The 57,671-nt window shown below is 40.2% G+C and carries 51 protein-coding genes and 1 pseudogene (2 of these 52 cut by a window edge); 38 read left to right on the plus strand and 14 right to left on the minus strand.

Annotated features, from left to right (window positions below):
* Positions 1–655, plus strand: partial view of a sensor domain-containing diguanylate cyclase gene (locus tag CCC17_RS03795; RefSeq protein ID WP_287082525.1) — the final stretch only. 812 nt of this gene lie to the left of the window's left edge; 655 of the gene's 1,467 nt are visible here — the last part of the coding sequence; its start codon lies off the left edge, out of view; it ends in the stop codon at positions 653–655.
* A 90-nt stretch (positions 656–745) separates the two neighbouring features.
* Here CCC17_RS03795 and CCC17_RS03800 read toward each other — a convergent pair whose 3' ends face one another.
* On the minus strand, positions 746–2,131 hold the full coding sequence (locus tag CCC17_RS03800) for an MATE family efflux transporter (protein ID WP_287082527.1): 1,386 nt from the start codon (positions 2,129–2,131) through the stop codon (positions 746–748).
* A 572-nt stretch (positions 2,132–2,703) separates the two neighbouring features.
* On the opposite strand from CCC17_RS03800, the gene CCC17_RS03805 reads away from it, so the two are divergent.
* From CCC17_RS03805 to CCC17_RS03855, 11 genes are all read left to right on the plus strand, one after another.
* Positions 2,704–4,170, plus strand: a complete 1,467-nt coding sequence (locus tag CCC17_RS03805) for an aminotransferase class I/II-fold pyridoxal phosphate-dependent enzyme (RefSeq protein WP_015524484.1) — start codon at positions 2,704–2,706, stop codon at positions 4,168–4,170.
* A 5-nt stretch (positions 4,171–4,175) separates the two neighbouring features.
* A complete protein-coding gene (gene speE / locus CCC17_RS03810; protein ID WP_015524485.1) occupies positions 4,176–5,030 on the plus strand; it encodes a polyamine aminopropyltransferase in 855 nt (284 codons plus the stop codon).
* A gap of 3 nt (positions 5,031–5,033) precedes the next feature.
* The gene (gene speB / locus CCC17_RS03815) at positions 5,034–5,891 is read left to right on the plus strand and encodes an agmatinase (protein ID WP_015524486.1); all 858 of its coding nucleotides are present in this window, start codon (positions 5,034–5,036) and stop codon (positions 5,889–5,891) included.
* Positions 5,892–5,933: 42 nt separating this feature from the next.
* A complete protein-coding gene (locus tag CCC17_RS03820; protein ID WP_022426348.1) occupies positions 5,934–7,193 on the plus strand; it encodes a saccharopine dehydrogenase family protein in 1,260 nt (419 codons plus the stop codon).
* Positions 7,193–8,410 carry a carboxynorspermidine decarboxylase gene (locus tag CCC17_RS03825; RefSeq protein WP_173757971.1) on the plus strand — a complete coding sequence of 406 codons (1,218 nt, stop codon included), beginning with the start codon at positions 7,193–7,195 and terminating at the stop codon, positions 8,408–8,410. The genes CCC17_RS03820 and CCC17_RS03825 overlap by 1 nt, the downstream gene beginning before the upstream one ends.
* 314 nt (positions 8,411–8,724) lie before the next feature.
* Positions 8,725–10,245: a putative basic amino acid antiporter YfcC gene (gene yfcC, locus CCC17_RS03830; RefSeq protein ID WP_021650661.1), complete on the plus strand. Its 1,521-nt coding sequence runs from the start codon at positions 8,725–8,727 to the stop codon at positions 10,243–10,245.
* Between the two features lie 32 nt (positions 10,246–10,277).
* The gene (gene iadA / locus CCC17_RS03835) at positions 10,278–11,426 is read left to right on the plus strand and encodes a beta-aspartyl-peptidase (RefSeq protein ID WP_287082560.1); all 1,149 of its coding nucleotides are present in this window, start codon (positions 10,278–10,280) and stop codon (positions 11,424–11,426) included.
* An 84-nt stretch (positions 11,427–11,510) separates the two neighbouring features.
* Complete coding sequence (locus CCC17_RS03840) at positions 11,511–12,545, plus strand: alcohol dehydrogenase (protein WP_044960967.1); 1,035 nt, start codon at positions 11,511–11,513, stop codon at positions 12,543–12,545.
* Positions 12,546–12,599: 54 nt separating this feature from the next.
* Positions 12,600–12,935 carry a hypothetical protein gene (locus CCC17_RS03845; protein WP_330577276.1) on the plus strand — a complete coding sequence of 112 codons (336 nt, stop codon included), beginning with the start codon at positions 12,600–12,602 and terminating at the stop codon, positions 12,933–12,935.
* Between the two features lie 455 nt (positions 12,936–13,390).
* Positions 13,391–13,813 carry a MarR family winged helix-turn-helix transcriptional regulator gene (locus tag CCC17_RS03850; protein ID WP_015524496.1) on the plus strand — a complete coding sequence of 141 codons (423 nt, stop codon included), beginning with the start codon at positions 13,391–13,393 and terminating at the stop codon, positions 13,811–13,813.
* Positions 13,814–13,827: 14 nt separating this feature from the next.
* Positions 13,828–15,111, plus strand: coding sequence for a cytidylate kinase family protein (locus tag CCC17_RS03855; RefSeq protein WP_059085496.1), 1,284 nt, complete (start codon positions 13,828–13,830; stop codon positions 15,109–15,111).
* A gap of 151 nt (positions 15,112–15,262) precedes the next feature.
* On the opposite strand, the gene CCC17_RS15165 is transcribed toward CCC17_RS03855, so the two are convergent.
* Positions 15,263–15,502 carry a helix-turn-helix transcriptional regulator gene (locus CCC17_RS15165; RefSeq protein WP_110102405.1) on the minus strand — a complete coding sequence of 80 codons (240 nt, stop codon included), beginning with the start codon at positions 15,500–15,502 and terminating at the stop codon, positions 15,263–15,265.
* Between the two features lie 226 nt (positions 15,503–15,728).
* The gene (locus tag CCC17_RS03865; protein ID WP_059085497.1) at positions 15,729–16,184 is read right to left on the minus strand and encodes an Rrf2 family transcriptional regulator; all 456 of its coding nucleotides are present in this window, start codon (positions 16,182–16,184) and stop codon (positions 15,729–15,731) included.
* A 391-nt stretch (positions 16,185–16,575) separates the two neighbouring features.
* Between CCC17_RS03865 and CCC17_RS03870 the strand changes: the two genes are divergently transcribed.
* Positions 16,576–17,202: a DUF3786 domain-containing protein gene (locus CCC17_RS03870; protein ID WP_015524501.1), complete on the plus strand. Its 627-nt coding sequence runs from the start codon at positions 16,576–16,578 to the stop codon at positions 17,200–17,202.
* Here CCC17_RS03870 and CCC17_RS03875 read toward each other — a convergent pair.
* A complete protein-coding gene (locus CCC17_RS03875; RefSeq protein ID WP_059085498.1) occupies positions 17,124–17,771 on the minus strand; it encodes a TetR/AcrR family transcriptional regulator in 648 nt (215 codons plus the stop codon). The genes CCC17_RS03870 and CCC17_RS03875 overlap by 79 nt on opposite strands.
* A 168-nt stretch (positions 17,772–17,939) precedes the next feature.
* Between CCC17_RS03875 and CCC17_RS03880 the strand changes: the two genes are divergently transcribed.
* The 5 genes from CCC17_RS03880 (at position 17,940) to CCC17_RS03900 (ending at position 22,133) form a co-directional block, all read left to right on the plus strand.
* Positions 17,940–18,710 carry an ATP-binding protein gene (locus CCC17_RS03880; protein ID WP_015524503.1) on the plus strand — a complete coding sequence of 257 codons (771 nt, stop codon included), beginning with the start codon at positions 17,940–17,942 and terminating at the stop codon, positions 18,708–18,710.
* 85 nt (positions 18,711–18,795) lie between these two features.
* Positions 18,796–19,728 carry an AAA family ATPase gene (locus tag CCC17_RS03885; protein WP_015524504.1) on the plus strand — a complete coding sequence of 311 codons (933 nt, stop codon included), beginning with the start codon at positions 18,796–18,798 and terminating at the stop codon, positions 19,726–19,728.
* A 6-nt stretch (positions 19,729–19,734) separates the two neighbouring features.
* Positions 19,735–21,552 carry a cobaltochelatase CobT-related protein gene (locus CCC17_RS03890; protein WP_287082529.1) on the plus strand — a complete coding sequence of 606 codons (1,818 nt, stop codon included), beginning with the start codon at positions 19,735–19,737 and terminating at the stop codon, positions 21,550–21,552.
* A 16-nt stretch (positions 21,553–21,568) separates the two neighbouring features.
* The gene (locus tag CCC17_RS03895) at positions 21,569–21,763 is read left to right on the plus strand and encodes a hypothetical protein (protein ID WP_015524507.1); all 195 of its coding nucleotides are present in this window, start codon (positions 21,569–21,571) and stop codon (positions 21,761–21,763) included.
* Positions 21,764–21,785: 22 nt separating this feature from the next.
* A complete protein-coding gene (locus tag CCC17_RS03900; RefSeq protein ID WP_330577277.1) occupies positions 21,786–22,133 on the plus strand; it encodes a nucleotide-binding protein in 348 nt (115 codons plus the stop codon).
* A gap of 226 nt (positions 22,134–22,359) precedes the next feature.
* On the opposite strand, the gene CCC17_RS03905 is transcribed toward CCC17_RS03900, so the two are convergent.
* Positions 22,360–23,508 (minus strand): SLC13 family permease, encoded by a 1,149-nt coding sequence (locus CCC17_RS03905; protein ID WP_287082530.1) that lies wholly within the window; start codon positions 23,506–23,508, stop codon positions 22,360–22,362.
* Positions 23,509–25,155: 1,647 nt separating this feature from the next.
* Here CCC17_RS03905 and CCC17_RS03910 point away from each other — a divergent pair.
* Both CCC17_RS03910 and CCC17_RS03915 read left to right on the plus strand, forming a co-directional pair.
* Entirely contained in the window at positions 25,156–25,482 is a 327-nt protein-coding gene (locus CCC17_RS03910) for an ATP-binding protein (RefSeq protein ID WP_243874510.1), read from the plus strand.
* Between the two features lie 82 nt (positions 25,483–25,564).
* On the plus strand, positions 25,565–26,548 hold the full coding sequence (locus CCC17_RS03915) for a helix-turn-helix domain-containing protein (protein ID WP_015524511.1): 984 nt from the start codon (positions 25,565–25,567) through the stop codon (positions 26,546–26,548).
* Here CCC17_RS03915 and CCC17_RS03920 read toward each other — a convergent pair.
* Positions 26,521–27,858 (minus strand): MATE family efflux transporter, encoded by a 1,338-nt coding sequence (locus CCC17_RS03920; protein WP_173740196.1) that lies wholly within the window; start codon positions 27,856–27,858, stop codon positions 26,521–26,523. The genes CCC17_RS03915 and CCC17_RS03920 overlap by 28 nt on opposite strands.
* An 817-nt stretch (positions 27,859–28,675) precedes the next feature.
* Between CCC17_RS03920 and CCC17_RS03925 the strand changes: the two genes are divergently transcribed.
* From CCC17_RS03925 to CCC17_RS03935, 3 genes are all read left to right on the plus strand, one after another.
* Positions 28,676–29,203: a replication initiator protein A gene (locus tag CCC17_RS03925; protein WP_287082531.1), complete on the plus strand. Its 528-nt coding sequence runs from the start codon at positions 28,676–28,678 to the stop codon at positions 29,201–29,203.
* Positions 29,203–30,015, plus strand: coding sequence for an ATP-binding protein (locus CCC17_RS03930; RefSeq protein ID WP_287082533.1), 813 nt, complete (start codon positions 29,203–29,205; stop codon positions 30,013–30,015). The genes CCC17_RS03925 and CCC17_RS03930 overlap by 1 nt, the downstream gene beginning before the upstream one ends.
* A 162-nt stretch (positions 30,016–30,177) precedes the next feature.
* On the plus strand, positions 30,178–32,037 hold the full coding sequence (locus CCC17_RS03935; protein WP_287082534.1) for an ATP-dependent nuclease: 1,860 nt from the start codon (positions 30,178–30,180) through the stop codon (positions 32,035–32,037).
* A 440-nt stretch (positions 32,038–32,477) separates the two neighbouring features.
* Here the strand turns inward: CCC17_RS03935 and CCC17_RS03940 are convergent, their stop codons facing one another.
* Positions 32,478–32,705 carry a hypothetical protein gene (locus CCC17_RS03940; RefSeq protein ID WP_009266066.1) on the minus strand — a complete coding sequence of 76 codons (228 nt, stop codon included), beginning with the start codon at positions 32,703–32,705 and terminating at the stop codon, positions 32,478–32,480.
* A 118-nt stretch (positions 32,706–32,823) separates the two neighbouring features.
* On the opposite strand from CCC17_RS03940, the gene CCC17_RS03945 reads away from it, so the two are divergent.
* Genes CCC17_RS03945 through CCC17_RS03960 form a run of 4 tightly spaced genes read left to right on the plus strand, consistent with a single transcriptional unit; the run spans position 32,824 to position 35,149 of the window.
* Complete coding sequence (locus CCC17_RS03945; protein ID WP_287082535.1) at positions 32,824–33,147, plus strand: SymE family type I addiction module toxin; 324 nt, start codon at positions 32,824–32,826, stop codon at positions 33,145–33,147.
* 2 nt (positions 33,148–33,149) lie between these two features.
* Positions 33,150–33,935 carry a ParA family protein gene (locus tag CCC17_RS03950; protein WP_055052399.1) on the plus strand — a complete coding sequence of 262 codons (786 nt, stop codon included), beginning with the start codon at positions 33,150–33,152 and terminating at the stop codon, positions 33,933–33,935.
* Positions 33,925–34,881, plus strand: a complete 957-nt coding sequence (locus CCC17_RS03955) for a ParB N-terminal domain-containing protein (RefSeq protein WP_287082536.1) — start codon at positions 33,925–33,927, stop codon at positions 34,879–34,881. The genes CCC17_RS03950 and CCC17_RS03955 overlap by 11 nt, the downstream gene beginning before the upstream one ends.
* On the plus strand, positions 34,874–35,149 hold the full coding sequence (locus CCC17_RS03960) for a hypothetical protein (protein ID WP_055052397.1): 276 nt from the start codon (positions 34,874–34,876) through the stop codon (positions 35,147–35,149). Before CCC17_RS03955 ends, CCC17_RS03960 begins: the two co-directional genes overlap by 8 nt.
* A 63-nt stretch (positions 35,150–35,212) precedes the next feature.
* On the opposite strand, the gene CCC17_RS03965 is transcribed toward CCC17_RS03960, so the two are convergent.
* On the minus strand, positions 35,213–35,815 hold the full coding sequence (locus tag CCC17_RS03965; RefSeq protein ID WP_055052396.1) for a hypothetical protein: 603 nt from the start codon (positions 35,813–35,815) through the stop codon (positions 35,213–35,215).
* Between the two features lie 542 nt (positions 35,816–36,357).
* On the opposite strand from CCC17_RS03965, the gene CCC17_RS03970 reads away from it, so the two are divergent.
* The 9 genes from CCC17_RS03970 (at position 36,358) to CCC17_RS04010 (ending at position 50,292) form a co-directional block, all read left to right on the plus strand.
* Positions 36,358–38,595, plus strand: a complete 2,238-nt coding sequence (locus tag CCC17_RS03970; RefSeq protein WP_242857092.1) for an NACHT domain-containing protein — start codon at positions 36,358–36,360, stop codon at positions 38,593–38,595.
* A 26-nt stretch (positions 38,596–38,621) separates the two neighbouring features.
* Positions 38,622–38,822: a helix-turn-helix domain-containing protein gene (locus CCC17_RS03975; RefSeq protein ID WP_330577278.1), complete on the plus strand. Its 201-nt coding sequence runs from the start codon at positions 38,622–38,624 to the stop codon at positions 38,820–38,822.
* Positions 38,823–38,844: 22 nt separating this feature from the next.
* The gene (locus tag CCC17_RS03980) at positions 38,845–40,416 is read left to right on the plus strand and encodes a type I restriction-modification system subunit M (protein WP_055052393.1); all 1,572 of its coding nucleotides are present in this window, start codon (positions 38,845–38,847) and stop codon (positions 40,414–40,416) included.
* Positions 40,413–41,606 carry a restriction endonuclease subunit S gene (locus CCC17_RS03985; RefSeq protein ID WP_055052392.1) on the plus strand — a complete coding sequence of 398 codons (1,194 nt, stop codon included), beginning with the start codon at positions 40,413–40,415 and terminating at the stop codon, positions 41,604–41,606. The genes CCC17_RS03980 and CCC17_RS03985 overlap by 4 nt, the downstream gene beginning before the upstream one ends.
* Before the next feature lie 3 nt (positions 41,607–41,609).
* Positions 41,610–42,077 carry a hypothetical protein gene (locus CCC17_RS03990; protein ID WP_055052391.1) on the plus strand — a complete coding sequence of 156 codons (468 nt, stop codon included), beginning with the start codon at positions 41,610–41,612 and terminating at the stop codon, positions 42,075–42,077.
* Positions 42,078–42,089: 12 nt separating this feature from the next.
* Entirely contained in the window at positions 42,090–45,317 is a 3,228-nt protein-coding gene (locus tag CCC17_RS03995) for a type I restriction endonuclease subunit R (RefSeq protein WP_055052390.1), read from the plus strand.
* Between the two features lie 18 nt (positions 45,318–45,335).
* Entirely contained in the window at positions 45,336–48,083 is a 2,748-nt protein-coding gene (locus CCC17_RS04000) for an ATP-dependent DNA helicase (protein WP_055052389.1), read from the plus strand.
* An 82-nt stretch (positions 48,084–48,165) separates the two neighbouring features.
* The gene (locus CCC17_RS04005; RefSeq protein WP_055052388.1) at positions 48,166–49,122 is read left to right on the plus strand and encodes a bacteriophage abortive infection AbiH family protein; all 957 of its coding nucleotides are present in this window, start codon (positions 48,166–48,168) and stop codon (positions 49,120–49,122) included.
* A gap of 6 nt (positions 49,123–49,128) precedes the next feature.
* Entirely contained in the window at positions 49,129–50,292 is a 1,164-nt protein-coding gene (locus CCC17_RS04010; protein WP_055052387.1) for an AlbA family DNA-binding domain-containing protein, read from the plus strand.
* 41 nt (positions 50,293–50,333) lie between these two features.
* Here the strand turns inward: CCC17_RS04010 and CCC17_RS04015 are convergent, their stop codons facing one another.
* From CCC17_RS04015 to CCC17_RS04040, 6 genes are all read right to left on the minus strand, one after another.
* Entirely contained in the window at positions 50,334–52,319 is a 1,986-nt protein-coding gene (locus tag CCC17_RS04015; RefSeq protein WP_055052386.1) for a DNA polymerase, read from the minus strand.
* A 56-nt stretch (positions 52,320–52,375) separates the two neighbouring features.
* Positions 52,376–52,573 (minus strand): hypothetical protein, encoded by a 198-nt coding sequence (locus CCC17_RS04020; RefSeq protein ID WP_055052385.1) that lies wholly within the window; start codon positions 52,571–52,573, stop codon positions 52,376–52,378.
* Positions 52,574–52,655: 82 nt separating this feature from the next.
* On the minus strand, positions 52,656–53,219 hold the full coding sequence (locus tag CCC17_RS04025) for a DUF2815 family protein (RefSeq protein ID WP_055052384.1): 564 nt from the start codon (positions 53,217–53,219) through the stop codon (positions 52,656–52,658).
* Positions 53,220–53,409: 190 nt separating this feature from the next.
* A complete protein-coding gene (locus tag CCC17_RS04030) occupies positions 53,410–54,543 on the minus strand; it encodes a DUF2800 domain-containing protein (RefSeq protein ID WP_287082537.1) in 1,134 nt (377 codons plus the stop codon).
* Complete coding sequence (locus CCC17_RS04035) at positions 54,536–54,901, minus strand: hypothetical protein (RefSeq protein WP_055052382.1); 366 nt, start codon at positions 54,899–54,901, stop codon at positions 54,536–54,538. Before CCC17_RS04035 ends, CCC17_RS04030 begins: the two co-directional genes overlap by 8 nt.
* On the minus strand, positions 54,885–55,049 hold the full coding sequence (locus tag CCC17_RS04040) for a hypothetical protein (RefSeq protein WP_167338116.1): 165 nt from the start codon (positions 55,047–55,049) through the stop codon (positions 54,885–54,887). The genes CCC17_RS04035 and CCC17_RS04040 overlap by 17 nt, the downstream gene beginning before the upstream one ends.
* Positions 55,050–55,315: 266 nt before the next feature.
* Between CCC17_RS04040 and CCC17_RS04045 the strand changes: the two genes are divergently transcribed.
* Positions 55,316–56,962 (plus strand): primase C-terminal domain-containing protein, encoded by a 1,647-nt coding sequence (locus CCC17_RS04045; RefSeq protein ID WP_287082538.1) that lies wholly within the window; start codon positions 55,316–55,318, stop codon positions 56,960–56,962.
* Positions 56,963–57,033: 71 nt separating this feature from the next.
* Positions 57,034–57,671 (plus strand): annotated as a pseudogene (locus CCC17_RS04050) (DNA primase family protein) (its annotated part continues 64 nt past the right edge of the window); the annotation flags it as partial.

Raw genomic sequence — 57,671 nt, forward strand, 5'->3', positions numbered from 1 at the left:
CTGGATGATCTGTTATGCAATTCCTGTAAAAAGTGCACAGCAGGCTTATGAATTCATTTCCGGTTATGAAATCCTATTTATGGGAAGCTTCTGTATTCTGGTGCTTCTCCTGCTCCTGTATATTGTTGTAAGAAATAATCAGGAGAAAGCGGAATTGGTACGTTCTGCCCAGAAGGATGCGCTTACAGGCGTTTATAACAGAGAGAATACGCAGAAGGTGATCGATGCTATTCTGAGAGAAAAAGCTCCGGAAGGCTTTCATGGCTTTCTGATCCTGGATATGGATCATTTTAAAGAAGTGAATGATGTTTACGGACATGTCATGGGAGATAATGTATTAAAGATGCTGGGAGGTTTTCTTAAAGAGCAGTTCCGGGAACAGGATGTGATCGGGCGTATCGGCGGGGATGAGTTTGTGATCCTGCTCTGTAATATCGGTTCCCGGAAAAATATGGAGAGCAGAATAAAAAAACTTCATGAAAAGCTCAGGGAGATCCGTATGGAAGGCATGGGAGAGCATACATTTACTTTTAGTGCAGGAATTGCTTTTGCACCACAGGATGGAGATAACTTTATGGAACTGTATCAAAAAGCAGATTTTGCCCTTTATCAGGTAAAACGTTCCGGAAGGGATGGCTACCGGATCTATAAATAACAATAAAAAAGACAGAAGATATCCTGAAGAGAAAAAAGGAAATCTTCTGTCTTCTTTTTGTATAAATTGGAATGGGAAGCTTTGATGTCCTTAGGCTTCCGGAATTTTTTGAATGATCGTTCTGTTTATGACAACCAGGAAAGCTACGGACACGATCAGAGAAATGATCTCCGCAATGGGGAAAGACCACCATACTGCGTGAAGACCGCCGATGGAAGCAAGGATATAAGCAGCAGGTACCAGGACAAACAGCTGACGCATGATAGATACGATCATACTGAATACAGCTTTTCCGAGTGCCTGGAATACAGTTCCCGCAATGATACAGAACCATGCGATCAGATAGTGGATTCCTATGATACGAAGTGCAGGGATTCCGATGGTAAGCATATCTTCGGAAGCACTGAACAGCCCCAGCAGTGTTTTCGGAATAAATTCAAAGGCAAGAAAACCAATGAATGTAAAACAGAATGCGATGAACATGCTGACTTTGACAGTTTTAAGCATACGCTTTCTGTGGTGTGCACCATAATTATAGGCAATGATCGGTGTAATGCCGTTGTTAAGTCCAAATACAGGCATGAAGAAAAAACTCTGCAATTTGAAGTAAACACCAAATACTGCAGTTGCAGTGACTGTGAACTGTACCAGGATCAGATTCATGCAGTAGGTCATGATAGAACTGATGGACTGCATGATGATCGATGGAATACCTACTGCATAAATATGGCCGATGATCTTAAGGTCAGGACGGAAGCCCCTGAAGCTGAGCCGGACTTCATGATTAAATTTATGGTTGCAGATTCCGGCAACGATGCAGGCTACACACTGTCCGATCACAGTAGCTACAGCAGCTCCGGTAACACCCATTTTCGGAGCACCGAACAGACCAAAGATCAGGATCGGGTCAAGGATGATGTTGGTGATGGCACCGCACAGCTGAGAAGTCATGCTGAATATGGTTTTTCCTGTGGATGTGAGCAGACGTTCAAAGAAAAACTGTCCAAGCAGACCAAAGGAGAATATCATAACTGTGCTCAGATATTCAATCCCAAATTTAAGGATCTCAGGGTCTGCGTTATGTACCTGGCTGGCATAAAATGGTTTTACTACTGTAAATCCAAGGATCAGGAAAACCAGATAGCTTAAGCCATACAGGAAAGCAGCATTGCTGGCTGTCCGATCAGCTTTTTCAAAATTCTTTTCTCCAAGGGATTTGGAAAGCAGTGCGTTCATACCCACACCGGTACCTGCACCTACTGCGATCAGAAGTGTCTGCAGTGGAAAAGCCATGGAAACTGCCGTCAGAGCATTTTCGGAAAGCATGGCAACGAAAACACTGTCTACAATATTGTACAATGCCTGCACCAGCATGGAGATCATCATTGGCAGAGACATGTTTAGTACAAGCCTTCCTACGGGCATGGTCCCCATTTTGTTTTCTGCTATGGGAGCAGATGTACTTTTTTGATTCATATTTCCTCCATTTTGTATTTTGTAGTTTTTGACCTAATTATATATATTAGCATGAAAATATAAGGGATTCAAGAAAAGAATATCCTTCTGACATTATTATAAATGGTCCATACTATAAGTATTTAAACGATTTTGATAGTTGACATGAATTTTCAGATATGCTATGCTTATGTAGATTTTGAAGGACAAGAAAGAGTCTTTTCAAAGCAATTATTTTGGACCACTCCATTTTGGGGTCAAGGCCATACGGACAGCCGGGTCCACTGCCGCTGATGGTAACTTTGGTTGCCTTATTGATTGAGTTAGAAGCTCAAATTTTATAAGTTGGTTCCTTTGATAACCGTCATGCGCATGTTGCGCAGACTTGTGAAACGGTCAATAAGAGTAGTAAAAGTATGATTGCTATATAGACTCTGACATATATCATCCGGATTCTGATCTCATGTAAATATGGGGATTCTCATATTTATATGCGATGAAAATAAAATCAGGAAGAATGATCTAAGCAGGTTTACGGTTTTGTATCGGCCTGCTTTTTTTGTGCGGATAAAGGAACTGGAAATGGAGAAGCAATGAACAGAAGTCGTTTTAAACTGGACCAGAATCATGCTCCAATTCATGAAGCTCTGGAAAAATTCCTGCGTATGAGAGTAGTACCTTTCGATGTGCCGGGACATAAAAGAGGAAGAGGAAATCCGGAGCTTACTGAATTTCTGGGACAAAAATGTGTAGGTGTGGATGTAAACAGCATGAAGCCGCTTGATAATCTCTGTCATCCCGTATCTGTGATCCGGGAGGCGGAAGAGCTGGCAGCAGATGCCTTTGGAGCAGCGCATGCATTTCTTATGGTTGGAGGAACTACAAGCTCAGTGCAGACTATGGTGCTAACTGCCTGTAAGAGGGGAGATGAGATCATTCTTCCCCGAAATGTCCACAGAAGTGTGCTGAATGCGCTGGTTCTGTGCGGAGCAATCCCGGTCTATGTGAATCCGGAGGTGGATCAGAGACTTGGGATTTCTCTTGGAATGCGACGTGAACAGGTGGCAAAGGCAATTAAGGAGCACCCAAATGCGGTGGCTGTGCTGGTGAACAATCCCACCTATTATGGAATCTGCAGTGATCTTCGCGCAATTGTACGCATGGCTCATGAAGCAGGAATGCTGTGTCTGGCAGATGAGGCACATGGAACTCATTTTTATTTTGGCGGAGGTCTGCCGGTTTCGGCAATGGCAGCTGGTGCAGATATGGCGTCTGTATCCATGCATAAAAGCGGCGGAAGCCTGACCCAGTCCAGCCTTCTTCTTACAGGACCAGGTGTTCATGCCGGTTATGTCCGTCAGATCATCAATCTGACTCAGACTACTTCAGGCAGCTATCTTCTGATGTCAAGTCTTGACATTTCGCGCCGGAATCTTGCACAGCGAGGACGCCAGATTTTTCATCAGGTAGCAGATATGGCAGAGTATGCAAGGGAAGAGATCAATGCTATTGGCGGCTATTATGCATTTGGAAAAGAGCTGGTGAATGGAGATTCGGTTTTTGATTTTGACATTACGAAATTAAGTGTACATACCCTGGATATCGGACTTGCAGGGATCGAGGTTTACGATATACTGAGAGATGAATATGATATTCAGATCGAATTTGGTGATATTGGAAATATTCTGGCTTATCTGTCGATCGGAGATCGTGCCCAGGAAATAGAGCGGCTGGTAAGTGCTCTTGCGGAGATCCGCAGGCGATTCCAGAAGGATAAATCAGGATTGCTGGATCAGGAATATATCGATCCTCAGGTAGTGACAAGTCCTCAGGAAGCTTTTTATGCAGAAAAATGCAGCCTTCCTCTCAGAGAAACCGAAGGCAAGGTATGCAGCGAGTTTGTAATGTGTTATCCTCCGGGAATCCCGATTTTGGCTCCGGGGGAACGAATCACTCCGGAAATCCTGGATTATATTGAATATGCCAAGGCAAAAGGATGCAATATGACAGGCCCTGAAGATCCGGATATATTGCGTTTAAACGTACTGGCAGGGAGGTAAAGAAAATGGAAATGTGGTTTTCGGAATTTCATACACCGGATGTGAAGCATAGTATCCGGGTAAACCGTCAGCTTTATTCAAAGCAGAGTGACTATCAGAGAATTGATATTTTTGAGACACCGGAATTTGGCAGGGTGCTCACACTGGACGGTAATGTAATGCTCACAGAGCGTGACGAATTTATTTATGACGAAATGATCACTCATGTACCTATGGCTATTCACAAAGAAGCCAAAGATATTCTTGTGATCGGAGCAGGAGACGGCGGAGTTGTACGTGAACTGACCAGGTATGACCGTGTCAGCCATATTGATCTGGTAGAGATGGATCCTATGGTAGTAGAAGCCTGTCGCGCATATCTTCCGGGAAATGCCTGCAGGCTGGATGACAGGAGAGTGCACCTTCATTATGAAAATGCGTTGAAATATATACGCCGCTGCGAAAATAAATATGATCTTATTATTGTAGATTCCTCGGATCCCTTTGGCCCATCGGAGGGATTATTTACCCGTGAATTTTACGGAAACTGCTATAATGCGCTGAAGGCGGATGGAATCATGGTTAATCAGCAGGGAAGTCCTTTTTATTCCGAGGATGCGCATGCCATGCAGCGCAGTCACAAAAGAATTGCCAGTACTTTCCAGATCAGCCGTGTTTACCAGGCTCATATTCCTACCTTTGCTGCCGGCTACTGGCTGTTTGGCTTTGCAAGTAAAAAATATCATCCTGTGGATGACCTGGATTCGAAGGCATGGAATTCACTGAATCTTCGCACCCGTTACTATACTACAAGGCTTCACAAAGGTGCATTTTATCTTCCGGCTTTTCTGGAGGAAATGCTTCAGGAGGTGGAGGACTGATTTATGATCTTACCAAATATTGAAAATTTTATCGGTTGTGACAGCAGCTTTGAGGAAGCAGAAATTGTTCTTTACGGAGCTCCCTTTGATTCGACCACAAGCTTTCGTCCGGGAGCCAGGTTCGGTCCTTCTGCCATTCGTCATGAAAGCTTTGGACTGGAAACCTACAGCCCTTATCAGGATCGTGACCTTATGGATATCCGGGTATTTGACAGTGGAGATCTGGAACTTTGCTTCGGTAGCAGTGAAAAGGCGCTTGCTGATATACAGGATCGTGCAGAGGAAATCCTGAAAGAGGGAAAAATGCCGCTGCTTCTGGGGGGAGAGCATCTGGTGACACTGGCTGCTGTGAGAGCTGTCGCCGGGAGATATCCGGGACTTCATATTATTCATTTTGATGCGCACGCAGATTTAAGAGACGATTATCTTGGTGCCCATTTAAGTCATGCGTGTGTTATCCGCAGATGCTATGATATTCTGGGAGATGGGAGGATACATCAGTTTTGTATCCGAAGCGGGGAGAGAGAAGAATTCCGGTTTGCAAAAGAGCATACAGATTTTCATCCCTTTACCTTTGAAGGCCTGGAAGAAACCGTACAGGAATTGGCCAGGAAGCAGGTTCCGGTATATTTTACCATTGATCTGGACTGTCTGGATCCATCTGTATTTCCGGGAACCGGTACACCGGAGGCAGGAGGCGTAAGCTTCCTTGAATTGCTCGCTGCTATCCGGAAGGTATCAGAATTAAATATTGTGGGAGCAGATGTCAATGAGCTGGCACCTATGCTGGATCCAAGCGGTGTTTCCACAGCTACAGCATGTAAGGTGGTCAGGGAACTGCTGCTGGCGGTGGCAAAATAAAAACAGTTACGAAAATTGAGTATAAAAAAGGAGACAAAAAACATGAGCAGAGTACTTGTAATCGGCTGCGGCGGAGTAGCCAGTGTAGCAATTCAGAAGTGTTGTCAGGCAGATACTGTATTTACAGAACTGTGTATAGCAAGCAGGACAAAAGAAAAATGTGATGCACTTGCCCGGAAACTGGAAGGAAAAACAAAAACAGTTATTACCACCGCAAAGGTGGATGCGGATGATGTAAACCAGCTGATCCAGCTGATCAATAGTTACAAACCGGATCTGGTAATGAACATTGCGCTTCCGTACCAGGATCTGACCATCATGGATGCATGTCTGGCATGTGGTGTAAACTATATGGATACGGCAAACTATGAGCCGGAGGATACGGATGATCCCAAATGGCGTGCTATTTACGAAAAACGCTGCAAGGAAGCGGGATTTTCCGCATATTTTGATTATTCCTGGCAGTGGGCATACCGGAAGAAATTTGAAGAGGCAGGGCTTACAGCACTTCTTGGCTGCGGCTTTGACCCGGGTGTTACCCAGGCATATTGTGCATATGCATTAAAGCATGAGTTTGACCAGATCGATACCATTGATATTCTGGACTGCAATGGAGGAGACCACGGATATGCATTTGCAACCAACTTTAATCCGGAAATCAATCTTCGTGAGGTAAGTGCGCCCGGAAGCTACTGGGAGAATGGACACTGGGTGGAAATTCCTCCGATGGCGATCAAGCGGGAATATGATTTTGATCAGGTCGGCGATAAAGATATGTATCTTCTGCATCATGAGGAGATCGAGTCCCTTGCCCAGACAATTCCGGGAGTAAAGAGAATCCGTTTCTTTATGACCTTCGGACAGAGCTATCTGGATCACATGCGCTGTCTGGAGGATGTGGGAATGCTTTCTACTACTCCGATCAACTATAATGGACAGGAAATCGTTCCTATCCAGTTTTTGAAGGCTCTTCTCCCGGATCCGGCCAGCCTGGGTCCACGTACTAAGGGAAAAACTAATATTGGCTGCATTTTCACCGGGGTGAAGGATGGAAAAGAGAAAACCTATTATATTTATAATGTTTGTGACCACCAGGAATGTTATAAAGAGGTTGGAAGTCAGGCAATCAGCTATACGACAGGCGTTCCGGCTATGTGCGGAGCATTAATGATGCTTACCGGAAAATGGATCCGCCCGGGAGTGTATACAGTAGAAGAATTTGACCCGGATCCGTTCCTGGAAGCACTTGACAAATATGGACTTCCACGCAGCGAAAATCATGATCCGGAGCTGGTGGATTAATGGAAAGAACAGATACAAGATCACCCTTTGCAGCGTCCGGCGGAATTATTCCGCCGGAGCTGCGGAAGATCAAAACACCTTGTTATGTTCTCGACGAAGCGGCGCTTATAAAAAATGCAGAATTAATGGGGAATATTGCCAAGAGAACAGGCTGCAAAATGCTCCTGGCACAGAAGGCTTTCAGTAATTATGACTGCTATCATCTTTTGGAACCATATTTGACAGGAACAGAAGCAAGCGGACTGTACGAAGCCAGGCTTGGTGCCCAGGAGATGCCCGGAAAAGAGGTACATGTATTTTGCGCCGGATATCGTGAGGATGAATTTGAGGAGCTGCTTAGCTTTGCAGATCATATAGTGTTTAACTCTCCTTCTCAGCTTCTTCGCTTTGGAAAAAGAGTGAAGGAGGCCGGGAAAAGTGCAGGGCTTCGGATCAATCCGGAATGCTCTACCCAGGAGGGACATGCTATTTATGATCCCTGTGCCCCAGGCAGCCGCATGGGTACTACAAGAGCACAGTGGGAGACTGCTGTGAGAAAGCATCCGGAGCTGATCGGATTATTGGAGGGTATTCATTTTCACACCCTTTGTGAGCAGGACTCTTCTGATCTGGAAACTACTCTTACAGCAGTAAAGACGAAATTCGGAGATCTGATTTCTCAGATGAAATGGCTGAACCTGGGAGGTGGACATCATATTACAAGACCAGGCTATGATATTGCACGGCTTGAGAAGTGCATCAGAGCAGCAAAGGAAGAATGGAAGGTAGATGTTTATCTGGAGCCCGGAGAGGCATGGGCCTTAAATGCAGGATTCTTTTTGACAACTGTTCTGGATGTGCTGCAAAATGGTGATACCCGGCTTGCAATTTTGGATGGAAGTGCTGCCTGTCATATGCCGGATGTTCTGGAAATGCCTTATCGTCCTCCTCTTCTTGGAGCAGATGAACCGGGAGAAAATGCAGTCACAATCCGGCTCGGAGGACCAACCTGCCTGTCAGGAGATATCATAGGAGATTACAGCTTTTCAGAGCCGTTGAAGTACGGAGATATCCTCATGTTTGGTGATATGGCCATTTATACAACCTGCAAGAACAATACCTTTAATGGAATGCCTTTGCCTGATATATGGCTGAGACATGGCGATAAAACCATGGAACGTCTTACTGATTTTGGGTATGAAGATTTTAAAGGCAGACTTGGACGCTGCAGGAAATAAGAGCAGTTTTTCGAAAAATAATATTGACAGGTTTAATAAAAAATGGTGCTGAACATAATATCCAACACCATTTTTTTATATAGTCTGGTCCAATGATCATAATCTGACATGGTGTAGCTATTGGTGTCATAAATACAGGAAATACTGGGATTATTTCATGTTTCAAAAAGGTGTGGATCTGCATTTGGTTAAGATAATTTGACAGGTTCTTATAAAACAAATAAAATTGATAAAATATGTAAAGTTTTAGTTGGATTTTAAGCATTTTGTGGTACACTAATATAGTATATCAAAAATGGGAGGGAGATTCAAAAATGAGCAAAAACGAAGGAAAAGGGTTAAAGTCTTTTAACAAGGGATTTCAAGTGCCTGATACCTACATTATCATCTTTTTTGTAGTTGTTTTCGCAGCACTTATGACATTTCTTGTACCAAAGGGATTTTACGAAACACAGGATATTTCATATATGATCAATGGTGTTGAGAAAACCCGTACAGTAATCAAAGACGGAAGTTTCCAGTATCTGACAGATGATACAGGAAATGTAGTAACAGAAGGAGTAGCACTCTTTAGTGGAGATGGTGGAACAGGATTTTTTAACTATATGTATAACGGAATCGTAAATAGTTCTGCAATCGAGATTATCGCATTTCTTATGGTAGTAGGTGGTGCATTCGGTATCATGATCCGTACAGGTGCGATTGAATCCGGATTGATCGGATTGATCCGTAAGGCAGAGGGAGCAGAAAAACTACTGATTCCGATACTTTTCGTACTGTTTTCTCTTGGTGGAGCAGTTTTCGGGATGGGAGAAGAAGCGCTTCCGTTTACTATGATTCTTTGTCCGTTGTTTGTAGCAGTTGGATATGATTCAGTTATCGCAGTTCTTGTTACTTATGTTGCAACACAGATTGGTTTTGGTTCATCTTGGATGAATCCATTCTCTGTAGGTATTGCACAGGGTATTGCAGGTATTGACGTATTCTCCGGAGCAGGATTCCGTATGGTAATGTGGGTAGTATTTACAGCACTCGGCTGTGGAATGACTATGTTCTATGCATCAAAGATCAAAAAGACTCCGACAATCTCAATCGCATATAAGACTGATTCATATTTCCGTGAGCAGAATGAAAAAACAGGAATTGACGAAGGACATTCATTTGGTCTTGGACACATTTTAGTTCTTCTGACACTGGCTGCTACAGTAGTATGGGTAGTTTGGGGAGTTATGACTCAAGGATACTACATGCCGGAGATTGCTACACAGTTCTTTATTATGGGAATTGTTTCCGGTGTGATCGGAGTTATCTTTAAACTGAACGATATGAAACTAAATGATATTGCAATATCATTCAAAGATGGGGCAAAAGATCTGATTGGTGCTGCACTTGTTGTTGCTATGGCACAGGGTATCATGCAGGTTCTTGGTGGATCTGATCCGACCACACCTACAGTTATCAATACAATTATGTATAATATTTCAAATGCATTGTCTGGAGTTTCCGGAGCGGTTGCAGCAGTACTTATGTATCTGTTCCAGTCCGTATTTAACTTCTTTGTTGTATCCGGAACAGGACAGGCTGCGATCACAATGCCGATCATGGCTCCACTGTCAGACCTGTTAGGTGTTTCACGACAGACAGCTGTAGTTGCATTCCAGCTTGGTGATGCATTTACAAATCTGATTGTTCCTACATCCGGATGTCTGATCGGATCTCTTGCAATTGCAAAGATCGAGTGGTCTAACTGGATTAAATTCATGTGGAAATTCCTTGGCGTCTTAATGATTGGTGCAATCATTACAGTTCTTATTGCAGTTGGGATTGGATTCTAAAACATGCATTGGATAATTGGGAGTGATTTATGATGAAATTAATTCAGAATATTGATGTTTATGCTCCACAGCATCTGGGGAAAAAAGATGTACTTATGATCAATGATAAGATTATTAAGATTAAAGATGCAGGTTCTATATCCGCAGACGGATTTCTTTCTGAGGCAGAAATGATCAATGGAGAGGGGTTACTTTTAACTCCGGGATTCATTGATAGTCATGTTCATGTACTAGGAGGCGGTGGCGAAGGTGGATTCGCCAATCGTACTCCGGAAGCAACTATGGAAGGACTTACGAAGTTTGGAGTAACAACAGTTGTTGGCTGTCTTGGAACAGATGGGATCGGTCGTGATATATGTGCACTGGTTGCAAAGACAAAAGGATTGAATGAGCAGGGAATGTCTGCATACTGTTATACAGGCAGTTATCAGATTCCGGTTCGTACGTTGACTGACAGTATTGTGAAAGATATTATGATGATTCAGGAAATCATTGGAACTGGAGAAATCGCGATCTCTGATCATCGGTCTTCACAGCCGACTTTTGAGGAATTTGTACGTGTCGTTGCGGATACAAGACTTGGTGGTGTTCTTTCCGGGAAAGCTGGTATTGTAAATGTTCATCTTGGTGACAGTCCGAGATGCTTAGATCTTATTGAACGGGTGGTAGATGAGACAGAGATACCGACTTCTCAAATACTGCCAACACATATCAATCGAAATGAGCTGCTTTTCTGCAAGTCAATGGAATATGCGCTGAAAGGCGGAGCAGTAGATTTTACCGGAAATGAAGATATTGACTATTGGGAAACTATCTGTGATGAGGTACGAGTATGTAATGGTATCAAACGGATGTTAGATGCAGGAGTAAATCCTAACCGCATGACAATTTCTTCTGATGGACAGGGAAGCCTTCCGATGTACAGTAGTGATGGCGAATTCTTTGGAATGGGCGTTGGACAGTCCAGCTGCCTTCTGAAGGAAGTTAAAGAGTGTGTGTTTAAAGCGGATATCCCGTTGGAAATTGCACTTTCAACAATAACATCCAATCCGGCAGAAATCCTTCGCCTTAATGGAAAAGGAAAGATTGAAGAGGGCTATGATGCGGATCTTTGTATCCTGGATCAGGACCTGCAGCTTGTTGAGGTAATAGCAAGAGGTAAAACAGTGTATACAAAATAGAATTAGAAATATCCGGTATAAGAACAGATGTGTTCCGTACCGGATATTTTACTAGCATACATTCTAATAGATGGGGGCAAAATAATGCTGACTTATACATATGTTTCAAAGGGAAAATTTGAACTAATGGAAAAACCGAAACCAGTGCTCATGCATGAACGAGATGCCATTGTAAAGGTGACACTGGCCAGCATCTGTTCCAGTGACCTGCATATTAAACACGGAAGTGTTCCGCGTGCAGTCCCGGGAATTACAGTTGGCCATGAGATGGTAGGTATTGTTGAGGCAGTCGGTTCTAAGGTGACGCATGTAAAACCGGGAGACCGGGTGACTGTAAATGTAGAAACCTTTTGCGGAGAGTGTTTTTTCTGTAAGAAAGGATATGTAAACAATTGTACCGACAAGAATGGTGGCTGGGCACTTGGCTGTCGTATCGATGGGGGACAGGCAGAATATGTCCGGGTTCCTTTTGCAGATCAGGGATTGAATAAAATCCCGGAAGGTGTTACGGACAGACAGGCTTTACTGGTAGGAGATGTTCTTGCTACTGGTTATTGGGCAGCACGTATTTCTGAAATCACAGAGGAAGATACCGTACTGATCATTGGAGCCGGTCCAACAGGAATATGTACTTTACTTAGTGTTATGCTGAAAAATCCAGCGAAGATCATTATATGTGAAAAGGACGAGACACGTATTCGCTTTATTAATGAGCATTATCCGGAAACTCTTACTGTTTCACCGGAAGACTGTAAAGAGTTTGTTAAGACTAATAGTGAGCATGGTGGAGCTGATGCAGTCCTTGAAGTTGCCGGAGCAGAATCGACATTTAAACTGGCGTGGGAATGTGCCCGACCAAATGCAATCGTGACAGTGGTTGCGCTTTACGATAAAGCGCAGATGTTACCACTCCCAGATATGTATGGTAAAAATCTCACTTTTAAAACAGGTGGAGTGGATGGCTGCGATTGCGAAGAAATTCTGAAGCTGATATCAGAAGGTAAGATCAACACGGAACCGCTGATTACGCATACCTATCCGTTAAACAGGATTGAAGAGGCATATGAATTGTTCGAAAATAAGAGAGATGGTGTGATTAAAGTAGCAGTGGAATGCTGAGAAACAGGTACGGGAGGCTGAACAATAGTAAGTTTATTACAAGTAATTTTACCCGTGATCATAATGCTTATTATTGGGATAATCTGCAGAGAGAAAAAACTGATCCGCCCAGAGGGAATTGAAGGACTTCAGGCATTGGTTATGAATTTTACACTTCCAATCTCATTGTTTTATACTTTTTATCGGGCAAGTATTAAAGCAGATACTGTGATATTTCCGGTTACCTTCTTCGTAGTGACCGCAGGTGGGATTTTTGCAGGAAGGCTGCTTTGTAAACTTGTAAAAGAAAAAGATGTCTATTTTCCCTTTACACTGACAGGATATGAGGCAGGAATGCTGGGATATGCTTTGTTTGGTATTCTGCTTGGAAATGATAAGATCACGCAATAACTTGCTTAATCTTGCCCCATTTTGCCAAGATGGCAGCTAAAACACACATTTCACAAATCCCCGAAATCCATTGCAAAACAGGGCATTTCCGGGCAAATCAAGGAGAAATAAAACAATGATAAAAATATTTTTCATCTGCCACGGCACTCTTTGAAAGATTCTTCAAAAAGCCAGTAAAATCAAGGTCTGGAAGGCATAGGCGGTTAGAAAATAACCCGAAAATAACCCATGGGATTTTGTGCAGATATTACATGTAAATATAGATGATGTTTGGGATGCAACATGATAGAAGAGCTGTAAGATTTTGAAAAGAAAATCTTATGGCTCTTTTTGCAAACAAATAGAAGAGGAAAATAGTGGTGAAAAAGTTATTGACATACACCACGAATATAGTTATAATTCTAAATGTTTGAATTATAACTATTTATATGATAAAAGAAGGAGCTAAATAATAAATGGATGATTCATTTCACTACCTGTCTATGATAAACCATATGACTGTCCAGAAAAAACTAATGGAACAGCTGGCAGACACAGGCCTTACCTTGGGACAGCCCAAAGTATTGGATTACCTGAAAGATCACGATGGTGCCAGCCAGAAAGAGATTGCGGCAGGATGCCTCATCGAGGCAGGATCTTTAACGTCCATTTTGAACCGTATGGAAGAAAAAGGTCTGATCGAAAGAAAAATGCTCAATGGAAACCGTCGTACTTTTCATATTTTTATGACAGAATCCGGAAAGAAAAATCAGAAGCTTGTGGAGGAGGCTTTTAAGAAGATAGAAAAAACTGCATTAAATGGTATTTCCGAAGAAGAGCAGAAGTTGTTTATGGATATTTTTTGCCGGATCTATCGAAATCTTGCAGATATGAAATGAGGGGGAAATAAAAAATGGAGAAACGAAAACGATATTTAATATTTCTGGTGGGATTGTTTGTAAACTCCCTGGGAGTCAGTCTGATCACAAAGGCAAACCTAGGAACATCCCCGATTTCATCAATTCCTTACGTATTAAGTCTTAATTTTCCATTTACACTTGGAAATTTTACCATCTTTTTCAGTATCTTTCTGATCGTACTGCAGTTGATCATCCTGAGAAAGAACTTTAAATTGGAGCACATCCTTCAGATTCCGGTATCCATCATATTTGGATATTTTATTGATCTTACCATGATTCTTTTTTCCTGGGTCAATCCGGAAGCGTACATCATGAAGATTGTATATCTTCTCATCGGATGTCTGATTCTTGGCGTAGGTGTATATATGGAGGTCTTGGCAGACGTTGTCATGCTTCCGGGAGAATCTTTTGTCCGTGCTATTGTTCTTACATGGAAAACAAATTTCGGAACAACCAAGATCTGTTTTGATGTATCCATGTCAGTGATCGCTGCTGTACTTTCTTTCGTATTTGCAGGAAGACTGGCTGGTGTAAGAGAAGGTACCGTTATTGCTGCCCTTCTGGTAGGCTTTATCGCCAGACTCATCGGTAAGAAACTTGTATTCCTGAAAGATATGATTTTCCTGGAAAGCGTATCTGCAGAAAACGAGAACGAAGCAAAAGAACAGACAGCAGGAACCTATGGAAAAAATGTTATCGCCATTGGAAGACAGTTTGGAAGTGGCGGCCACGATATTGGCAAGATTCTTGCAGAAAAGTTGGGATATGATTTTTATGATGCGGAGATTATCCAGATGACAGCAGGAACCACCGGATACACACCGGAATTTATCAAGAAAAACGAAGAGATCATGACAAACAGTCTCATCTATGATCTGGTTAATCAGATGTATCTGAATGCGGATATGCAGGATGAAGCACCGAAGGATAAGATTTTCGAGGCAGAATGTCAGGTTGTACGTAATCTTGCGAAAAAAGGCAACTGCGTGATAGTAGGCCGTTGTGCAGATTACGTTCTCAGAAATTCCGGAAACTGTCTGAAAGTATTTTTTTCAGCGCCTCTTGTGAGCAGAATTAGAAGAGTGGCACAGAGACAGAATATCTCCGAGGGAGAAGCCAAAGCTACGGTTCAGAAAAATGAAAAACTCCGTGCAGATAACTACCGTTATTACACCCGCCGTATGTGGGGTGCAGCCGGAAACTTTGATCTCAGCCTGAATACAGATTTGGGAGAAGAATATATTGAGAACTGCATCCGCAGTGCTATGAAACTGTAAAAATATATAAAGCCTTATAATATTTGTCGTAAATGATATAGCCCCTTAAGGAACAGTCAATCTAAAAATCATATTTGAGGGACATATTATTTGCAGTAATATTATAAGGCTTTTTCTTTTCTATTGTATACAGATAAGACACATACAGGACTTATAAAGTATTTCGGTATTCCGCTGGTGTCATATGGAACTTTTTCTCAAAAATTTTATAAAAATGCGTAATGTTGGAATAACCGATCTCTTCCATGACAGCAGTAACAGAACGATCAGGCTGCTTTAACATTTTCGCCGCTCTGGACAGACGTATATTCTGGATAAGAGAAGAAAAAGTCTGTCCCGTATAATTTTTTAGGATAAAAAGCAGGAATCCTCGGCAATCAATTACCGAGATGAAAGCGTAAACTGTGCATGTCTACACTCATAATAAATGAAAAGATTGCAGAAAAGTACAACACAACACCAGAAGAGGTACGCAGAGAAATGCAGATAGCCATAGATGCAAGATTTGATAATCCTGATCCGGCTGTGCAGGAAGTATTTATGGGAAACCTGAATCCGGTCATAAGGAAGGTGAACCGGATGTAGTAGGAACACTTTCCGTAAATCGGGATGAAAATTTAACCGTGATGGCTAACCGGGGAGATATTGAGGATAGATGTTCGCTGATAATAGGTATTTATGATATCCTGTAAAGTAATCATATTCATTTTTTCTTCAGCAGTTTTTTGGATTTCATTATAGAATTCCTGTAAAGACAACTGAATATTAATGCCAACGCCGCAATCAGGGTTGGTATGAGTATCTAAATGAAGCAGCGGCTTCTCACCTTCAACTGCTTTATAAATATCCAGCAATGTAATCTGATCTGCTGGTTTTGAAAGAGAAGGACGGGCATGTCCGGCTACACTGGTCATAAGTCCGGCTTTTTTTAGTTTTAACATAAGCTGGCGTACAAAGCCGGGATTTGTATGGACACTTTCTGCAATTGAGGCACTGGAGAGAGATTTTTCCTGGTTGATAGCAATCAGAACCATCACATGAACAGTATCGCTTAATTTTGTTGAATATTTCATGATAAGAAACTCCTTATAGTATGATATAATGATTTTTTTTCACATTTTTGAGACAAAAATATTTCTGGTTTGTCTAAAACATTTCAAGTTCTCAACAGTTCTTTTCAATGTGTTGAGAAACTGTGCATATTTATTATTTTGATGATTGTAAATAATATAATTACAACTATAATGAAATTTAAAGGAAAAGTCAACACAGTAATGAAACTTACGGAGGAGTGTATAATATGCTGATCGTAGACAAATCTATGAAACTATGACTGAGGTAATGAGTTTTGTCCAGGAATGGATAAAAGAGAATCCGGACAAAGTTAGATTTATGAGAACACCAAAATCCTTGTATAAACATTGATTATTACATGATACTATAAATGTTCACAAAGGAGAGCTTATGGAATACAAAAATCAAACAGAAAATCGTGCATTTCAGGAAATGTTGCAGGCAGCAGTAAAACGGCTGCAAAATCGTTCCGGAGAGGATCTTGCTGCAAAAAGTGGGGCTGTTTTTCATAGCAGTCGAAATGTGCTTGAAGTACTGAGTTTTTATGAAACGATTGAAATTCAACTCCCTGAGTTTCGTATTAACTCAAACATGGACGAATGGCATTATCTGACATTGCTGCATTATCTGGATATGGCGGATGGAACAGAAGGTTCACAGAAGCTCATTACTTTTGGTAACCTGAAAGATGGAATGATTCGAGGAACCAAGTTTGACCGGACTGCAGAGCAGAAACTGGAAAAGCTTTTGCAGGATAAAGATCCTGAGAAAATTCAGAAAGCATGTAAAAACCTGGGTGCAGAATTCACAGAGACAAAGGCGGATCTGTGTGCTGTTTTTCCAGTTCTGCCAAGATATCCGGTAACTTTAAAGATATGGTTTGCAGATGAAGAATTTCCTGCATCTGGCAAAATATTTCTTCAGGATCATGCCGATCATTATCTGAGTGTAGAAGATGCGGTAACAGTTGGAGAAATTTTGCTGCAAAAATTATCGGAAGCATTTTCTTCCCTCTGATCATGGATCAGAAAACTTTCCAGTCCGGCTTTGATAAATTTGTCAATTGTTGTCTGAATCTGTTTCCAGTCATTACAGTGATTGCGTAGCATCAGTCTGTTGATGGAAAGGCAGCCATTCATTTGAAAATAAAAAACCGATTCTGCCTGCTCAAAGGTCAGGAGGCTGTGTGACATAAGCCAGGTCACATAGCCTTCTTTTGTATTTTCTGCTAATTTTTCCAGAAGAATGGGGGCAATTGCATCATCCAGAAACAGTGCCCTGTATTGTGATTCCATCTGTATTTTCTGACAGAACGGATAGGAACAGCTTTTTTGATTTAGACAGAATAAATGATCTACAGTTGTTAACATATCCTGAGTCATATCATTAAAAATATCTGATAATACATCATGGATATCGTAGTAATGAAGATAAAAAGTGCCACGGTTGATTTCAGCATTTTTGCAGATCTCTGTAACTGTAATTTTCGTAAAACTCTTCTGCTTTAACAATTCTAAGAACGTATCTTTTATGGTTTGCCTGGTATAGCGGGTACGGCGATCTTGTTTTCTCGTTTTTTCTGACATTATATACTCCTGTATTATTTGGTATCATATGATTCCTCAACAATTTTTCTGATGTGTTGAGTAGCCATACAAATCTCACAGATTGATTATTGTAATTTATATAGTAACAACTATAATGAGATTTAAAGAAAAAGTCAACAGATTGTTCAGAATTTTAGGAGGAAAAACATGGGACATGTAATTGCTGTATCAGGAAAAGGCGGTGTAGGGAAAACAACCCTTTGTGGATTGTTGATTCAATATTTATGTGAAAATGGAAAACATCCGGTTTTAGCTGTAGATGCAGATGCAAATGCGAATTTGAATGAAGTGCTCGGCGTTGAACCGGAGATTACACTCGGAGAACTGAGAGAAGAGATTGAACGTGCAGGAGTTGATCCACGGTATCAGATTCCGACAGGAATAACAAAACAGGCTTATCTGGAAATGCGTCTCTCCGATGCAATTGCAGAAGAAGATGATTATGATTTGATGGTAATGGGGCGAACCCAGGGACAGGGCTGCTATTGTTTTGTAAATGGTCTTGTGCAGACCCAGGTTCAGAAACTGCAAAGCCATTATCCATATATTGTGGTTGATAACGAAGCAGGTATGGAACATATCAGCAGAGGAATCCTGCCAATGATGGAAGTTGCGATTCTTGTAAGTGACTGTTCAAGAAGAGGTGTTCAGGCGGCCGGACGTATTGCAAAGCTGATGAAGGAGTTAAACTTTAAACCACAGAAAACCGGATTGATCGTGAATCGTGTTCCAGATGGAAAATTGGATGCCGGAACTCTGGAAGAAATCCGAAATCAGGGACTGGAACTGTTAGGGGTTGTACCACATGATGACCAGGTATATCAGTATGACTGTGATGGAAAGCCGATCATACGGCTTCCGAAAGATTCTCCTGTAAGAAGTGCACTGGGAGAAATTGTAAAGAAGTTAGGATTGTGAGCTGGAGGATTGAAAGTTTGAAGATTGAGTAAACAGAAATATTATCTGATTTGGTATAACCAATTGCAAAGAAAGGAAAATCCTCATGAGAAATCATTGGACAGAAATAGAAAAATATTTAGAAGACCAGAAGATAGCGCAGGAACTGATTGGAGAACTGAGAGATTTTCACATGCGTTATGAGGTAAAGGATCAGGTAAAGGAACGAGTAGAAAAACCGGATATCCTATTTTATGGGAAAAAGATTCTGGAAATGTCAATAGCAGCGCTTCTTCAGGGAGATAACCTGTTACTTTCCGGTGCGAAAGCTACAGGAAAAAATGTACTATGCGAGACACTGGCATGGATATTCGGAAGACCGGAATACGACATTTCTTTTCATGTAAATACAGACAGTGCCGATCTGATCGGAACGGATACCTTTATAAATAATGAGGTTCGTCTTCGGAAAGGCCCCATCTACCAATGCGCGGAATTTGGAGGATTTGGAATCCTGGACGAAATCAATATGGCAAAAAATGATGCGGTTTCTGTATTGCATGCCACACTGGATCATAGGCGCAGAATCGATATTCCAGGATATAACAGAATTTTACTTCATCCGGCAACACGATTTATCGGCACGATGAATTATGGTTACGCAGGTACCAGAGAGCTAAATGAAGCATTGGTTTCAAGGTTTATGGTAATTGATATGCCTGAAATGGATGAGGATAGTGTCCTTTTTGTATTAAGACAACATTTTCCAGATGGGAAAAAAAGTGCACTGAAAGCATTTGCAGGACTGTTTCTGGATTTGCAGATCAAAGCTTATCATGGAGAAATCTCAACAAAATCTCTTGACCTGAGAGGATTGGTTTCTGCTGTAAAAGCAACAAGAAGCGGACTTTCTCCAATTGATGCAATCCAGATGGGGATCATAAATAAAAGTTTTGATGTATTTGAAAAAGAGATCGTAGAAGATGTGGTTTCTACCAGAATCCCATCTTCCTGGACCGGAAAAGATATATGGGGGTAAGCTTGTATGGAGGATGTCAGATGGCCGGCGGAACAACTGGAAGAACATCGTCTGGAGATCAGTAATCGTATCAGAAATCTTTTTTGGACAGTCAGTGGTGATTATGATATGGAATTTGAACCGGATACAGAAAAATATGTTTATTCAAAACAAACGGTTCTGTATGAGGCAGTGAAGCAGGGTGCCTTTGCACGATATTTTGATCAGAAGAAACTTGGCATGTATTTGATGAAAAAATTACATTTTTCTGCTGGAGAAGATATGCTTTTGCCTCTTGCCGGATTATGCATGGATGCTGCAGTGAATCGGTTTATCATTCGAGAACGTTTGGGAACAAAGGAAATCAGAGAACAGGCGTTCAGAAAATTGGAAAAGGCCGAGGAAGAGCAGGTATCAGACAAAGCTGGAACAGACCTGATTCACAGGATTAGGCTTCTGTATATAAGGCATGTTCTGGAGAACACAGACGATGAGGGAATGGATCCACAGGCAGAGATTGCATTGTACAAGATTCTTTCTCTGAAGGATGCGGAAAATACGGAAGAGGTCATAAACGTGATAGATGAGATTTATAATCATGTTCTGGATCCCTCTTTTGAAAAAAGGAATGGAAATCTGGAGAAGATTTTGAATTTACCGGATATGGCATTGGCCAATGATGCGTGGCAGGAATGCATGACGGATGAACAGATGGAGGACATCATTCAAAAATATCTTTCTAATCTCAAAAAAAAGATGATGAGTCTGGATATCAGAAACAAAAAGAAAAAAAGATCTTATTTTTCTCCGGAAAAAGAAGAAGTTCCGGAAAGCCCGGAGAATATAAATCCACAGGCAGTGCGACGGATACGGGAATATGTGGAACTGAATTACGGAAAATCGTATCTAAGTGAATCGGAGCAGGCCAGAGTCAACCGGAAATTTTGTACAGGAATCCACAAAAACTGTATCCTGTATCTTACAGATGGAATTTTACAGAACCCTGTGATAAAAAATAATCAATACCGTTTTTCTCAGCTGCAGTTTGAAAAAAATAAAGCCTATTATGGAAATAATCACTGGATCATCAAAAGAAATATTTCTGAGTTGGCAGAGTCACTGAAACGGGCATTTATAATCCGAAAGGATGATTTTGTCAGCAGATCTGATGCAGGGCAGCTTGTTCCTGAAAGGTTATGGAAAATTGGAAGAACAGACGATGACAAGTTATTTAATAGAAAAAAGAGATCAGAAGATTCTGAGTTTGTAATAGATGTCCTGATTGATTCCAGTGGTTCCCAAGCTGGCAGACAGGCTCAGGTAGCGGCACAGGGATATATTATCAGTGAAGCATTAAGCCAGGCAGGAATTCCTCATCGGGTGACAGGATACTGTGCTTTCTGGGGATATACAGTACTTCAGAGATTTCGGGATTATGAAGATCCAAGGGAAACAAATGAAAGAATCTTTCAATTTCGGGCGTATGCCAATAACAGAGATGGGCTTGCACTGAAAACAGTCTGTTCCTCTCTCATGGAGCGACCGGAAAAAAATAAGATTTTAATCGTATTAAGTGATGGAAAACCCTGTGATATGAGCATACAACGACTAGGAACCCGCCAGCCCAAGATCTATGACGGAGAAGGAGCTGTGAAAGATACTGCATATGAGGTGCGTCGGGCCAGAAATCAGGGAATTTTCGTAATTGGTATTTTTGTAGGGAATGAAGAAGAACTCTCCGTGGAAAAGAGAATCTATGGAAAAGATTTTGCCTATATTCGTAATATCAGCAATTTTTCCCGTATAGTAGGAACTTTTTTGCGAAGACAAATTGATATGGAATGAAAATGGAGGAATCACTATGGGTAAAATTGAATTTTCCAATTGCCAGGATGTAAGAAATCAGAAAAAGATACAGGAATTAGATTGCCCACGCTGTCATGAACCGGGAGGCATTGAAGCCTTTGTGAAAGACGGGATACTTGCAGAGGATGGAGTATGTGATAACTGCGGATATATTCTTCCAGAAGGAACAGAACTGGAGGAAGTGGAGTAAGAAGCATTTAAGGAGACAACAGATGAAAATTGCTGTAACTGGAAAAGGCGGAGTAGGGAAAACCACGATATCTGCAGTATTAGCACGGCTGTATGCAGAAGAAGGGAAAAAAGTATTTGCTGTAGATGTGGATCCAGATGCAAATCTTGGACTTGCACTGGGTTTTTCAGAGGAAGAACTGGAGAGTATTACGCCTATCAGTAAAATGAGAGGGTTGATCGAGGAGAGAACAGGTGCAGATAAAAGTAATACTTTTTATAAAGTCAATCCAAAAGTGGATGATATTCCTGAAATTTACGGAAAAGAAAATAATGGTGTTCGACTTCTGGTTTTGGGAACTGGTCCTATGTCAAGATTTAGTACAAGTTAAAAAAACAAAATATCTGCTGTTGGAGCAAACTCATTATACATCAGAAAGCCCTGTACGATATTTTTTTATGAAAAAGTTGTAAAGTGGTGTAAAGATTAATGATCTTTGTATTGGCACCGAAAATATATTTATTTCTCCGCGGCTTTTCTTCCAGGATGTGAGAGTGCCGCGGAGAATTTTTTGCGAAGAAAGAATTGCTATAGCTTTTGTAATTCCGGGAAAACCTTTATCTAAGAAAAAAATACAATATTAACATGAATATCATGAATATAATATTGGAGGCTGTGAATATTCCCAAATACTTCCCTCTCAGATTCCTGTTTTCTTTTGCAATATATTTGAAACTTATCAGGCTTGCCATGGATGCAATCAGAGTGCCGAGACCTCCAATATTGGTTCCGACAATTAAAGCCCGGCAATTATCTGTAAAGCCGGATAAAAGAAGCGCAGCGGGAACATTGCTCATAATCTGACTGGCAAGAACAGCAGTAAGTGTTTCCCTTCCTGCCATGATTCTTTCCAGAAAACTGCTGAATTGCGGAATCCTTCCAAGGTTGCCGATAAAAATAAATAATGCGATAAAGGTGGCAAGCAGGGAGTAATCCACCCTGCTTATATTTTCCCTGTTTCTTAGCAGCATATATATAAGAACCAATACAAGAGGAATCTGGTATGGAATGATACGTGCAACAGTGAGCAGGCAGATTGTAAATAAGATCAGGTAAGCGGCCAGGTATTCCATGTTAAGTTCTTTTCTGTCAGAGAATCCCAAAAGAGTTTTATCTTTTTCGGAACCGCATACGTGAGGTGCTTTGGCAGCGGCTACCTGTATCCATATCAGAAGAAGGATAAGTGCTGTGGCGGAATAGGGAAGCATCAGGGTTATTAATTCTGCCGCGGACATCCCTGCTCTGGCATATAGATAAAGGTTCTGCGGATTTCCGATTGGTGTGAGCATGCTTCCGAGATTAGCAGCGATTGTCTGCATGGCTACAATTTTAAGAAGCCAGTAATTGCCCAGTTCCTTTGGCAGTTTATGCACAATGATCAGTGCAAGAGGAACAAAAGTAATCAATGCCACATCATTGGTGATCACCATTGACAGGAAGAAACATAAGAGTACCAACAGCCTGATCACACCCACAGTTCCCGATGTTCCCATAAGCAATTTTTTGGCAAGTATATCAAAAACACCAACAGCCTTCAAACCAGCTACAATTGCCATCAAACAGAAGAGGAGCCCGAGAGTCCTGAAATCGATATAAGTAAAATAAGCCTTATCCGGTCTGACCCAGAACATAGAAAGAAGCGCCAGGATCACTGCAATTGACAAAACGGTTTCTTTCCTGAAAAAAACATATAATTTTTGTAACATAATATTTCCTTTCCGGTCTGATACGACCGCGCATAAGTATATCACAGAAACATCCAGAAAAAAAGAATATCATTTTGTATTGTGGATTGTGTTTGCGATTACCGCCACATTCCTGTATAATAAAAATGTTATCAATGGCGACATCATTTCAAAAGTTCAGAATATGAAAGGAAAACGTTTTGGAAGAACTATACAGAAAATATCAGGGAAAAACAATAAAAGATGACTATGGGAAAAAATTCCAAGGAATTTATAGATTTTGCAAATGACATGAAAAATAGCATGAAAATTAATGCCGCAAAATATGGATTAAGGCTTATTACCTTTGAGACGGGGCATTACGATATGTGCGGATATTTTAAGGACAACGAAACAAAAAAAGTATGCATATTTTTCATTCCATGAATGCAGGAACCACCCCATAGATTTCGACATGATGAACTCTAAGGGATTTCTCGTCCGTTCTGCAAAAGGATTGAACGATTGCACTGGAGGATACAACAACTTTACGGACTTGAAGGGATTTTTCCAATTTTCTCTATTTTTTTCATAATGATCACCACTTTACAACTTTTTCATAAAAAAATATCGTACAGGACTTTCTGATGTATAATGAATTTGACCCAAAACATTACAAAGGAAAGTGACCCTGTACGACAAAAACAATATACAACGAAAAAACACTGATTGGTAGACTTCATCAATATTTTTTGATTTATTTTGAAACTTTTTCTGTTCCAACAGCAGATACCTTATTTCTGCTGATATTATCCATACTAACCTTAGAATCTGCACATTCCATCCGGTTTCTGTATCAGCATTTTTTATCCGAAATAACGGAGAAATCACTGAATGTATTTTATTATGCATGTTCCTATAATATTGGATATGGATGTTCATGTAATGCAGTTAAATGATTAAAGTGAAGAAAGATTTTAGCACTGCATTTTAAAGATATTAGAAGATTAATTAAGTTGGGAAATTTGTTTGAGCAGTAGTCTGCACCCCCTAAACTGACTACGATTTAACTACTACAGATGGAAATGATTTGCTTCATTTTGCACTTTTTTGCAAAAAATGTAGTAAATGAGAAGAAAACTACGATACCTTGAAATGCTGATAAAACCTTGCAAAATACGGCATTTCAAGGCAATTTGAGAGGAGAAAAAACAATGATTCGAGTACTTTTCGTATGCCACGGCAGTGTTTAAGGGACGGAGCAAAAGCCTTGAGTTTATTGGGTTCCTTGGATGGAAATGTAGAATTTACACCTTATTTACACCTTTGGAAGATCGGATTGGAAAAGCTGAAATAATAATATAAATGCGTGGGAGAAATCCTACGCTTTTTACATATAATCGCACAATTTGAATGAAAAAGCCTCATGATCATGTGGGAAAATGAAAGTAAAACTTATTAGATGATATAATGTATTAATTTGTAATTTGAAAGAATATTTGAGGTTTATAGGAATTTATCTGACGGTATACACCTACCATATAGTAGTTATAAAATAGAACGGTATAAATGGATAGTTAGGTAAGAAGATAAAGGTTGTTTAATTGTTAAAAGCTCTTGCGGAAAAAAGCATTTTAAAATAATATATGATTGTAAGAGATGTATAATTTTTACAATGGAGAATAAGATATGTTTGGTAAGAACCAGATCATACAAAATCTTGTGGATTATCCGCTGCTGATTATTGATGATTTAGGAATAGAACGAAATTCCGAGTTTGCTTTGGAGCAGGTCTATAATGTGATAGATAGCCGTTATTGTAAAATGCTTCCGCTGATCGTAAAAACGAATCTGGGACTGAATGAAATGAAATCCACAGATTTGGATACTGCCCATCAGCGTATTTACAGTAGAATACTTGAAATGTGTGTTCCCATCTATTGTGGTGGAGAAGATAAGAGAAAAGAAGAAGGGACAGAAAAACTCGTACAGGTGCAGAACCTGATTACCGGTTAATCTGTCTTTTTTCATTAAAGGGGGTGATTGCCATGATTATTGATCTGGACAGCAGTTGAATCGCTGAAAGGAGGGAAAAGTTATGCAGGAAGAGGTAACTCAGAAAACGGTCACGTTCTGTATTCGGGCTACTAAGATTACAGCAGACCTGTTGAAAAAGGTTCTTGTTGCGTATCTGCGTTATCAGAATCTTTATGCGATAAAAGAAAAGTGCCAGCACGGATCCATTCAGGTTCCATACAGTTACTATGACTGCGGTATACCGGATTATTTTACGAGTGTACCGCTGCACTGGCACAGTGAAATGGAATTAAATTACATAAAATCTGGAAATGGTTTTTTCAAATACGAGGATCAGACCATCTCTGCCAAACCAGGAGACATCGTTCTGATCCAGCCCAACGTCCTTCATGCTATCATGTCGGATGAGCACAGCTCTTTTTTTTATGATACCATTGTTTTTCATCAGAATATGCTGGTGGGAAGTTACGATGACCGTTGTTATACAGATATTCTGCTGCCGATCTTTTCTTCCAGACAAAGAGTTCTGGTCCCTGTATCTCAGGACCCCCCGGGGTATCATGAACTCCATGATTCGGTCCGGACTATTATGCAGTGTGCGCACAAAAATCTTGCAACGTCTGATCTGTTACTGAAAAGCGAACTGCTTCGCTTATTTTATCTGCTGGCATCGACACCGGGACTCTGCACCGAACACACGGTTTCGACAGAATCTCGGATGACCGAAACACTTCGGCCTGTTCTCACTTATATACAGAAACATCATTCTGAATCTGTCACCATAGAGCAGCTGGCAAAGATCGCTCATATGAGCAGCAGTTACTTTATGAGCTGTTTCAAACAGAATTTCGGTCTCGGAGCCATTGAATATCTGAATCAGGTACGTATCCGATCAGCATGCGATCTTCTGCGCAATACGGATCGCAGTATCTCCGACATTGCTTTCGATACCGGATTTCATAACCTTTCAAATTTCAATCGACAGTTTCGCACCAAGGTAGGATGTTCTCCTCAGACTTACCGAAAAGAATCCGTTCTTTCCTGATAGATCCAGTAAGTGATCATCAACATGATCCAGGCGCCGATCCAGGCAGATACTTCTGCCAGAGCAACACCACGAAAAGCCAGATATGGAGTCAGCAGCTTTACCATGACCACTCGAAGAGACACTTCCAGGACTCCTGAAAGCATCGGAACAAACGTATGTCCCATGCCCTGACACCCGTTGCGGAACACAAACAGCCATCCCAGAGGAAACAGACAGATGCCAGTAACCGCCAGAAAATCTCTTGTGTAAGAAATAATCGACGCATCATTCAACATGAAAGAAGTCAGAAACTCAGGAATACACAGCAACATCAAAGCCAGTGGAATATTTATCAGGATCGTCAGGATAACTCCTTCCCGGATACCGGTACGTATCCGCTCCTTTTTTCCGGCACCATAATTCTGTCCCACAAAAGTAAGAAGTGCCAGGCCTACTGTATTTGCCGGCTGTTCAAAAAGACTGAGGATCTTGGTGCATGCCGCATAGGCAGCCACATAGCTTGTTCCCATATTGTTGACAAATGTCTGCAACACCATTCCACCCACTGCAGTGACAGAATTCATAACGGCAACAGGCAGACCTTTCAATGTCAGTCTTTTGATGATCACACTCTGTGGTTTCCAGTCCGTTTTTTTCGGGATCAGATTTTTTTCCCTTCCTATGTAGTAACAGCAGTAAAGCGCAGACAGAACCTGTGCCAGAACAGTGGCTAACGCTGCGCCAAAAACACCCATATGCAGCGGAAAAACGAATAACAGATCCATCAGAACATTAGCAATGGCGGAAATTATCATTGCAACCAGAGGCACCCGGCTGTTTCCGACGGAACGCAGAAGTGTCATGGCAAAATTATTAAAAATTGTAATGGTGGTTCCCGCAAGAATTGTTCCGAAATATTGCAGTGTTTCCGTCATCAGATCTTCCGGTGTATGGAGAAATGTAAATAATTGCCGCATGAAGGCCAGACTTACCACTGTGATCACAATCCCAATAGCCAGACAGATCCAGACAGACATTGCCAGCTCCTTACGAAGTTTTTCATAATTGCCACTTCCAAAAGACTGAGAAATACAGATTCCCAATCCTCCTGTCAGCCCAATTGCGAAACCAATGATCAGAAAATGTACGGAACCGGTATTTCCGACTGCTGCAAGTGCCGTATCGCCAATTCCTTTTCCCACCACCATAGAGTCTGCAAAGCTGTATAACTGCTGAAACAGATTTCCTGCCAGGATCGGCAGAAAAAACTGTACCAGTAAACGCATGCAGTTTCCCTGCGTCATATCATTCGTCGTGTTCTTACCCATTATGTTACCTCCTGATGTCTAAACGGTACTCTCCAAATACTGTCTGCTTTTAGCCAGTATTTTACTACTGAAATGATACTTTTTCTATGACATTACTATGCTGAAATATTAGCAGAAAGTTTCTTGTTTAAATTTTTTATGATGTTTTCAGAGTTATCTTTTGAATAATATCTCATTTTTGCTGCCGATAAATAGTCTATAATAATACCTCCTCTTCAAAATTAATTCTATCATAAAATGACATATAAATCTAATAAAGATATGCTTAAAAGACAAGAGTTCATAATGATTAGTGAACATCATAATATTTTTAGAGTAGCATCCAAATATCACAAACCGATTTGATGAGGAGAAAATACCAGAGCAAGATCCACTCGTGTATTACAGTATTGTCATTTTGATAATTTTGTATTACTTACGAGTAGCAGACTTGATGGGGATTACGTCCCCATACCCACGTGAAAATATAATTGCTGGCAATTATATTTTAGCAGATACGCGAGCATATCTGAGTAAGCGTCACAGACAACAAAATAAGGAAATTTTGATAAGGCATTCACCTGGAATAGGTGAGTGTTTTTTTGTTTTTAAGTATTCAATTAACCGAAAAAATAAAAAAATTTTCCTCAGGGGGCTGTAAAAATGCCTCTCAGCGTTTCGTATTAATGAAAGGGTATTTTTGCAGGAAAAATAAAAAATTTTCATCAAGAGCCTGTATTTATGCCCTTCATCTTTTGAATATGTGTAAGGACATTTTTTGAGCCGGCATAAAAATGATTTTTACAACAGTTAGAAACAGAAACGAGGCGAGAAAAGAATGAAATATGAATACATGAAGGAGTCAGAGCAGATGCTTCAGTACTTCCAGTTTCCGAAGTTTTTGCTAAAACTGCGAATTTCTCAAACTGCAAAATTCCTTTATATGATTTTGTATGACCGGGCGCGGATATCGAGAAAGAATAACTGGATAGACAAGTATGGAAATGTTTATCTGATCTTTCCAATAGAGGAATTGTCTGTTCAAATCGGCAAATGTAAATCTTCTGTAAAAACAGCATTGAAGGAATTAGATGATGTGGGATTAGTGTTTCGCAAGTCCGGCGGATTTTCAAAACCCAATCATTTGTATGTGAGAATTCCATCTGATGAGATAGTTTTACAGCCGGTTGACGATAAGGCGGATGAAAAGATGGCTGCGATAAAGTCGGAAAAGCAACTATCATCTGGTCGTAAAAATGGCTGTGCAGGAGTCGGAAATATGGCACCTAGTAAAGTAACTGAGAAATATAAAAGAAATAAATATCATGAAGTAAATTATTGCTATGGAGAAGGAGAGAGTTTGTGATGAGAGAAGAAGATACCGTATGTGTAGGCAGTGATGGTTTGCGATACTGCAAAGTCTGTGAGGAAGCGAAAGAAGCTTTTTTTCCCGAGGGTGTCTTTATGGGAATGAAGAAACATTCCAGGCAATGTGCCTGTGACAGAAAAGCATATGAAGCAGAACAAAAATATTTTAAAGACAAAGAGCACCGGGAATTAGTCTGCAGAAATACGAGCATCTGTTTTGATGAGAGCAGAATGGAAGAGTGGACATTTGAGAATGCAGATATATCAGATGCAGTCATGCATAGAGCAAAAAACTATGTTGAGAACTGGGATGAAATGAAAAGAAATCATATAGGCTGTTTGTTCTGGGGGCCGGTTGGCACTGGAAAAAGTTTTATTGCCGGGTGCATTGCCAATGAACTTCTTAAGCAGGAAGTAACAGTAAAGATGACAAATTTCAATACTATTATCGATGATATATTTCCGCTGGCAGACAAAACGGAATATATCAATGCATTGGCTTCTTACCAGCTTTTGGTTATTGATGATCTTGGAGTGGAACGAAATTCAGAATATGCATTAGGAACTGTTTTTAGTGTCATAGACCGCAGGGTCCGTTCGGGACGACCTTTGATCATCACGACCAATCTTCCACTGAAAGAAATAAAAAACGAGACCATAGGTGATGTGAAAACTTCGGATACGCATCTGGGACTTGAGGATGCAGAGGATGAATTGAAGCGGCTGGAAGACCTGCAGAATGCCAGAAAGGAATTGGAACGGACGCAGGGAGAAAAGACGGTGTTGCAGAAGATGTTTAAGGCGATATGATTATAGAAGAAAACGAAAGACGCTTTGCGGTTGCAGGGCGTTTTTTGTATAGAGAATCTTGTATAAATATGGTACAATAAATCCGTTGAACAACGCGAGTAGAAATATATCAAAGAAGAAATAGTATTATATAATTTATGTGAGAAAGACAAGGTGATTACTATGGAATATCCTCATACATTACAGTTTAACGTAGAAAAGATTTTTGGCAACCAAGAGGTTCAAATAACACTGTATTCGGGATTAACAATATTGGTTGGTACAAATGCTTCCGGAAAGACTCAAACATTGAAAAAAATAAGGGATATTATGAAAAGAAAGTTAGGTGGCGATAAGGTTCGATATTTATCATCAAATAGAATTGGAAATATGGAACAATATAGATCAAAAACAAATCAATACAGTTATACCATTGATGATTATACACTTGGAGATCAAGCGACAAAACGTGCTCGTTTACAAATTGAAACTGCAAGTGGAGATTTCTTTGCAATGGACGAACGAAAGGATGTTTTTATTAAGGTATCTGAGAGGTTATCGGTGTTATTTAATAGAAATATTTTTATTCGTTGGGATGCTGGACATATGAAGGTGTTTTTTGGAAAGACCGATAGTGAGCAAGAATACTCAGTTGCAGCAGAAGCAAGTGGATTAGTTAATGTTATTTCAATTTTGGCTGCCCTATTTGATGAAGTGGTTGAAGTATTATTAATTGATGAGCCAGAAGTATCTTTGCATCCGCAATTACAATCATATCTTCTTCGTGAGATGAAAAGTGCTGCAAAAAGATACAATAAAACTATTATTATTTCAACCCATTCTGCAGAGATGCTTGAATTAAATACTGCATCTGAGTTGTGTAACTTTGTGTTTTTTAGTAAAGATGCATTACCTAAACAAATTTCGCCAGATACACCGGAATTGAATAGCGCAAAATTGAAAGAATTTCTTTTGCGAATGAGTCTTATATATAATGAGGGCTTTTTTGCTAAAAAAGTAATGCTTATTGAAGGTTCCAGCGATATGATTTTATGTCGATATCTTTGCAATAGACTTAACTTAAATTTAGATGTGGCAGGTTCACAAATTATTCCGGTTGAAGGAAAAGGACAGTTCCCTATTATTACAAAATTGTTTAGACTTATTGGTAAAGAAGTATGTGTCTTAACGGATTTAGATGGCTTTACAGATGATAATAGTATTATTAATTTATTTTCGGGTTTACCTGAAGCAACTGACATTGCTAATGATTATGGCAATGGGGATCTTCAAAGTATGATTAGGGATATAAAGACAAAAACAGATGAGTTAATTCGAACTCAAAAAGAGAATATGGTAACGATTTTTAACCAACATCCGTATTGGATAAACCGAGATCCAGAAGCAGAGGAAGATAAAATTATCCGTCGTGCATTGGTTGCGCGGTTATTTACGGTTAGTGCAGATGAACTAGCAACTTGGCCAGATTCACATGAGTGGATAAGTCTTAAGAAGAGAATTACTGTACTGTTTGATATTTTAGAAAATTTAGGATGTTTTATTCTTCGACGGGGGGCGGTGGAAAGTTATTACGCTTTTTCACCGAATACAACGTTTAATGGAAAGCCGTCTGCAGCCGCTAATGAAGTTAGTTATTGGGAAGAAAAAAGTAATGAACAAATCTATGCTCAATTCTCTGACATTGTTCGTTCTTTGCAATTTGCTGCACTTGATAAAACGGTAGATGAAAGTTTTGCGGTAAAGAAAGAGTTATTAAGTGAATTAGCATTGATACTTGGAATTTTACCACAAGTATCAACTGAAAAAGAACTTCTGTCTTGTATTAAACAAGCAAAAGGGAGCGCAGAGTCTCTTTTGGATTATAGAATAATAAATGATAGCAAGCGTCTGGGTGTAGAAGTATCATTAAAATCTGAAATAATAGATGTTGATGGATTCCCATTTAAGGCTTTTGTCGGAGACAATGTTAATATTCTCATTGATGAAAGAATTCAATCGCATTTAAGTGAGGAAAGTCAGTAGTACCTCCACCCGCTTTTTACTACGTTTCCACTACGATTATTGTACACATCTTGCAATATTTTGCTAAGTTTTGCATTTTCTGTATAGAAATGACCGATACATAAAGAAGAATTTACACCGCGCAAATCGCTGCAAATGACAGCAGGATAGCGCATTTTGAAAGGAGAAAATATGAGTATACGCGTACTCTTTGTATGCCACGGCAATATACTGGTAACTCTCTAAAAAGTCTTGATTTATCGGGGAAAGGAAAGCTTCACAGTTCTGTTTTAGACCAGGTTTAGACCATTTGAAATGTGTAAAAAAATAACGAAAAAACATGCAGATGGGGAGCCTTGTTGCAAATATACTCATATAGAAAATTACACAACGGAGATAATTTTTGAGAGAAAAAATCATCCGGTGATGTGTGGAAATGTATCCATACGTCACCGGATTTTTTACGTTTCGGGATTTGATTCCTGATCGCGTTTCATGGCTTCATCGATTGCTCTATTGATAAAGGCTGTGGCACTTTCACCCATCTTTTCTGCGTGGTCCTTAATGATGGCACGCTTCTCTGGGGTGACACGAACCTTAATTTCAACGAAACGATCATTATATTTTTTGTTTGCTCTTCGACGAGCTTCGGTTAAGCCCTTATAGGAACCATTTTTCTCTTCACTCATGACAGCCTCCAGGATGTGTATTGGCAGATTTGCCTGTGAAAAGTATAGCACAGATTGATACATAAGACTATGTAAGATTTTCAAAAAATGACATTTGATTGAAAAAGGAGACAAGCTTATGAAAAATCAGAAGATTAGAAGCATGAAGGTTCACGAACAGAGCGGATATAACTACAAGGCAACACCTACCATCATTCTCAAAGGTCAATGGCTTAAGGAAATGGGATTTGAGATTGGTGATTACATCAGTGTCAGCTGTGAGGATGGGAAGCTGATTATTACTCCGGATGCAGAAAAGGCTACAATGGCAAAGGCAGAAACGGAATTCATGGAGAAGGAAATGAAGAAGCTCCAGAAGCGTTTTCAGGCAGAGAAAGAACAACTCCATGCTCAGTTTGTGGCTGAAAGTAGCACTGAATATAACGGAAGAGAGGTGCAGTAATTATGGGAAAGATTATTGTTATCGGTTCACAAAAAGGTGGCGTGGGTAAAACCACGACCACACTTAACCTGGCTTATTCTCTGAAGGAACTGGGCAAGAAGGTGCTGACGGTAGATTTTGATAGTCAGGCAAATCTGACTACCTGTTACGGAGTAGAGGATACCGGAGTCTTGGAATATACGATTGGCCATCTGATGATGGCTCAGATTGAAGAAGAGGTGACAGAGAGCTTTGAGGATTATATTCAGAGTAGAGACGGCGTGGATTATCTTCCATCATCTATTTATCTGTCTGTGGTGGATGCAAAGCTTAGAACAGAAATGGGTGCGGAGAGGATGCTTGCAGAGGTTCTGGAACCGTTAAAGAGCAGATACGATTACATACTGATTGATACCTGTCCGTCCTTGGGAATGCTTACCATCAATGCATTGGCTGCGGCAGATGAGGTGATTATTACGGTAAATCCTCAGCTTCTGGCGATGATGGGATTGCAAGATTTCCTAAGAATTGTAGGAAAGATTAAGAAGCGGATCAATCCGAAGTTGGAGGTCGCAGGCATTCTCTTAACTATGTGTGAGAGCAGAACCACTCTTTGTAAGGTTCTGACAGAGGAAGTGACCGGAAGCTTCCAGGGAAAAATCAAAGTATTTGATACAAGGATACCGGCAACAGTCAAGGTGGGAGAGAGCATTTACTACAATATGCCGATTGCTCAGTATAGCAAAAAGGCATCTGCAGGAATCGCATATAGAAAATTTGCAAAGGAGATAATCGCATATGAAAGCTAATTCAAAGAGAAAAGTATTTGGTGATGCAGTGGATCTGCTGATGGGAGATATGGAAGAAGTAACAATGCCAAGAGGTGTTCAGATGTTACCAGTGAAGAGTATTCAGCCTTTTCACGATCATCCGTTTCATCTGTATGAGGGAGAACGCTTAGAAGATATGATTGCCAGTGTGAAGGAGCACGGAGTGCTCAATCCGGTTATTGTACAGAAGCTTGATACCGGTTATGAAATGCTTTCCGGGCATAACCGTTGGAATGCAGCTAAGCTGGCAGGGCTTAAAGAAATACCAGCAATAGTGAAGACCGATTTATCTGAGGAAGAGGCCTATGTGTATGTAATCGAAACGAATCTGATGCAAAGGTCATTTTCGGATTTGGCAATATCGGAGAAGGCAGCAGTGCTGAAGGCAAGGTATGAAAAGGGCTCCTGTCAGGGAAAGAGAAATGATATCTTGAATGAGATTGCAAGGTTAGAGGGCAAATCCTCAGATGTAACTTCTGGTCACTGTGACCAGAAGTTGACTACACGGGATGCCATTGGCAAAGAATATGAATTGTCCGGTAGCTCTGTGGGGAGATTACTTAAGCTGAATGACCTGATTAAACCCTTCAAGGATATGGTGGATAGAGGGGCCCTCTATACGAAGGTGGCATTACAGCTGGCTTTCCTTCCGGAGAATGAGCAGACGATGGTATATGAGATTATGAAAGAGAAGAAAACTAAAATCACCATAGAGATGGTTATGAAGCTTAGAAGTCATTCTGGTGCTCTGACAGAGGCAATGGTAAAAAGATATTTAAGTACAGAAACCATCAAAAAGAAATGCTATAAGGTTCCAAGCAGAATTGTGGAGAAATATTTTGAGGGAATGGACCCGAACCAGGTGGATGCAATAGTGGAACAGGCATTGGAAGCCTGGTTCAGTAAGGAGGTTGCGAATGTTTGATGAAAACAGCCTTAAGAAGATTGATACCAAGTATTTCAATATCATTTTGATGGACGATAGGGATATTACAATCCAGAGCAGAAATACCGGTCATTACTGGTATCTGCACTGTACGGAATACCCGATGGAACAGTCGCTTATCATATTTCATAAACACTTCTTCAAGTGTCCATACCACCAGCATGGAAGAGCCAATACGCTTAATCAAGCGGTGAGAAGTATTAAGGGACATGATAAGTATCAGTTAGAAGTTAGAAAATGCGTATAATTTAACAATGCAGCGGTATCTTCGGAATTGAGGATACCGCTGTTTTTAGGTTAAGCAGGAAGCTTATTTACCGAAGTAAAGTTTCTTAGCAAGTGTCTGAGCTGCCTTGATGTCAGCGTAGCCTTGCGATTTACCAAGACCTAATTCATCAAGAATCTGTCCTTTGGTGTAATCTTCACAGATGAGGTCGAGAATACGTCCGTACTTCGGATTGATTTCGTGAATCTTCTTTAAAAGATCCTGAATAATCATACGAAGCATAACTGTTTCTTCCAGATTTTCTGGTGATGCAGGCTCGAAGCCTTTGCCATCTTCTGATGTAGCTTCATCCATAAACTGGTCAAGGGAGAGAACATCATCTGTCTTAAAGGATGCAAAGTGTTCTCTGACATCAGAGTTGAACTGCTTAAGGGCAGCAGGCTTGTCCGCAATTTTAACAGGAGCAAATGCTACCAGAACCTTGTTAGGTCCGATATGCCAGGTCTCAAGATTGTCCTGGCACATATTGAAGTGTTTCACCATTTCCCAGTCTACACGGATTGGTACGAGGCATTCTCCCGGATTAAGTGGGAGATTGTTGTAACTGCGACGGTTGTCGTAGTTGTGGTTGTCGTTGGTTGACTGATGATTTTCAGTAGTTGTCTGTATATTTACATTGATTTCCATATCGTGCGGCCTCCTGTGTCCGCTGAATGCGGAACGAAAGCTTCGATATGAAATTCAGATAAGCATCGATTGTCTTATTCATGGCACGTCTCCGTTCCGTAAAATAAGCAATCAGGCTTCTTAGCCCCTGATGCGGTTGATAGGTTCATCACGCCACAACTCTAAGAAGATGCCGCGTCCGGCAGTTGCTTTGTGATGTAAAGGCATTAGAACACTCTTGAGAAATAAGCTTTTTTGATGTATACTTAGGTATGAATAAGTGGGATTGAGTCTGGTTGAACTGATATAGTAATGAGTTCAAATCCCTTCTTCTTGTACCTCAGAGGTATTGCCTTTATATTGAATATTTTAGATTAGGTCGGGGAAAAGTTCCCTGACAGGGAAACAGACATTTCACGATAGTTCGCGGACATTTCACGGACAATACAGACAGAGAAAAGAGATATTGATAATTGAGGCTAAAATTCGATGAGTTCTTCTTGAATTTTTATATATCAAGATCCTCTGGCGGATTGACGAACCACAGAGCAAAGAAAAAGATAGTGGAATTTTTAGTGAAGTCAGCGATTCCAGAAGATAGCTGGGAATTGCTTCCGACATCAGACAGCAGTTATGAGAAGTGGTTAAATGGAACCAGAACTTTCAATCCTGCAGTGTGGCAAGAAATCGCAGAGAAATATGATGAAAATAGATTTTTGGAGATAGTTATCAGGGAATTAAACGATAATGCCCTGGTAACAGTAATGGACAGATTTGGAATAAAAGTTTCTACGGTCAATGAAATTGATAAGGAGCTTTTTACTGTAGCAATAGGTCAGCAGCTTCGTGAAATCGCAAGAGGAACAGGAAGTGCTGAGAAGGTTGTTCAGAATATTTATTCCAACACGGAGAGCAAAGAGATTTTTCCGGTATATAAACAAAAAGCTCTTGCAGAGTATTCAAAGGTAAAGACTAATTTTTCTGATGAACTCTGCGAAATGAAGGATGTGTTTATCTGTAACACACTGAGTACTGTTGATAGTGCGTATTCGAGAAGAGGTATGCCAGCCAGAGGTACAGTGATACAGGATGCTACTCTTGATAAAATAGCTGAGCAATCCAATATGGTAGCTCTTATTGCCAATGGCGGCATGGGTAAATCTATGATGCTTAGACACTTGTTTGTAGAATCGATGAAGAAGTATTCTGAGACAGGTGTTATGCCCATACTGGTGGAACTGAGGGATTTTAGATTTGCTGGATGTGATCTGCTTAGCTGCATTGTTAAATCTGTTAGCATGTTTGATCTGTCTTTCAATGATGAAGCGGCAGACAAGGTTTTGAGAGCAGGTAAATGTCAGATTCTTCTGGATGGATTGGACGAAATAGATCCTTCTGACATGGTAGCATTTCAGCATAGGTTGCGAGAAATGATAAAGATTTATCCGATGAATCAGTATGTCATTACATCCAGAGAGTGTGATGTAGCAAAATCGATTGGATTTAGAAGCAGGCTGTATTTGATGCCATTTGATGATAGACAGACAGGAGATCTGATAGACAAACTTATTAAGGATGATGGCGTAAAGGCAGAACTTACCAGAAATTTGAATGAAGGATATCTGAATAAGCACGGAGAATTTGCTTCCAATCCAATGCTGCTTACCTTCTGTATCATGAATTATCCGTCATATCAGTCGTTTTATGATAGACCACATGAGTTTTACCGTTCTGCATACGATACGATTTTATCGGACCACGATATGGAAAAAAGCCCTTTGGACAGGGTATTTCGGAGTGCAGACAGTCAGGATGATTTTACAGACGTGTTCAGGGAATTTTGTGCTATATCGTACGTGGAAAGAAAATTTCAGTTCAATAAAATGACTTTTGAAGCCATCTTTAAGAAATTGAAATCAACGAAGCAGGTAGCCAATCCGAGAATCATGAACAAGACGAATTTCCTTCATGATGCGTGTGCTACGGCATGTATGATGTATGAGGCAAAATCGGATATCTTATACATAGATCCGGGATTTCAACAGTTTTTGTTTGCTGAATATAATTATTTTGCAGAACCAGATGAAGTAGAAGCGATGGGTAGAAAGCTGTGGACGGTGCCGGAATCGGAATTCAATGGCGGTATAGCTTTTGAAATGCTCTATGAACTTTCAGATGAAAAGGTTGAGGTATGTTTGGATCTACCTTATCTGGATATGATATTCAAAGATAAGGTGGAAGAGGAATCCTTTAATGCATTCTTGGTACATGGATTCCGTGAGATAAAGAGTGCATTGATTGACAGGGCTGTTATAGAAGAATGCGAGCAGAAAAGCGGCATTATCGGGAAATATGCTATCGCAAGCAAAAGTGAGCCAAAGTCAGTCATCTTATCAATGATGCTTAAGCGTTTGAATATGGATATGGATAATCCGTCAGCAATGGTGGCTCCGATGATTGATATGGAAACTCTTTATCCGGAGGCTGAAAGCAGGGCGATTATTGGAGAGAAGGTTTTTGACCAAAACACACAGAAATATTCCTTGAATCTCAGAAAAGTAGAAAGGGATAAGATAGAGAGATTAGAAGACTGCGATTTTGTACTTACGGATGATGCTGGAAAGGTCATTACTTTTGGATATGAATATAAAGCCGACATGAGTCAGCTGGAAAAGAGACTTGCAAGATATATGGCGTTGTTTACCCTTATCAAAAGTGATGAGGTTATTAAGAAGAAATACGAACGGCTCAAAGCATATTATGATGAGCTTGTAGAGAAACATAGAAACAGTGAGTTTTAATGGAGGGAGTATTATTGGACACTAACATGGCTAATATTAATGATGTGGAAAGATGGCTTAGTTTGGAAGAAATCTCTAAGCATGTAGGATGCAGCAAAGATACAATCCGTGCATGGATAAAGAAAGATACAATTCCATATCACAAAGTAGGAAGAATGTACAAATTCAAAATATCAGAAGTTGATGCATGGATTGAAAGCGGCCAGAGTGCCGACGCTGACAAATAATTAGAAAACGGAGGTCGATACAATGGTCGATACTAAGAAAGAACAGGAACGAGAAGAACTGCATCGCGCGATTTGGGCAATTGCTGATGAATTGCGTGGAGCAGTAGATGGATGGGATTTCAAGAACTATGTTCTTGGTACTATGTTCTATCGATATATTTCCGAGAATATCACTGCTTACATTAACAGCGGTGAGATCGAGGCTGGAAATACAGAGTTTGATTATGCAAAGATGACAGATGAAGAGGCAGAAGAAGCACGTGAGGGCTTGGTTCAGGAAAAAGGTTTCTTTATTCTTCCAAGCGAGCTTTTCTGTAATGTTAGAGCGAGAGCCAGTCTGGATGAAAACCTGAATGAGACTCTGGAGAGAGTATTCCGTCATATTGAGGAATCTGCCCAAGGCAGCCAGTCTGAAAATAGCTTTGCGGGACTGTTTGATGATTTTGATGTTAACAGTAATAAGTTGGGAAGTACTGTAGCCAAGAGAAATGAAAGACTTGTAAAACTGCTTGATGGTATAGCCGCAATGAATCTTGGTTCTGTTAAGGATCACGATATTGATGCTTTTGGAGATGCATATGAATATCTCATGACCATGTATGCTTCAAATGCAGGTAAATCCGGTGGAGAATTCTTTACTCCAGCAGATGTGTCGGTTCTTCTTACAAGACTTGGAACTGTTGGAAAGACAACCATAAATAAGGTATATGACCCTGCGTGTGGTTCTGGATCATTGCTTTTGAAAGCAGAAAAGCTTCTTGGAAAAGAGGCTGTTATGAATGGCTTCTTTGGCCAGGAGATCAATATTACTACATACAACCTTTGTCGTATCAATATGTTCCTGCATGATATTGATTTTGATAAATTTGATATTGAATGTGAAGATACCTTAACTAATCCTCAGCACTGGGATGATGAGCCTTTTGAACTGATTGTTTCAAATCCACCGTACTCTATTAAATGGTCCGGAGATGATAATCCACTGCTTATCAATGATCCGAGATTTGCGCCTGCGGGTGTGCTCGCTCCTAAGAGCAAAGCAGACCTTGCATTTATCATGCATTCACTTTCCTGGTTAGCGCCTAATGGAACAGCTGCAATCGTATGTTTTCCTGGAATTATGTACCGTGGTGGAGCAGAAAAAAAGATTCGTCAGTATTTGGTAGATAACAACTACATTGATTGCATAATCCAGCTTCCGAGTAATCTGTTCTTTGGTACGTCTATTTCTACGTGTATCATGGTGCTGAAAAAGGGAAAAGTCGATGACAAGATACTTTTCATCGATGCATCAAAAGAATTTGTCAAAGTTACAAATAATAATAGACTTACTCAAGAAAACATCCAGCACATAATGGATACCTATGTTCAGAGAACAGAAATTGTCCATTATGCACATGTTGCTTCACATAAAGAAGTAGTTAATAATAACTATAATTTGGCGGTGTCAACATATGTTGAAGAAGAAGATACTCGTGAAGAAATTGACATAGAGGATCTGGAAAATAGAATTCAAGATATTGTACAGCAAGAAGATGAGTTAAGACGAGATATTGAATCGATAATTCGAGAAATTGAAGGTGGTACAGAATGAGTAATATAGATACTTTAATTAAAAAACTGTGCCCAGACGGAATTCCAGTAAAAAAGCTGGGCGAGGTTGTTAAATTTTTAAACGGAAGAGCTTACAAAAAAAACGAATTATTAGATGAGGGTAAATACCCGGTACTGCGTGTGGGTAATTTTTTTACTAGTGAGAAGTGGTACTATTCTGACCTAGAATTGGATGAGGACAAATATTGTGAAAAAGGGGATCTACTATATGCATGGGCTGCATCACTAGGTCCAATGATTTGGAGTGGAGAAAAAGTAATCTTTCATTATCATATTTGGAAATTGATTTTTGATGAATCTATATTAAATAAACAGTACTTATATCATTTCCTGAAAAATGATGTGGATGAGATTTATAACTCATTAACCCATTCAACAATGCCACATGTTTCTATGGCAAATATGAAAGAACGACTGATTTCTGTTCCTCCTATCGAGGTCCAGTTAGAAATAGTGAGCATATTGGATGAACTGGATATGTACGAGAGTTCTTTGATGGATAAACTTGAAGAAGAAAAGCGCTTACGAAAAGAACAGTTTGATGCATATGCCATCAGATTGCTAACTGGAGAGAATGAAGGAAAAGAATACGAAAACGTCGAGCTTAAGCAGATTGCTAAGTTCTCATATGGATATACAGATAAGGCAAAGGACGCAGGATCTGTAAGGTTTATCCGTATAACAGATATTGATGAAAATGGATTTTTAAAGAATAATGATGCAAAGTATATTGATTATTCAGAAGATGTTGAAAAATATATGCTTCATAAAGGGGACATTGTTATGGCCAGAACGGGGGCTACCTATGGTAAGACATTGCATGTTCCGAATGATGAACCAGCAGCATATGCGTCATTCTTGATAAAAATTAGTTTTGATAATTCGATTATGGATAACAAGTTTTATTGGTTTTTTACTAGAACTCAGATGTATTGGAAGCAAGCGAATAAATATGTGTCCACTGGTGGGCAACCGCAATTTAACACTGGAGCAATAGGAAGGGTTTGCGTGCCCGTTCCACCTCTTATTGAGCAGAAGATGATTTGCGAGAAGCTTGAAAAACTAGATACAGCATTTAGAAAGATGATAGCTCTTTTAGAAAATGAGATTCTTCTTCGGCAGAAGGAATTAGCATATTATAGAAAAAAGTTATTATCATATGGGAGATAAAATATGATTATTGAAAAAGGAATAAACATTCTGCTTTTTCGATTCAAAGATTATCGTAGATACAGTTTCATTGAAGAACATACACAAGTTCTAAATGAAGAAGGGCACGTGTGGATATTAAAGAGTGGAAAAATACCAGATGTGCGAAAATTGGAAAGAATCAAAGATGATGGAGGGTTTATTATTCTTAAAACCCCAAAAGCAGAAGGAAATAATTATTATTTGGCACAGTTTGATTCAATGAGCAATAATGGGCCAGACGATAATGCGTACCCGAGTTATTACAAAAGCTATTTGGATGAGGAAAACAACAACGGGATATGGATTAGAATTACACGATTGACCAAGATTAAAAAAGAAATTATCAATAGGCTTGTTTTGGCGAATGGTGAAAAACCTGTATTAGATGTAATTAACAAAACTATGACATCATTCATGTTTGTAAAAACCACGGATGAAATAGAAACATAGGAGGTGAAGAACGTGCCATTTTTTAATATAGTTGCAGCAACAAATGAAAATACTGTTGTAACTGAATATGAGCCAGTGAAGTCAAGGTCTGACTCATATCAGTCCGAGGCTGAGTTGGAAAAGGAATTCATACGCCTTCTTTGTGAGCAGGGATATACATATTTACCTATCCATACAGAAAAGAATCTGATTGTAAATTTGCGTGAAAGATTGGAAGAACTGAATAATTATAAGTTCTCAGATTCTGAATGGGACAGGTTCTTCAATGAAGCAATTGCTAATCCGAATGATAAGATAGAAGACAAGACTAGAAAAATACAAGAAGACTTTGTTCAGGTATTAAAGCGTGATGATGCTCTTACCAAGAATATTTTGCTTATTGATAAAAAAAATATTCATAATAACAGACTGCAGGTAATTAATCAGTATGTTATAGGAAGTGAACAAGGGGCTAAGCACGATAATAGATATGATGTTACAATTCTAGTGAATGGTCTTCCCTTAGTTCATGTGGAATTAAAGCGTAGGGGTGTTGCCATCCGAGAGGCATTTAATCAGATTAACAGATATCAGAGAGATTCTTTTTGGGCTGGAAGCGGTCTGTTTGAGTATGTTCAGATTTTTGTTATTTCTAACGGAACAAACACAAAGTATTATTCAAACAGTACACGTTTTAATGCGATTAAGGATGCTGCTTCTGGAAAGACCAAAAAAGAAAAGACAAGCAATAGTTTTGAATTTACATCATTCTGGGCCGACGCAAATAACAGAGTGATTCCGGACCTGATTGATTTTACAAAGACATTTTTTGCGAAGCATACCATTCTGAATATTCTTACAAAGTACTGTGTATTTACGTCTGAGAACATGCTGATGGTTATGCGACCATATCAGATTACTGCTACAGAGAGAATACTTAATCGTATAGAGATTGCTCATAATTACAAAAAGTATGGAGATATTGCAGGTGGTGGATACATCTGGCATACAACTGGTTCCGGTAAGACTTTGACATCATTTAAGACAGCAAGGCTTGCGTCTAACTTAAGTTTTATAGATAAGGTCTTGTTTGTTGTAGACCGTAAGGATCTGGATTACCAGACTATGAAGGAATATGACAGATTTGAAAAGGGAGCTGCCAATAGTAACTCTTCTACGTTAATTTTAGAGAGGCAGCTTAGAGATAGTAAATCCCATATCATTATCACAACCATTCAGAAGTTGTCATCTTTCATCAAGAAATATAAGGAGCATGCTGTTTATGATAAGCAGGTTGTAATAATTTTTGACGAATGTCATCGCAGTCAGTTTGGTGATATGCATGCTGCTATTGTGCGTAGCTTTAAGAAATATTATATGTTTGGGTTTACTGGTACTCCGATATTCCCGGCGAATTCTGGTACAGTAAAAAATCCGAAGTTCTTTACAACAGAGCAGACTTTTGGCGATCAGCTTCATACATATACGATTGTAGATGCTATCAATGACAAGAATGTACTTCCATTTCGTGTTGATTACATAAAGACAATGGATACGGATGCAGATATTGATGATGAGCAGGTATGGGATATTGACCGTAAAAAAGCATTTGAAGCTCCAGAACGTATAGCATTGGTTACTAAATACATATTGGAGCATTTTGATCAGAAAACATATCGTGGAGACAAAACCTACGTTTACAATGCACTTACTAATATTGCAGAGGTGGCATCTGCAGACAGAGGAAAAGTTGAAGAGATAAAGCAAAAGCAGAGAATAAGTGGATTTAATTCTATCTTTGCTGTTTCATCGGTACCGATGGCAAAACTTTATTATGATGAGTTTAGAAGACAGATAAAAGCAGACCCAACAAAGAATCTTAAAATTGCGGTTATATACAGCTATGGAGCGAATGAAGAAGAGGCTGATGGGATTCTGGATGAAGAGAACCCAGAAGATACATCTGCGCTTGATCAGACCGCAAGAGATTTTCTTGATTCCGCAATTCTGGATTATAATCAGATGTTCCATACGAATTATGATACTGCCAGTGATAAATTTCAGAATTATTACAAGGATATCTCTCTTCGTATGAAGAATAAGGAGTTGGATCTTCTGATTGTAGTAAACATGTTTCTTACAGGTTTTGATGCCACTACGCTGAATACATTGTGGGTGGATAAGAATCTGAAAATGCATGGCCTGATTCAGGCATTTTCACGTACAAATCGTATTCTGAACAGTATTAAGACATTTGGTAATATTGTATGCTTTAGAAATTTGCAGAAACGAGTAGATGCGGCCATTTCATTATTTGGAGATAAGAATGCCGGCGGTATTGTTTTGATGAAGAGCTTCAAAGATTATTACTATGGATATGAATCGGTAGATGGTAAACAAATGCCGGGCTATGTGGATATGATTGAAGAACTGAACTCTAAGTTTCCACTTATAGAACCACAGATAATCGGAGAGCAGAACCAGAAGGACTTTATTACTTTATTTGGTGCAATTCTTAGAATGAGAAATCTGCTTTTGGTATTCGACGAGTTTGCCGGAAAAGAGTGCATTACAGAAAGAAACCTTCAGGATTATCTTGGAAAATATCAGGATTTGCGAGATGAGTGGAAACGCAAGAGAGAGAACGGAGAAAGCGTTGATATAATTGATGACATTGTCTTTGAGGTGGAATTAATTAAGCAGATTGAGATTAATATCGATTATATATTAATGTTGGTGAAAAAATATCATGATACACATGGTGAGGATAAGGAAGTATTAATCACAATTAGGAAAGCAATTGATGCCAGTCCTGAACTGAGAAGTAAGAAAGCACTTATCGAAACATTTATTTCTGGTATTAACGATATGGATGATGTAATGATTGAATGGCAGAATTTTATTGTGATGCAACGCGAGAAAGATTTGTGTACTCTTATCAAAGAAGAAAAACTTAAACCAGAGGAAACTCGAAAATTCATTGAAAACTGTTTTCGTGAAGGAGAGGTTAAAACTACGGGAACAGATATTGATAAGATACTTCCACCTGTGAGTAGGTTTGGCGGTGACGGAGCAAGAGCTAAAAAGAAAAAAACTGTCATCTACAAGCTCAGGGAATATTTTGAAAAATATTCCGGACTTGGCATTGTTGCATTTAAGGAAAAACAGGAAGAAGATAAGGTTATAACTTATGACTTTGCTAAAACTCCAGTATATATGGTAGCAGAGGAACCTGCTGAATATGGAAAAAAAGAAGATTAAGGGGTGAAGCTATAGAACGTGCCAAAGATAGATGAAAGAATACGTGATATTGACAAAACGATTTGCCAGAATATAGATTTGATAGATTTTGAGACGGTTTCAAGAGCTTTGGTATCGCAGAATCTTCTGAGCCAGTCGAGAAACCTTGTAGAGCATGTTGCTGTAAAGGCATATGCGGATGCAAAAGGTGAAGATTTGGAAGCAGACTGGGAAACTATCCCAGCTGCTACCGAATATATCAAACACCATAATAAGTTCCAATTTTTGCGAAAGTTTCATAATTTTCTGCAGGAATCCAAGTCTCATTATACACCTGATGGAGAAGGTGCTGAGAGACTTGTATTGAAATATTATAAGTTTTATATGATATTGAGGAATTTTGTGAAGCAAGAATATCAGATGGATATCCTTCACAACCTTGAGAAATTTCCTATAAATACGGATCATGCGGTTCAAGAATATCATGACAAAATTGCAGAGCGACTGGAGCTTAGGAGAGAAATCAGGGATCTCACTCACAATCCAAGAATGTATGTACACAAGGTAGTGCCTTTTGTGTCTGGAGAGGCTGTGTACTATGAGATAGTACTGACTCCAGCATATGATACGACAAGTAAGTTTGATAGATTTGTATGCTATTCAAAGATAATGATTCCATCACATTATTCAGCTAAGATGGATATTTATTACGAAACCATTGAAGTGAATGGAAGGAAAATGCCGGTAAATATTCTTACAGACTTTATGGTATCTATCAGACCGTGCGAGCTGAATAATTTTGCAAAGATTTTCGGGGATGATATCAAAATGTCACCGAGCCACTCTGAATATATAGGAATGATGCAGTATCTCTCTAACTCCGGTGCGAGTCTGTTGGATATAGTGACCGCTCCGAGAGATATTTATAATCTTATAAAGCAGAAGATGTTTGGAAAGAGTCAGGTGCATTATTTTGAAAATGTTTTGGATAAATGCAGGAGATTAATCAGAACTAAGGGCGCAGGCTCTACGACAGTAAGATATCTACTTCATACCTTGAATAATAAAGTGATAAAGAATCAGCTGGGTAGCGGTAGTTGTTGGAAGTTATCTGATTTGTATCTTGATTGGGGATGTATACCATTTGATCAGATGCCTTTTGCAACATCATTAAGACAACATAACCCAGAGAGTGCAGAGTTATTTGGCAGTTTGTCAGCAGATAACAGGAAGCATGAGTTTGTTGCCAGATACATTCTTTCCAATATGAGTACCAATGCTGTTTTATATACGCCTGTGAAAGAACTAGAAGAATATACAGATAATTTGGATGCTGAAATAACGGCATTTAATAATCGTTTGTATTTCAAGCATACCAATAGACGGATTGAGAAGTTTGGCCAGAACTTATATATTCAGGGAGCATTTCAAAATACAAAGAAGATTATTGACAAGCTTAAGGAAATGTCAACAGAGGGCATTCCAGAATATCAGGAAGACGTGAGCTTCTGGTTGGATCTGATCGCTGATGTGGACAGTGAAGAGAAGAAAAATATATTACAGAATATGTTTGATAAGACCAAAGTGTCCTTAATTTACGGTGCAGCCGGTACCGGAAAAACATATTTGATTAACCACATTGCCAATTATATGAGGGAGAAATCCATTCTGTTTTTAGCTAATACCAATCCAGCGGTTGAAAATCTGAGACGTAAAGTTACAGCAATAGATCCACAGAAATGTGAATTTATGACGATTAAGAAATTCCTTATGTCGAGATATAATCGTACAGATTACGATATTCTTGTAATGGATGAGTGCAGTATGGTTAGTAATTCTGATATGGCAGATATCATTGATAAAATCTCTTGCGAGATCATGATACTGGTAGGCGATACATATCAGATTGAATCCATAACATTTGGTAACTGGTTCTCAATGGCAAAGTACTTTGTTCCGGCATACGCATGGAATGAATTAGAAAAGCCATATAGAACAAAGGATGAACATTTGCTGGAGTTCTGGAGAAAAGTAAGAAATCTGGATGATGATTTGACAGAATATATTGTTAATCATCGTTATTCTACCAGTTTGGATTCATCGGTGTTTGATAAGAAGTCAGCGGATGAGATTATTCTTTGTCTAAATTATGATGGTCTTTATGGCATTAATAATATCAATAGATTTTTACAAGAGAATAATAAGTCGAAAGCATACCGCTGGGGGCTTTGGACATTTAAGGTTGGAGACCCTATTTTGTTCAATGAGTCGGAACGATTTATGCCAGTTCTTTACAATAATTTGAAAGGAAAAATTGTTGATATTTCATTGGATGAAGAAGAGGACTGCATATGGTTTTCTATCAAGGTAGAGAAGGAAATCTCAGAAGATGAGGTATGGCATACAGATTTGAAATTGTTGGAATCGGATGAAGAAGGTAAATCAATTGTGAAGTTCCGTGTTACAAGGAAGAAAGATTCTGATGATGACAAGGAATTTGCGGATGATACAGATATTCCATTCCAAATAGCTTATGCTGTTTCTATTCATAAGGCGCAGGGTTTGGAATATGATTCGGTCAAAGTGATTATCACAGAAGAAGTGGATGAAATGATAACTCATAATATTTTCTATACTGCGATAACACGGTCTAAAAAGCATCTGAAAATCTATTGGAGTCCAGAGACTCAGGAGAAGGTTATCGGTGGATTCGAATTGGCTGATGCAAAAAGAGATGCATCAATTTTTAAAGCACAGACAGGAATGAAGATGTATAAAGTGAGGTAGGTGCACTAAAATGTGATTTGCAGCCTGTTTGGACTGCTGATAGATATGAATGAAAGTATAAACAATGGAAGGGGGGATATTGTTGCAGACATTATATATATTCGGCAATGGTTTTGATATAGCACATGGAATAAGAACGCCATATGCAGCTTTTAGAGAATTTTTGAAAGAGAATCATGAGTCTTTTTTAACTACTTTCGAAAGTATGTATAATATTCAACCCTTAGATGATACGGAACCCTGGTATACGAAAGAGGCTCAAGAAAGATGGGATAAGTCGGTTATTAATGATTTGTGGTGGAGTTTTGAAGAAAAAATAGGGCATCCGGATGTTGAGGGAATGTATGATTCTGCTTATTCTATGGTAGATACAATGCCTATGGAGGGCATAATTGATACTATGAATGTATACTGGAGGGAACAATACGGATTTGTAGATAAACTCCAAAAGTACGTATTAGAATGGTTACAAACTATTGATACATCCCAAGCTATGTGTAAAAAAGATAGTCTCATTAATAACAGAAATGATCTGTTTATGAGTTTTAATTACACAGATACTCTTGAAAAGGTTTATGGCATAAAAGACGTACTTCATCTGCATGGAGGTATCCCATCATGTTGTGAAATAGCCCCTATAATGGGACATGGAAATAAGTACATAATTGATTTATATCGCAGGAAAGCAAAAGAGGCGCAGGAGGAATATGTTGAATGGTATGAAAGCATATGTAATGCAATTGCTGATTTTTGTGAGTCGTTGTATAAGGATACGGATGCGATAATAAGTGAGAATGATGATTTCTTTTCAGCTTTGAGGGATGTTAATCAAGTTGTATGTCTGGGATTGTCTTTTGGAGATGTTGATGTTCCATACCTTGATAGAATTGAATATGAAGTTCGTCCAGAAACAAAATGGTTGGTTTACTATCATAGTGATGAGGATCTTAAGCGCCTGAAAAGCGTTTTTGGAATTACGGGTATTTCAAGAAAGTTTGAAGTATACTTTCGTAAAAGTGATAACTTCTGGGACAGGTGAAAGTAGGTGACTTCTTTGGAATTAATAGATGAGATTGAAGAACTAATTATGATGCATCAGGAAGGTCCTTATTGGGATTTCAAGCGGGAGTGGTATGATGATAGTAAGGATGGAGATCTGCTTATTGATATAATTTGTATGGCTAATAATCTGGTGGATAGAGATGCGTATATTATTATTGGTGTCAACGAAGAATGTGATTATGCTATACAGGATGTGTCACAGGATGCAAATCGTAGAAATACTCAGATGCTTACGGATTTTATCAGAGGTAAGAAATTTGCAGGTGATTTTCGCCCGGTTGTTACTGTGGAGCAAGTACACTTGGATGGTGGACTGGTAGATGTTATTGTGGTTCATAATAGTATAAATACACCATATTACTTAAAAGAAAAGTATAAGGGAATATTTGCTAATAATATTTATGTAAGGCTTCAAGATAGTAATACACCCGTTGATAAATCTGCAGATTTTCATCATGTTGAGTATCTTTGGAAGAAAAGGTTTGGAATGCTGCTTTCACCAATTGAAAAAGTGAAGTTGTATTTGAAGCATCCTGAACATTGGGCAAATAGTCCATCAAGCGAAGATAAGAAATACTATAAGTATGCTCCGGAATTTACGATTGATCATACTTATGAGCCGGAGGATGACAGGACTGGTTATGAGTACTATTTGTTTGCACAGACCGATTCAAGACCGCATTGGAGTGAAATAAGAATATGTTATCACCAGACTGTTCTGGCAGAGCTTGGTGGTGTGATTCTTGATGGCGGGAGGTATTTTACAGCAACACCGGATAGAGATGGAATATCGCTTACAGAATATCATAACTGGGATGTGCCGTATCGTTATATGGTAAAAGGAAGGCTAAATCATTTGGTGCATGAATTTTATTATGTAGATGATGGTGATGAAGCGCGGCATTCACATAATGAGTATGAAGGGTGTATTTTAATATTTGAGGATGAAAAAGAGCATCAGCGATTCAGGATATATGTCAGAGAAAATTGGTATAGAAAAGATGCATTTGCAAATGATATATGGATTCCTCATATGGAACAACTACCAGGTTATAATATGGATGCATTTCGCGAAGAGTATCTGAACATGCAGATTCTTAGAAAGATGCTTGAAGAGTTTAGAAAAAATGATAATACAAAGAATTGATGTATTAAGCGGCCTCTGGCAAATACCGGAGACCGCTATCTTTAATCTTTTTTATAAAATTTGGTTTCATACCCATCGCCTCTAAGCAGGATATCAGGCATCCAGTCTGGGGATCTGCTCATGATACTGCAGATGGATTTGTAATCAACATCTTGGCTACATTCGATGATAAGCTCATCATGGACATGACCACAGATGAAGCAGTGGGAGAGGTTACGCATAGCAAAACAGAGAAGGTCTCTGGAGACTGCCTGCACAATGTTCTCTACGAATTTCGGGCCGTAGCTTTCGATTCGTTCCCATTTTTTAGTGGAGCCGATGCCTTCATAGGTTACGGATTCACCGCCGAATCGATTTTCTCCGATACGAGGTTTGACGTAGCTAAGAGTTCTACCGGAAGGAAGCTTGATGAAGAGTATCCCACTTCGACAGAGGAATTTGATTCCGTTTACCTCTGTAGGAATCTTCATTTTTATAGTAGTCTTTACGGCATTATCCACATTCCACCAGAAGGCAGTAATATTTGGATTGGAGGCACGCCAGGAATCAACAAGTGGCTGAAGTTCATCCTCTGTTAATCCCATATCCAAAGCTCCCATAGATATAAGAGCACCGACGGAACCACCATATCCTAAGGCAAGCTCTGCGATTTTACCCTTCTGTCTGAGATGTGAATTGATACCGTGCTTTTCGACCGGTACTCCAAACATCTGACTGGCGGAAGCACAGTAGATATCTTTACCTTCTGCAAATATTTTGGAACGCCAGGATTCACCAGCGAGGTGTGCAAGGACTCTGGCCTCGATTGCAGAGTAGTCAGATACTACGAATTTGTATCCCGGTCTTGCAATAAAGGCGGTACGAATCAGCTGGCTTAAAGTATCTGGGATATCATCGTAAAGCAGTTCCAAAGAATCATAATCACCGGTACGGACAAGTTCACGAGCATCAGCAAGGTCATTCATATGATTTTGCGGTAGGTTCTGTAACTGAATCAATCGTCCGGCCCATCTTCCTGAACGGTTTGCACCGTAGAACTGAAACATACCGTGAGCTCTACCATCTTTACATACTGCATTTTGCATAGCCTGGTATTTTTTTACGGAGGATTTTGCAAGCTGGAGCCTGAGTTTCAATGCGGTAGCCACATCACCATCAGTATTTTTTATCATAGCAGCCACGTCCTTCTTACCAAGGGATTCTGCTTCAATACCATGATCAGAGAGCCATTGTTTCATCTGAACTACGGAGTTTGGATTATCGAGGTTCGTGATATTTTGCATGGATATCATAAGCTCTGACTTGGACTTTTCATCAAATGCGATAGCATTTTCTACTACATCCATATCCAGCATAATTCCACGGTCATTGATTTCCTGGTCGAGATGGTATTCTTCCCATACGAAGTCAGGGACCGGGAATTTAGATAATCTCTGTTTAATCGCCATTTCTACGTCAACATCACGTTTGTTATAGGTTTTGAAGATTTCCCATTTATCAGGGGCATGCTCTGGAAGGTTTCTGGTTCTGCCGCCATTTACCTTAGTCGGCTTGCAAGGGCAGCAGAAGTATTTGATGAGATCTTTGCCTTCCTTCATTTTCTGATCTTGTAGTTTAAGGACTGCACCGACACCTTCAAGGGAGAGCGGTAAGCCCATATAGGCTGACCATACCATGGTACACTTCCATGAGGATGGATCCAGATATTTGGAAGCAGGATCTTCGGGAATACGATAGCCCTTGAAGTGTTCGGGGTGATGTCGTTTTAACCAATTGGATAAACAGATTCTTTCAAAATTGGCATTGAAAGCCCATTTTGTAACAGTATCATCAGATAAAGTTGCAAGGATATCATCAGGAATGATATCACCACAGGCAAGATCAAATACTTGTACTTTACCGCCATCTATGGATACACCGAACAGTAGTATTTCAAAATTATCAGACTCAGCGTACTTGTAAGCTCCGCATTTGGAGATATCTACATCGCTATAGGTCTCTAAATCAATTGACATTTCTTTTATCATAATCTCATTCCTTTATAAAAATGGCAGCAGCACCGGAGAGTACTGCCGCCTTGACATTAGTTTCCTTTTGGGGTCTGCTCTTTTGGCTGGAACCATTTTGCCTTTGGGAAAAGCCAGTGAAGGAAACGTTTTGCAACATCCAGGAACCACTTCCAGATTGCAGCAAGTCCCATTAACCAGAAACCGGCTAAGAAGCCTAAAAGGGATCCGCGGATAATAGCATCTAATATTTCGTTAATAGAATCCATAGTCATAATATTTTACCTACTTTCTTTGATTGTCACAGGCGGCAGCAGTATTACCACCGCCTGCTTGGTTGTCGTTGTTACGTTTGATTTATTCAAGGAAATCGTCTTCTTCATCAGAAGCGAAGTCATCCTCAGCTCTGGACTTGCCGCCAAGAGGTTCACCGTCTCGAAGCTTCTGGAGATTATTGAGACCGCAAGCAATTCCCTTGTTGCCATTGCTGTTGAAAGCATAGAGGTTGATGGAAGCTCTTCCATAGACACCGGAATACACTTCGGATCGCTCAAGGATAGGCTGACGGTCTGCATCCACGATGCCAGGCGCAGAAGCGCTGTTCGCATTGATGAAATATGCATTTGCATAAGCCGGATCGTCAGGTCTCTCTAAATCACCGTCACGAAGAGGTGTTTTGAGGATGGAGAGTGCAGGAACGGTCTTACCATTTCCCTTAAGCTTGCTCTGACCTTCCTCATAAGCGGCTTCGATAGCTGCCTTAATCTTGTTAACGGTTACGGTGTCGGACTTGGGAATGATGAGAGAGACACTGTACTTCGGTGCGCCTCCGTTGATGCTCTTGGCATCCCATACATTCGCATAGCTCCAACGTGTGTTTACTCCTGTGATTACCTTTGTAGGGTTCTGAATCTTTGCCATAATATTGGCCCTCCTTTATTTGTCTTGTGGTATAAGTCCACGGAATCATTTCGTGCTTTGCACTTTCATGATTCCTACGTAAATTCGCAATCCGCCTTATCAGGCTACTTGCTCATTTCCGTTGTCGTCTCTAATGCTTAAACAGATATGTCTGCGAGCAGCCAATCTGTTTTAAGCATTGAGACTGGACTTATACGCTAAAATCATCTATTGCTGTATTCATTGCCGGTCTTTTATCAGATTCCGGTACCAATGTTGGTTTACCTGGTGGCTTATACACAAGCTCACCTAATAGCTCTTCGAATTTCTTCTTTCCGAGCATTGTGCTCATGGCAGTGATGCTAAGAAGCTTTTTCTCATACGGGTCGTAGCCCGCGTCTTTTACTTTGGATGCCACAGCGGCTTCATCAGTAAATTTTCTATTGGATCTTCCTGCTACGATTTTCCAACCATCGAAGTGAACACCAGACTGGGCCTGCTGTAAGGCATATTCTTTGATGTCATTTCCCCAGGAAATCATTTCATCCACCTTTGCTAAGATTGCAGCAATTTCAATGTCATCCAGGGTGGCAGGCATTTCAAAGTCATATTTTGCAAGCTCCAGATTGTACTCTGCACGCTTTCGGCAGGTGGCTTTTACCTTACAGAACTGGCAGTGGTCACCAGCTTTGAATTCGCCTTCGCCTATATAGGCAAGCTGTGCGGTAGGTGCCAGAACTTCGTCAGCCCATTTCAGAAGCTTCTCTTTGGAAATGGTGTAAGTACTGATATTGTCACGTCTTGGCTGGAAAATGGTCATCTTTATCTGATGGATGTCGTAGAGATCTCCGAAGGCTTCTAAGGCACCTAAGGCGTAGCACATCATCTGACTGTTTCCACCATGTTCCTCATCACCGGCACTTACCAGGATACCGAGACCATGCTTGTAATCAATGATCTGTAGAATTTCATCTGCAACGATGACACAGTCACCGGTTCCAAAGCCGTTTTCAACCCAGCGGGAGAAGTCCAATCTCTGCTCAATCATGACCTGCGGATCCTTGCAGAATTCCTTGGCTGCTTCGATTTGTTCCAGGACATAATTCCTGTATTCCTCTGCGCAAATTTGCATTTCAGCATCGTAGAAGGTCAGGTTTTCTGTCGGATCAGTGACAGCTCTGCCAAGTGCTTTTTCTACAAGGTAGGCGCACAGCTCATGACAATCGGTTCCCTGCTGTGCATATTTGGATGTTTGATCCGCAATATTGGCACAGAGCTTTGCGCTTGGTGGGCAGGCTAACCATCTGTGACTGGCAGAAGCAGAGAGATATGCGTGTTTAGGCATTTCCAATCACCTCGGCTTCCTTAAGAAGGGCTGCATAGTCATCAGGATTTACCTGCTTTAACTGCTGAGCACCATATTTCTCAAGAAGCTCCTTGACTTCCTTTTTATATCCGGCGGCTGATTTAGAAGCGAGCACGGCACGAACATCTTCCTTGGTGTAGATAGGTTCTGGTGCTTCCTCAGCTTTAGCCGGTTCAGGAGCCTTGGTGGCTTTCTTGGTTGACTTGGGTTCTGTTTTTTCGGGTGTTTCTTCGGTAGAAGAGAAGATGTCTTTGATTGCGTTAGCAGCTTTGATCATTCCTTCGCCGCAGGCAATCATTTCATCAAGAACCTGAGATAATTCACTCATTTTGCTCATCTTGTTTTCCTCCATTTTCTGTATTCTGTTGTCTTAGATTGGCTGCCAGTCGTTTGGCTACAACACTGATTGCAATGAGAGTGTCAATAAGCTCTTCATCGATGGACGGTGTAGCCTGCTGGCTTTTATCAATCGTTTCTGTCTGCATCTGCAGCACCTCGCTTTCCGAATGGCTTTCGTGCCTTTCTATCTTCCTAAGCGCATCTGGAAATTGTTTTTCCGGTCGAGAGCATATTTTTTTGAAAAAAAGTTTTGAAAACAGTCAGGGCATTTTTTACTTTTATAAGGAAGAGATACTGCTCTGGCTGTTATTTTTTTGCAAATTTTGTCCTACGACCGGAAAAATGTAGGTTAAACCCGCTTAGGAAGTTAGGAGGATTTTGTTCCTTACTTTATAGAAACGAGGTTTGAGATATGCAGGTAACGATTTTTACAGCAAACTGCATTGGCCAGGCCGCAAACTGCAGCTACCCGAACCGGGTGACGGTGAGTACGCCGGAGCAGCTTCGGGAGGCGGTGAAGGCAGATCATGTTTGTGCAGAGTACAAAGGAAGCTATCGAGGTATTGGTAATTTCATTCGTTCAGATGTGATTGTCATGGATATTGATAATGACCATTCAGAGGAACCGGCAGAGTGGATTACGGCTGAAAAGCTGGAGAAAATATTCCCTGATATGGAATATATGCTTGCTTCCAGTAGACATCATTTGCTTCCGAAGGAGGGCAAGTCTGCCAGGCCGAGATATCACATCTATTTTCCTATTTCAGAGATTACAGATGCAGAAGTGTATGGAAATCTGAAGAAGGCGTTGCAGAAGGAGTATCCCTTCTTTGATGGAAATGCATTGGATGCAGCAAGATTTATCTTCGGTGCTGATTGTGAAGAAGTATTGGTACATGATGGCTGGATGACTATTGATGAAGAAATTGATGTCAGTCAGGTAGCTGAGGAAGAAGATTTTGATTCCGAGGATTCGGAGAGCGCATCTGGTGGGCAGATTCTGGAAGGTAGCAGAAATAATACTATGAGCCGTTTTGCCGGGCGTGTGCTGAAACGCTATGGAATTACGGAAAAGGCACACGAGGCATTCTTAGAACATGCAAAGAAATGTGATCCGCCGCTACCGGAGTCGGAGCTTAAGACTATCTGGAACAGCGCAGTGAAGTTCTTCAAGAAAAGTATTGTGAATCAGGAAGGGTATGTGCCACCTGATGAATATAACGCAGATTTTGAAAGTGCTTCATTGAAGCCTGAAGATTATTCGGATATCGGACAGGCAAAGGTGTTGGTTCGAGAGTATGGAAATGAATTGAAATATACCAGTGCTACAGACTTTTTAAGGTTCGATGGCGAATGTTGGCGAGAGGATAAGCAGATGGCGATTGGTGCTGTTGAGGAATTCTTGGATCTGCAGCTTCAGGATGCTATGGATGAAGTGGCAAGAGTTGAGAAGGCGTTGGAGGATGCAGGTGTACCGAAGGAATCTATCCAGGCTGGCCCGAAGGAGCTTTTAAAAGAGGTAGATGGAAAGCTTATTCCTTTGGTTTATATGCTGATGGGTGCTCAGACTTATCTGAAGTTTGTTCAGAAGAGACGTGATTACAAATATATTGTGTCTGCGGCAAATACGGCGAAGCCGATGATTGCTATTTCCGTGTCTGATTTGGATAAAAACGAGAATCTGATTAACACACCTTATGCAACCTATGACCTTCGAAAAGGGCTTGCAGGGGAACTGCCGCATAATCCTGAGGATCTGATTACAAAGATTACTGCGTGTTCTCCGGGAGAGGATGGGAAACAGATATGGCTGGATGCCTTGAATCTTTTCTTCTGCAAGGATCAGAAACTGATTGATTATGTGCAGGAGACGGTTGGCATGGCTGCAATCGGTAAGGTTTATCAAGAGCACATGATTATTGCTTATGGTGGCGGTGCCAATGGTAAGAGTACCTTCTGGAATACCATTTTCAGAGTGCTTGGAAATTATGCCGGAAAGCTTTCTGCTGAGGCATTGACTATGAATTGCAAGAGAAATGTGAAGCCGGAGATGGCGTAGCTTAAGGGAAAACGTCTCATCATTTCTTCGGAAATGGAGGAAGGTATGAGATTGAATACCGCTGTGGTGAAGCTGCTGAGGCATTGACTATGAATTGCAAGAGAAATGTGAAGCCGGAGATGGCGGAGCTTAAGGGAAAACGTCTCATCATTTCTTCGGAAATGGAGGAAGGTATGAGATTGAATACCGCTGTGGTGAAGCAGCTTTGCTCTACGGATGAGATTCAGGCAGAGAAGAAGTATAAGGATCCGTTTTCCTTTGTACCGTCACATACATTGGTTCTCTATACCAACCATCTTCCAAAGGTAGGAGCCAATGATGACGGTATCTGGAGAAGGCTGGTGGTCATTCCCTTCAATGCAAAGATTACAGGTAAAAGTGACATCAAAAATTATGCGGATTATCTGTTTGAGCATGCTGGTCCTGCGATTATGAGCTGGATTATCGAAGGTGCGAAGAGGGCGATTGATAAGAATTTCCATACAACACTTCCAGATGTCGTAGAGGCTGCTATCCAGGCATATCGCGAGGACAATGACTGGCTGGGGCAGTTTCTGGAGGAATGCTGTGAGATTGATCCATCTTATAAGGAAAAATCGGGTGAACTGTATCAGGCTTACAGAGCGCATTGCATGCAGAACGGCGAATATATCCGTAGTACCACGGATTTCTATTCTTCGATGGACAAGGCTGGCTATAACCGTATTCG

This window comes from Blautia sp. LMAG:36, from assembly GCF_008680535.1.
Taxonomy (GTDB): Bacteria; Bacillota; Clostridia; order Lachnospirales; family Lachnospiraceae; genus Blautia_A; species Blautia_A fusiformis.

Bases quoted from the DNA above. Each gene is read 5' to 3' on its own strand.
- CCC17_RS03910 (WP_243874510.1), top strand. From the start codon at position 25,156: ATGTTTGGTAAGAACCAGATCATACAAAATCTTGTGGATTATCCGCTG.
- CCC17_RS03900 (WP_330577277.1), top strand. From the start codon at position 21,786: ATGAAAATTGCTGTAACTGGAAAAGGCGGAGTAGGGAAAACCACGATA.
- CCC17_RS03950 (WP_055052399.1), top strand. From the start codon at position 33,150: ATGGGAAAGATTATTGTTATCGGTTCACAAAAAGGTGGCGTGGGTAAA.
- CCC17_RS03945 (WP_287082535.1), top strand. From the start codon at position 32,824: ATGAAAAATCAGAAGATTAGAAGCATGAAGGTTCACGAACAGAGCGGA.
- CCC17_RS03960 (WP_055052397.1), top strand. From the start codon at position 34,874: ATGTTTGATGAAAACAGCCTTAAGAAGATTGATACCAAGTATTTCAAT.
- CCC17_RS03825 (WP_173757971.1), top strand. From the start codon at position 7,193: ATGGAAAGAACAGATACAAGATCACCCTTTGCAGCGTCCGGCGGAATT.
- speE (WP_015524485.1), top strand. From the start codon at position 4,176: ATGGAAATGTGGTTTTCGGAATTTCATACACCGGATGTGAAGCATAGT.
- CCC17_RS03985 (WP_055052392.1), top strand. From the start codon at position 40,413: ATGAGTAATATAGATACTTTAATTAAAAAACTGTGCCCAGACGGAATT.
- CCC17_RS03925 (WP_287082531.1), top strand. From the start codon at position 28,676: ATGAAATATGAATACATGAAGGAGTCAGAGCAGATGCTTCAGTACTTC.
- CCC17_RS03840 (WP_044960967.1), top strand. From the start codon at position 11,511: ATGCTGACTTATACATATGTTTCAAAGGGAAAATTTGAACTAATGGAA.
- CCC17_RS03915 (WP_015524511.1), top strand. From the start codon at position 25,565: ATGCAGGAAGAGGTAACTCAGAAAACGGTCACGTTCTGTATTCGGGCT.
- CCC17_RS03965 (WP_055052396.1), bottom strand. From the start codon at position 35,815: ATGGAAATCAATGTAAATATACAGACAACTACTGAAAATCATCAGTCA.
- CCC17_RS03850 (WP_015524496.1), top strand. From the start codon at position 13,391: ATGGATGATTCATTTCACTACCTGTCTATGATAAACCATATGACTGTC.
- CCC17_RS03990 (WP_055052391.1), top strand. From the start codon at position 41,610: ATGATTATTGAAAAAGGAATAAACATTCTGCTTTTTCGATTCAAAGAT.
- CCC17_RS03920 (WP_173740196.1), bottom strand. From the start codon at position 27,858: ATGGGTAAGAACACGACGAATGATATGACGCAGGGAAACTGCATGCGT.
- CCC17_RS04020 (WP_055052385.1), bottom strand. From the start codon at position 52,573: ATGACTATGGATTCTATTAACGAAATATTAGATGCTATTATCCGCGGA.
- CCC17_RS03940 (WP_009266066.1), bottom strand. From the start codon at position 32,705: ATGAGTGAAGAGAAAAATGGTTCCTATAAGGGCTTAACCGAAGCTCGT.
- CCC17_RS04045 (WP_287082538.1), top strand. From the start codon at position 55,316: ATGCAGGTAACGATTTTTACAGCAAACTGCATTGGCCAGGCCGCAAAC.
- speB (WP_015524486.1), top strand. From the start codon at position 5,034: ATGATCTTACCAAATATTGAAAATTTTATCGGTTGTGACAGCAGCTTT.
- CCC17_RS04030 (WP_287082537.1), bottom strand. From the start codon at position 54,543: ATGCCTAAACACGCATATCTCTCTGCTTCTGCCAGTCACAGATGGTTA.
- CCC17_RS04040 (WP_167338116.1), bottom strand. From the start codon at position 55,049: ATGCAGACAGAAACGATTGATAAAAGCCAGCAGGCTACACCGTCCATC.
- yfcC (WP_021650661.1), top strand. From the start codon at position 8,725: ATGAGCAAAAACGAAGGAAAAGGGTTAAAGTCTTTTAACAAGGGATTT.
- CCC17_RS04015 (WP_055052386.1), bottom strand. From the start codon at position 52,319: ATGATAAAAGAAATGTCAATTGATTTAGAGACCTATAGCGATGTAGAT.
- CCC17_RS03895 (WP_015524507.1), top strand. From the start codon at position 21,569: ATGGGTAAAATTGAATTTTCCAATTGCCAGGATGTAAGAAATCAGAAA.
- CCC17_RS03870 (WP_015524501.1), top strand. From the start codon at position 16,576: ATGGAATACAAAAATCAAACAGAAAATCGTGCATTTCAGGAAATGTTG.
- CCC17_RS03975 (WP_330577278.1), top strand. From the start codon at position 38,622: ATGGCTAATATTAATGATGTGGAAAGATGGCTTAGTTTGGAAGAAATC.
- CCC17_RS03800 (WP_287082527.1), bottom strand. From the start codon at position 2,131: ATGAATCAAAAAAGTACATCTGCTCCCATAGCAGAAAACAAAATGGGG.
- CCC17_RS03875 (WP_059085498.1), bottom strand. From the start codon at position 17,771: ATGTCAGAAAAAACGAGAAAACAAGATCGCCGTACCCGCTATACCAGG.
- CCC17_RS03930 (WP_287082533.1), top strand. From the start codon at position 29,203: ATGAGAGAAGAAGATACCGTATGTGTAGGCAGTGATGGTTTGCGATAC.
- CCC17_RS03855 (WP_059085496.1), top strand. From the start codon at position 13,828: ATGGAGAAACGAAAACGATATTTAATATTTCTGGTGGGATTGTTTGTA.
- CCC17_RS03880 (WP_015524503.1), top strand. From the start codon at position 17,940: ATGGGACATGTAATTGCTGTATCAGGAAAAGGCGGTGTAGGGAAAACA.
- CCC17_RS03905 (WP_287082530.1), bottom strand. From the start codon at position 23,508: ATGTTACAAAAATTATATGTTTTTTTCAGGAAAGAAACCGTTTTGTCA.
- CCC17_RS03980 (WP_055052393.1), top strand. From the start codon at position 38,845: ATGGTCGATACTAAGAAAGAACAGGAACGAGAAGAACTGCATCGCGCG.
- CCC17_RS03935 (WP_287082534.1), top strand. From the start codon at position 30,178: ATGGAATATCCTCATACATTACAGTTTAACGTAGAAAAGATTTTTGGC.
- iadA (WP_287082560.1), top strand. From the start codon at position 10,278: ATGAAATTAATTCAGAATATTGATGTTTATGCTCCACAGCATCTGGGG.
- CCC17_RS04025 (WP_055052384.1), bottom strand. From the start codon at position 53,219: ATGGCAAAGATTCAGAACCCTACAAAGGTAATCACAGGAGTAAACACA.
- CCC17_RS03955 (WP_287082536.1), top strand. From the start codon at position 33,925: ATGAAAGCTAATTCAAAGAGAAAAGTATTTGGTGATGCAGTGGATCTG.
- CCC17_RS04035 (WP_055052382.1), bottom strand. From the start codon at position 54,901: ATGAGCAAAATGAGTGAATTATCTCAGGTTCTTGATGAAATGATTGCC.
- CCC17_RS03805 (WP_015524484.1), top strand. From the start codon at position 2,704: ATGAACAGAAGTCGTTTTAAACTGGACCAGAATCATGCTCCAATTCAT.
- CCC17_RS03890 (WP_287082529.1), top strand. From the start codon at position 19,735: ATGGAGGATGTCAGATGGCCGGCGGAACAACTGGAAGAACATCGTCTG.
- CCC17_RS03865 (WP_059085497.1), bottom strand. From the start codon at position 16,184: ATGAAATATTCAACAAAATTAAGCGATACTGTTCATGTGATGGTTCTG.
- CCC17_RS03820 (WP_022426348.1), top strand. From the start codon at position 5,934: ATGAGCAGAGTACTTGTAATCGGCTGCGGCGGAGTAGCCAGTGTAGCA.
- CCC17_RS03885 (WP_015524504.1), top strand. From the start codon at position 18,796: ATGAGAAATCATTGGACAGAAATAGAAAAATATTTAGAAGACCAGAAG.